The sequence below is a fragment of the Snodgrassella sp. genome (assembly GCF_024103505.1).
GTDB lineage: Bacteria > Pseudomonadota > Gammaproteobacteria > Burkholderiales > Neisseriaceae > Snodgrassella > Snodgrassella communis.
Genome location: NZ_JAGGIJ010000005.1, coordinates 126,522 through 184,192 on the forward strand (window position 1 = coordinate 126,522; position 57,671 = coordinate 184,192).

The 57,671-nt window shown below is 42.9% G+C and carries 46 protein-coding genes (2 of these 46 cut by a window edge); 32 read left to right on the forward strand and 14 right to left on the reverse strand.

Annotation, left to right across the window (positions count from 1 at the left end; genetic code table 11):
* The 5 genes from J6578_RS06760 to J6578_RS06780 form a co-directional block, all read left to right on the forward strand.
* A protein-coding gene (locus tag J6578_RS06760; protein ID WP_093091697.1) for an MFS transporter crosses the window boundary here: on the forward strand, positions 1-788 show its 3' portion. It extends 892 nt beyond the left edge of the window; only the last 788 of its 1,680 coding nucleotides appear in the window; the start codon falls outside the window, past its left edge; the stop codon is at positions 786-788.
* 14 nt (positions 789-802) lie between these two features.
* A complete protein-coding gene (locus tag J6578_RS06765) occupies positions 803-2,038 on the forward strand; it encodes an HlyD family secretion protein (protein ID WP_287951265.1) in 1,236 nt (411 codons plus the stop codon).
* On the forward strand, positions 2,035-3,438 hold the full coding sequence (locus J6578_RS06770; RefSeq protein WP_287954168.1) for an efflux transporter outer membrane subunit: 1,404 nt from the start codon (positions 2,035-2,037) through the stop codon (positions 3,436-3,438). The genes J6578_RS06765 and J6578_RS06770 overlap by 4 nt, the downstream gene beginning before the upstream one ends.
* 145 nt (positions 3,439-3,583) lie before the next feature.
* Complete coding sequence (locus J6578_RS06775) at positions 3,584-4,426, forward strand: RnfABCDGE type electron transport complex subunit B (protein WP_287954169.1); 843 nt, start codon at positions 3,584-3,586, stop codon at positions 4,424-4,426.
* Between the two features lie 90 nt (positions 4,427-4,516).
* Entirely contained in the window at positions 4,517-4,960 is a 444-nt protein-coding gene (locus tag J6578_RS06780) for an META domain-containing protein (RefSeq protein WP_287954170.1), read from the forward strand.
* A gap of 122 nt (positions 4,961-5,082) precedes the next feature.
* Here the strand turns inward: J6578_RS06780 and fumC are convergent, their stop codons facing one another.
* Positions 5,083-6,471 (reverse strand): class II fumarate hydratase, encoded by a 1,389-nt coding sequence (gene fumC / locus J6578_RS06785; RefSeq protein ID WP_287954171.1) that lies wholly within the window; start codon positions 6,469-6,471, stop codon positions 5,083-5,085.
* 384 nt (positions 6,472-6,855) lie between these two features.
* Between fumC and J6578_RS06790 the strand changes: the two genes are divergently transcribed.
* A complete protein-coding gene (locus J6578_RS06790; protein ID WP_287954172.1) occupies positions 6,856-8,622 on the forward strand; it encodes a cation:proton antiporter in 1,767 nt (588 codons plus the stop codon).
* A gap of 166 nt (positions 8,623-8,788) precedes the next feature.
* Here J6578_RS06790 and sbmA read toward each other — a convergent pair whose 3' ends face one another.
* The 6 genes from sbmA to J6578_RS06820 form a co-directional block, all read right to left on the reverse strand.
* Positions 8,789-9,991, reverse strand: a complete 1,203-nt coding sequence (gene sbmA / locus J6578_RS06795) for a peptide antibiotic transporter SbmA (RefSeq protein WP_239365129.1) — start codon at positions 9,989-9,991, stop codon at positions 8,789-8,791.
* A gap of 160 nt (positions 9,992-10,151) precedes the next feature.
* Complete coding sequence (locus J6578_RS06800) at positions 10,152-11,744, reverse strand: phosphoethanolamine transferase (RefSeq protein ID WP_287954173.1); 1,593 nt, start codon at positions 11,742-11,744, stop codon at positions 10,152-10,154.
* A gap of 198 nt (positions 11,745-11,942) precedes the next feature.
* Positions 11,943-12,650 carry a 5'-methylthioadenosine/adenosylhomocysteine nucleosidase gene (locus J6578_RS06805; RefSeq protein ID WP_100150543.1) on the reverse strand — a complete coding sequence of 236 codons (708 nt, stop codon included), beginning with the start codon at positions 12,648-12,650 and terminating at the stop codon, positions 11,943-11,945.
* A 142-nt stretch (positions 12,651-12,792) separates the two neighbouring features.
* Positions 12,793-14,577 carry an exodeoxyribonuclease V subunit alpha gene (gene recD, locus J6578_RS06810; protein WP_287954174.1) on the reverse strand — a complete coding sequence of 595 codons (1,785 nt, stop codon included), beginning with the start codon at positions 14,575-14,577 and terminating at the stop codon, positions 12,793-12,795.
* Between the two features lie 24 nt (positions 14,578-14,601).
* Complete coding sequence (lolD, locus tag J6578_RS06815; RefSeq protein ID WP_287954175.1) at positions 14,602-15,297, reverse strand: lipoprotein-releasing ABC transporter ATP-binding protein LolD; 696 nt, start codon at positions 15,295-15,297, stop codon at positions 14,602-14,604.
* Positions 15,290-16,540: a lipoprotein-releasing ABC transporter permease subunit gene (locus J6578_RS06820; protein ID WP_287952472.1), complete on the reverse strand. Its 1,251-nt coding sequence runs from the start codon at positions 16,538-16,540 to the stop codon at positions 15,290-15,292. The genes lolD and J6578_RS06820 overlap by 8 nt, the downstream gene beginning before the upstream one ends.
* A gap of 606 nt (positions 16,541-17,146) precedes the next feature.
* Between J6578_RS06820 and J6578_RS06825 the strand changes: the two genes are divergently transcribed.
* Both J6578_RS06825 and J6578_RS06830 read left to right on the forward strand, forming a co-directional pair.
* Positions 17,147-19,924, forward strand: coding sequence for a flavocytochrome c (locus J6578_RS06825; protein WP_287954176.1), 2,778 nt, complete (start codon positions 17,147-17,149; stop codon positions 19,922-19,924).
* A gap of 23 nt (positions 19,925-19,947) precedes the next feature.
* Positions 19,948-20,925: an FAD:protein FMN transferase gene (locus J6578_RS06830; RefSeq protein WP_287954177.1), complete on the forward strand. Its 978-nt coding sequence runs from the start codon at positions 19,948-19,950 to the stop codon at positions 20,923-20,925.
* Positions 20,926-21,000: 75 nt separating this feature from the next.
* Here the strand turns inward: J6578_RS06830 and hisC are convergent, their stop codons facing one another.
* The 5 genes from hisC to J6578_RS06855 all read right to left on the reverse strand — a co-directional run bounded on the left by hisC (position 21,001) and on the right by J6578_RS06855 (position 26,974).
* The gene (gene hisC / locus J6578_RS06835) at positions 21,001-22,059 is read right to left on the reverse strand and encodes a histidinol-phosphate transaminase (RefSeq protein WP_287954178.1); all 1,059 of its coding nucleotides are present in this window, start codon (positions 22,057-22,059) and stop codon (positions 21,001-21,003) included.
* A gap of 86 nt (positions 22,060-22,145) precedes the next feature.
* Positions 22,146-23,612, reverse strand: a complete 1,467-nt coding sequence (locus J6578_RS06840; protein ID WP_287954179.1) for a SulP family inorganic anion transporter — start codon at positions 23,610-23,612, stop codon at positions 22,146-22,148.
* A 99-nt stretch (positions 23,613-23,711) separates the two neighbouring features.
* Positions 23,712-24,899, reverse strand: coding sequence for a 5-(carboxyamino)imidazole ribonucleotide synthase (locus tag J6578_RS06845; RefSeq protein WP_287954180.1), 1,188 nt, complete (start codon positions 24,897-24,899; stop codon positions 23,712-23,714).
* Positions 24,900-25,378: 479 nt separating this feature from the next.
* Positions 25,379-26,002 (reverse strand): ricin-type beta-trefoil lectin domain protein, encoded by a 624-nt coding sequence (locus tag J6578_RS06850; RefSeq protein ID WP_287954181.1) that lies wholly within the window; start codon positions 26,000-26,002, stop codon positions 25,379-25,381.
* 24 nt (positions 26,003-26,026) lie between these two features.
* Positions 26,027-26,974 (reverse strand): class I SAM-dependent methyltransferase, encoded by a 948-nt coding sequence (locus J6578_RS06855; protein ID WP_287954182.1) that lies wholly within the window; start codon positions 26,972-26,974, stop codon positions 26,027-26,029.
* Positions 26,975-27,396: 422 nt separating this feature from the next.
* Here J6578_RS06855 and J6578_RS06860 point away from each other — a divergent pair, with 422 nt between their 5' ends.
* The 8 genes from J6578_RS06860 (at position 27,397) to J6578_RS06895 (ending at position 36,757) form a co-directional block, all read left to right on the forward strand.
* Positions 27,397-28,710 (forward strand): DEAD/DEAH box helicase, encoded by a 1,314-nt coding sequence (locus J6578_RS06860; RefSeq protein ID WP_093091659.1) that lies wholly within the window; start codon positions 27,397-27,399, stop codon positions 28,708-28,710.
* 293 nt (positions 28,711-29,003) lie between these two features.
* Complete coding sequence (locus tag J6578_RS06865) at positions 29,004-29,144, forward strand: hypothetical protein (protein ID WP_176715055.1); 141 nt, start codon at positions 29,004-29,006, stop codon at positions 29,142-29,144.
* A gap of 309 nt (positions 29,145-29,453) precedes the next feature.
* Entirely contained in the window at positions 29,454-29,993 is a 540-nt protein-coding gene (locus J6578_RS06870; protein ID WP_037407743.1) for an RNA pyrophosphohydrolase, read from the forward strand.
* Between the two features lie 128 nt (positions 29,994-30,121).
* On the forward strand, positions 30,122-32,107 hold the full coding sequence (locus tag J6578_RS06875; protein ID WP_287954194.1) for a DNA topoisomerase IV subunit B: 1,986 nt from the start codon (positions 30,122-30,124) through the stop codon (positions 32,105-32,107).
* A 682-nt stretch (positions 32,108-32,789) separates the two neighbouring features.
* The gene (locus J6578_RS06880) at positions 32,790-33,152 is read left to right on the forward strand and encodes a roadblock/LC7 domain-containing protein (protein WP_093091657.1); all 363 of its coding nucleotides are present in this window, start codon (positions 32,790-32,792) and stop codon (positions 33,150-33,152) included.
* Between the two features lie 455 nt (positions 33,153-33,607).
* Positions 33,608-34,111 (forward strand): PAS domain-containing protein, encoded by a 504-nt coding sequence (locus tag J6578_RS06885; protein WP_239365172.1) that lies wholly within the window; start codon positions 33,608-33,610, stop codon positions 34,109-34,111.
* A gap of 1 nt (position 34,112) precedes the next feature.
* Positions 34,113-34,859: a PhnD/SsuA/transferrin family substrate-binding protein gene (locus tag J6578_RS06890; protein ID WP_037407753.1), complete on the forward strand. Its 747-nt coding sequence runs from the start codon at positions 34,113-34,115 to the stop codon at positions 34,857-34,859.
* Between the two features lie 497 nt (positions 34,860-35,356).
* Entirely contained in the window at positions 35,357-36,757 is a 1,401-nt protein-coding gene (locus J6578_RS06895) for a DHA2 family efflux MFS transporter permease subunit (protein ID WP_093091655.1), read from the forward strand.
* Positions 36,758-37,013: 256 nt separating this feature from the next.
* Here J6578_RS06895 and J6578_RS06900 read toward each other — a convergent pair whose 3' ends face one another.
* Positions 37,014-38,408 (reverse strand): nucleobase:cation symporter-2 family protein, encoded by a 1,395-nt coding sequence (locus J6578_RS06900; protein ID WP_093091653.1) that lies wholly within the window; start codon positions 38,406-38,408, stop codon positions 37,014-37,016.
* Positions 38,409-38,632: 224 nt separating this feature from the next.
* On the opposite strand from J6578_RS06900, the gene dapA reads away from it, so the two are divergent.
* The 12 genes from dapA (at position 38,633) to J6578_RS06960 (ending at position 48,991) form a co-directional block, all read left to right on the forward strand.
* A complete protein-coding gene (dapA, locus tag J6578_RS06905) occupies positions 38,633-39,508 on the forward strand; it encodes a 4-hydroxy-tetrahydrodipicolinate synthase (protein ID WP_239423590.1) in 876 nt (291 codons plus the stop codon).
* A gap of 48 nt (positions 39,509-39,556) precedes the next feature.
* Positions 39,557-40,705 carry an NlpB/DapX family lipoprotein gene (locus J6578_RS06910; RefSeq protein WP_093091649.1) on the forward strand — a complete coding sequence of 383 codons (1,149 nt, stop codon included), beginning with the start codon at positions 39,557-39,559 and terminating at the stop codon, positions 40,703-40,705.
* Between the two features lie 889 nt (positions 40,706-41,594).
* On the forward strand, positions 41,595-41,837 hold the full coding sequence (locus J6578_RS06915) for a hypothetical protein (RefSeq protein WP_239365181.1): 243 nt from the start codon (positions 41,595-41,597) through the stop codon (positions 41,835-41,837).
* A 198-nt stretch (positions 41,838-42,035) separates the two neighbouring features.
* A complete protein-coding gene (locus J6578_RS06920) occupies positions 42,036-42,275 on the forward strand; it encodes an NGO_0222 family membrane protein (RefSeq protein WP_143557918.1) in 240 nt (79 codons plus the stop codon).
* Positions 42,265-42,879, forward strand: a complete 615-nt coding sequence (locus J6578_RS06925) for a non-canonical purine NTP pyrophosphatase (protein ID WP_287954195.1) — start codon at positions 42,265-42,267, stop codon at positions 42,877-42,879. The genes J6578_RS06920 and J6578_RS06925 overlap by 11 nt, the downstream gene beginning before the upstream one ends.
* Positions 42,872-44,077, forward strand: coding sequence for a radical SAM family heme chaperone HemW (gene hemW / locus J6578_RS06930; protein WP_287954183.1), 1,206 nt, complete (start codon positions 42,872-42,874; stop codon positions 44,075-44,077). Before J6578_RS06925 ends, hemW begins: the two co-directional genes overlap by 8 nt.
* A gap of 35 nt (positions 44,078-44,112) precedes the next feature.
* Positions 44,113-44,499, forward strand: a complete 387-nt coding sequence (locus tag J6578_RS06935) for a RidA family protein (RefSeq protein WP_100121157.1) — start codon at positions 44,113-44,115, stop codon at positions 44,497-44,499.
* A 43-nt stretch (positions 44,500-44,542) separates the two neighbouring features.
* Entirely contained in the window at positions 44,543-45,379 is an 837-nt protein-coding gene (locus tag J6578_RS06940; RefSeq protein ID WP_287954184.1) for a symmetrical bis(5'-nucleosyl)-tetraphosphatase, read from the forward strand.
* A gap of 237 nt (positions 45,380-45,616) precedes the next feature.
* The gene (locus J6578_RS06945) at positions 45,617-46,174 is read left to right on the forward strand and encodes an ACP-like domain-containing protein (protein WP_100150523.1); all 558 of its coding nucleotides are present in this window, start codon (positions 45,617-45,619) and stop codon (positions 46,172-46,174) included.
* A 210-nt stretch (positions 46,175-46,384) separates the two neighbouring features.
* Complete coding sequence (gene hslV, locus J6578_RS06950; RefSeq protein ID WP_037407766.1) at positions 46,385-46,918, forward strand: ATP-dependent protease subunit HslV; 534 nt, start codon at positions 46,385-46,387, stop codon at positions 46,916-46,918.
* A 59-nt stretch (positions 46,919-46,977) separates the two neighbouring features.
* Positions 46,978-48,315, forward strand: a complete 1,338-nt coding sequence (hslU, locus tag J6578_RS06955; RefSeq protein ID WP_287954185.1) for an ATP-dependent protease ATPase subunit HslU — start codon at positions 46,978-46,980, stop codon at positions 48,313-48,315.
* Positions 48,316-48,400: 85 nt separating this feature from the next.
* A complete protein-coding gene (locus tag J6578_RS06960) occupies positions 48,401-48,991 on the forward strand; it encodes a biotin transporter BioY (protein ID WP_287954186.1) in 591 nt (196 codons plus the stop codon).
* Positions 48,992-49,090: 99 nt separating this feature from the next.
* Here the strand turns inward: J6578_RS06960 and J6578_RS06965 are convergent, their stop codons facing one another.
* Complete coding sequence (locus J6578_RS06965) at positions 49,091-49,429, reverse strand: P-II family nitrogen regulator (protein ID WP_037407768.1); 339 nt, start codon at positions 49,427-49,429, stop codon at positions 49,091-49,093.
* Positions 49,430-49,593: 164 nt separating this feature from the next.
* On the opposite strand from J6578_RS06965, the gene purL reads away from it, so the two are divergent.
* The 4 genes from purL to nrdB all read left to right on the forward strand — a co-directional run.
* Complete coding sequence (gene purL, locus J6578_RS06970; protein WP_287952491.1) at positions 49,594-53,526, forward strand: phosphoribosylformylglycinamidine synthase; 3,933 nt, start codon at positions 49,594-49,596, stop codon at positions 53,524-53,526.
* Positions 53,527-53,545: 19 nt separating this feature from the next.
* The gene (luxS, locus tag J6578_RS06975) at positions 53,546-54,052 is read left to right on the forward strand and encodes an S-ribosylhomocysteine lyase (RefSeq protein WP_239365209.1); all 507 of its coding nucleotides are present in this window, start codon (positions 53,546-53,548) and stop codon (positions 54,050-54,052) included.
* A 376-nt stretch (positions 54,053-54,428) separates the two neighbouring features.
* Complete coding sequence (gene nrdA / locus J6578_RS06980; protein ID WP_093091631.1) at positions 54,429-56,708, forward strand: class 1a ribonucleoside-diphosphate reductase subunit alpha; 2,280 nt, start codon at positions 54,429-54,431, stop codon at positions 56,706-56,708.
* Between the two features lie 86 nt (positions 56,709-56,794).
* Positions 56,795-57,671, forward strand: the 5' portion of a protein-coding gene (gene nrdB, locus J6578_RS06985; RefSeq protein ID WP_093091739.1) for a class Ia ribonucleoside-diphosphate reductase subunit beta. 257 nt of this gene lie beyond the right edge of the window; the window shows 877 of its 1,134 coding nt (coding positions 1-877); the start codon lies at positions 56,795-56,797; its stop codon lies off the right edge, out of view.

The window sequence follows — 57,671 nt, forward strand, 5'->3', positions numbered from 1 at the left end:
TGATTCGAGTAGCCCTATCCGAGCAAAATATGGGTGCAGCCGGTTTAATGACTGTATTAGGTCTGAGTAACGACCAAATGATGCATTTTTATGCAGTCACTTCCTGTGGTGCAGCGCTAGGTCTGATTACCAGCGTACTCACATTCAAACCTACCGATATTAAATTACCTCTGGTCATTTCGTTTGCCATCATTGCCGTGGCCAGTTTTATGGAAGTAGGACAAAACCAGTGGTCAAGGCCGATTAATTTCTACATTCCAGAATTTATGATTGCTTTCGCCTCTTTGTTTTTCTTCGGGCCTGTAATGATGGAGGGACTGATTAGAGCTATCTCAAAAGACTCAGTATACATCATGAGTTTTTCCGCAGTATTCGGTTTTTCTCAGACTGTTGGCGGACTGATTGGTTCAGCCCTGCTTAATGCATTTATCACTATTCGGACACGCGTACATTTAATCAATAGTGCCGATGGCTCCTATCTTACAGACCCGCAGATTAACCATTTAATCCAGCAAAATGCACTTGCCAGCGAGCGTTTCAGCTTCGACAGCACATGGAATCACGCCTATGGTGTCAGCAAACTGATTCAGCAGGATACCATGCTGGCACAAATAGCTGCCTACAATGACTTATTTGTCGCAGTTGGTATGGGTTCATTAATCTGTTTTCTCGTTGTCGGCGCACATCGCTGGTGGCATCAGATACATGGCACCAACCCCATCGGGCACGAACTGAGAAACTATGCAGCAGCCCGCCAACGTGCGATGCAGCAAGAACCAAAACAATAACATAGAGGATAATAATGACTAACATAGAGCAAAAAAGCGTTGAACAACCTTCAGAAACAGACCAGAAGCAGACTGAAAAACCACAATCATCAGCATCCATACAGCCAGTCGATAATCAGGCTGATTCAAATCAGCCCGCAGATAATGCTGCACCGGCAGAAAAAGAAAATCCATCGCCAGCCCAGACAGTAGCCAGCCAATGGCAACCTCCGAAACGCAAATGGTTTGTTACTGCCATACTGGTACTGATATTAATGCTCGGTATTCTGATGATTTTACGCGCCTGGAAATTACCACCATTTCGCAGTGCTATAGTCTCTACCGATAATGCCTACATACGCGGTCAAACCACAATCATCAGCCCGCAGGTCACTGGATACGTGACTAAAGTATATGTGCAGGATTTTGACGACGTTAAAGCCGGCCAGCCATTAATTCAGATTGATGACCGCATTTATAAACAAAAAGTTGCTGCGGCTGAAGCCGGAATTGGTCTGCAAGACAGCAGTCTGGCCAATTATGAGCAAAACCGCCGCAGTAAAGAAGCCACACTGGCAGCACGGGCAGCGGATATTGCCAACGCCCAAGCTCAACTGGAAAAAGCACAGGCAGACATGGCGCGTGTCAACATACTGGTAGCCGATGGCTCGTTGTCTTTACGTGAGCGTGACCAGACTCGTGCTGCATTGAAACAGGCTCAGACCGGCGTAACACAGGCCAAAGCACAATATCGGATTGCTCAGGAAGAACTGAAAAGTACTCAAGTCAACAAAAGCGGTCTGAAAGCGAACGTCGATAATGCACATGCGCAACTGGGGCTGGCGCAGATTGACCTATCCAATACAGTTGTGCGAGCACCAGAGAATGGCCGCTTAAGTGAAATCACGGTTAAAAACGGCCAGCTTGTTAACGCGGGCACACAATTAATGTTTCTGGTACCGCCACGCAAATGGGTTGTAGCCAATTTCAAGGAAGCACAAACAGCCAATATTCGCGTTGGCCAGCCAGCTTGGTTTACTGTAGATGCACTTAATGGCGCCAAAATCAGCGGTACAGTGGAAAAAATCTCTCCAGCAGCCGGTAGTGAATTTTCTGCTATCAAGCCGGATACCACCACAGGTAACTTCGTTAAAGTACCACAGCGTATTGCCGTACGTATCCGCATTGATAACCATAATGAACTTTTTGAGCGTTTGCGCCCGGGCATGTCTGTGGTAGTGAATATTGACACCACCAGAGTAAGAACATGAAAACACCCTTAGTGAAACTATTGGCACTGACAGCACTAGCCATCAGCGTAAATGGCTGTATTCCACGCATTCCCGCTATCCCAGCAACAGCACGGGTAGAGACACCTGCACAATGGCATGAACACTATCCTCAAACAATACAAAATATAGATGCACAATGGTGGACACAGCTGAATGATCCGGTTTTAAATCAGCTTATCAACGAAGCCCTTATCAATAACGTCGATATTGCTCTGGCACAAGCGCGGATCCAAGAGGCTCTGGCTCTGGAACATGCCTCGCGTGCCTCATTGTTACCCAGTATCAATGCCAGTGGTGGTACCACCCGGCAAAAAAGCCTGAATGCTTTTGGCGTAGCGAACATTACCAGAGTTGAACAGCCTACTTTTCAGGCTGCCTATGAACTGGATATATTTGGTAAAAATCGTAATACATTTCAAGCCAGCCGCCTGAGCCGGCAGGCTACCGAAATGGCAGCATCAGCTACCCGCATCAGCGTCATTACCACCACAGTCAAATCTTATATTACCCTGCGTGCTCTGGATGAAAAACTGAATCTGCTGCAAAAAACACTGAACGCACGGCAGCGTGAACTCAGAATTGCCGAGTCTAAGGCCAACGTCGGTTATACCTCACAACTTGAACTTAATCAGGCACAGGCTGAATATGCGGCTACGCTGCAACAGATTCCAGTGATTCAATCCAGTATCAGTCAGCAGGAACACGCACTCAGTATGTTGATAGGCAGTGATAGCCGAATTATCGAACGAGGCTTATCTTTGTCTGAACTGCATGCACCGGCCATTCCCGCCATGCTGCCCTCCGATCTGATGAAAAACCGCCCGGATATCGTACAGTCATCATTATTACTGGCCGCCAGTGACGCCAATCTGGCCTCAGCACAGGCAGAGTTTTTTCCATCAGTAAAAATCAGCGCCACATTTGGCCGCGTGTTTTCTACTGCTCCCATTAAAGAACCGGTTAATATATGGAGTATAGGCGGCAGCGTACTGGCACCCATCTTCGAAGGCGGAAAAATACACGCCAATTTTGACCTGAATGTCGCTAAACGGAACGAAGCAGCTTGGAATTATCGTAAAACCGTGTTGACTGCGCTGAAAGAAGTCGAAGACCAACTTTCCAGCAGCTACCACTTGCAGCAACAGGAACAGGCTCTGGAAATGGAACGTGCAGCGCTAGCCAATGCCCTGCACCACGCAACCAATCGCTACCGTAGCGGCTATTCTCCCTATCTGGATGTTTTAGACAGCCAGCGTAATCTGCTTAGTGTAGAAAGCCAGCTTATTCAAAGCAAAGCCGATTATCTAACCTCACAAGTTTCCCTCTATCAGGCTCTAGGTGGCGGCTGGACAATAGTAAAAAAATCTCAATATCAATAAGCCCTGATTAATATATCAATACATTCTTAACAGGAAGCTGCACACCAACATCTTCAAAAAATAGCTTGGCAGTACCTGCTGATTCGTTACCTGATCAGTATGTTAAAATAGCTTTGTTTCCCGTATCCAGTTTTGCAGTTTTATTATGTCTATTGATTCAGAACACATTGACCGGCTCTTACCTCAGACACAGTGCAGGCAATGTGGTTATCAGGGATGTTTGCCGTATGCACAGGCGTTAAGCCGAGGAGAAGCTGCGATTAATCTGTGCACCCCGGGTGGCACCACCGTTATCATGGATCTGGCAAAATTACTGAATAAGTCTGTTCTGCCTCCAGCCGATCCGTTCAAAGCGCAGCAACCCAAAGCAATAGCATTGATTGATGAAGCAGAATGTATCGGCTGCACTGCCTGCATCAAAGCCTGTCCGGTTGATGCTATTCTGGGCGCAACTAAGCAAATGCACACCGTAATCAGCAATGAATGCAGCGGATGTGAATTATGCATTGAGCCCTGTCCGGTAGACTGTATCACTATGCAGCCAGTACAAGAACACTGGCTGCCACGTGCCCGACAATTGGCCAACAAACAGCAGGACGAACGTTTTGCCGCTGCCACACAGGCTAAGGTACGTTTTCAACATCGCACAGCCCGTCTGCAACGCTTACAGCACCAGAAAGAACAGCAACTACATGCACACCGCCTGCAAAAAACAGCAATAACAGCTACATCTTCAACCAAATCAGCCAGTAGCATCAATTCGGCTGCACTGATTGCCAAAGCTATGGCCAAAGCTCAAACCCAGCAGTTACAACGACGTGTTCCTGACAATCAAGAATCATTCCAGCAACAACAAATTGCCAAAGCTCAGGAGCAAGCAGGCTATCGCCGCGCGATGCGTGATTTACAATATGGTAGTGAGCAACAGAAAGCCGATGCACTCACTTGGTTACGTTTATATAAACAACAGCATGAACCCCAGCAATAATATATTTAGCCTGATAAAATTAAAAAAAATAATAAACTTACAAGTTATAATCGAAATTAATTAACAACCCAAACTAATGAAATTCAAAAAATGAAAAAGCTAAAATTGATTCTGACTTGCATAACCACCCTGCTGGTGCTTAATGCCTGTACTTCTGCACACAAGCCCAATACCAGATACTTATCCGGCAACTGGCAAATTCGTACCCTGAACGGCGAACCCACGCCTGATGCGTCTGCGCGCATTCGTTTTGATCCTAAAACCCATCAATACTTTGCTTACTTTGGTTGCAACCAAATAAGTGGTACTTATCACGATTCTAATCATACTTTGCGCTTAAGCCAGCCTGCTGGTATCAACAAATTGTGTGCCAATATCGAAGATGAACGCACCGGTACTGGCACACTTGGTTTTGTTGACTCATGGCGCATAGTTAATGACAATATTGGTATGCGTCTGCAATTACTGGATAAAAATAATTATGTTCGAGTTGAAGCACGTTTAGTCCAAGAAACTGAAAACAAAAATAAATAAATCTCTTCAACACCAGTAACTCATTACAGACAGTCAAAGCCGCTGATTTCATCGTATTGAAAAAGTTATCCCAACAAAAAAGCCACATTATTACCATGTGGCTTTTTCTCTAGCTTATAACATTAATGCGGAGCAATCATATCTTCTGGAATGACCCATTTATCAAATTCTTCTGCCGTCAGAAATCCAAGCTCAATTGCGGCCTGTTTCAGACTGGTGTTTTGTGCATAAGCGGTTTTAGCAATCTTAGCTGCTTTTTCATAGCCAATATGACGGTTAAGTGCAGTAACCAGCATCAGAGAATGATGCAAATTGGCATCAATCTTTTCCCGTACTGGCTCAATGCCTACTGCACAGCGCAAATTAAAACTGTTGCATGCATCTGCCAGCAAACGCACTGATTGCAGAACATTAAACACCAGCACCGGCATAAACACATTTAGTTCAAAATTACCGGAAGCACCTGCGACAGTAATCGTTGTATCATTACCCATCACTTGAGCAGCTACCATCGTCATCGCCTCACACTGTGTTGGATTTACTTTACCCGGCATAATACTTGAACCGGGCTCATTGGCCGGAATAGTAATTTCACCTATACCGCAGCGTGGACCACTGGCCAGCCAGCGGATGTCATTGGCAATCTTGTTCAGACTTACGGCCAGCGTTTTCAGGCTGCCTGAAGCAAATACCACCGCATCACGCCCGCCGAGAGCTTCAAATTTGTTAGGTGCAGTAACAAACGGCAAACCAGTCAGTTCTGCCAGTTTTGCCGCAGCTTTTTCTGCATATAGAGGATGACTGTTCAGCCCCGTACCCACGGCAGTGCCACCTAGTGGCAACTCATAAAGCCAGTGCAATGCCTGCTGCAAGCGTGCCAGCCCATGATCTAGCTGGCTAACATAACCGCTAAATTCCTGTCCCAGTGTTAATGGTGTTGCATCCTGTAAATGAGTGCGACCAATCTTAACAATATCTTTAAAATCCTCAGCTTTTGCAGCCAGCGTATCCCGTAAAGCCTGCACAGTAGGAATCAGATGCTGGTTAATCTGAATGGCCGTAGCCACATGAATGGCTGCCGGAAATGAATCATTGGTAGACTGTGCATGATTAACATGATCATTCGGATGCACCGGTTGATAACTGCCACGTGGCTGGCCAGCGATTTCATTAGCGACATTGGCCAGAACTTCATTCATATTCATATTGCTCTGAGTGCCAGAACCAGTTTGCCATACTACTAATGGAAACTGATCAGCAAGCTCGCCAGCCAGAACACGTTCAGCTGCCTGCACAATCAGACTGGCACATTCATCACTGATGCGTCCAAGCTGCTGATTGGTTAATGCTGCTGCTTTTTTAACCAAAGCCATTGCCTGAATCATGGCTGGAGGCAAAGTTTCGCCACCAATGTCAAAATTTTGCAGGCTACGCTGAGTTTGCGCACCCCAATAAACATTTTCAGATACAGCGATTTCACCCATGCTGTCATGTTCAATACGTGTATTCATACCGTCTCCATAATAGCGTGCACATTAATATTCAAATTCAAAACAATAATGTACACACCAGTCAGACATTAATTACATTCCCAAAATCTCTGGAAAATATTTCATCCACATTACCATTAAAACAGACTGAATTGTGCAGTGACTCAATCAACCTCACCGCCAATTTATTGCATTTATAAACATATATTAAAATAAGAACAATATTTTGCCATCAAATTTATTATAATTTACCGACATATACCAATATAGATATATATTGTACAACCGAAACACACAATCAGCATTCAGATATCCCGCTCTCTCATATAGATCTGAACGAAAATAACAATATTCAAACCAGTTTGTGGCAAAATATAAAACTGGTAAACAACACAAGCATAAACAATGGATATAGCCTTTCAGTTTTCAGCATTACTGGCATTAGGCATGGGTGCACAATGGCTGGCTTGGTATCTGAAACAACCGTCCGTACTGTTTTTGCTGTTTACCGGCATCATAATTGGTCCTGTACTGGGCTGGTTTCAACCGGATGCAGTAATGGGAAACATGCTTTTTCCCTGCATCTCACTGGGTGTAGCAATTATTCTGTTTGAAGGTGCCCTTACCCTGCAATTTCATGAAATCAGCCAGCATGGCCGTGTCGTGCAAAATCTGGTCACATTAGGCGCATTAATAACCATCATCGTATTATCACTGGCTGCACACTGGCTGTTTAAACTGGATTTGCGCGTGGCTTTACTGTTTGGTGCCCTTGTTTGCGTTACCGGCCCGACAGTGATTGCACCGATGCTGCGCAGCGTGCGTCCGCGCACTCAAATTGCCAACATCTTACGCTGGGAAGGAATTATTATCGATCCGATTGGCGCCATAGCTGTAGTGCTGGTATACGAATACATCGTTTCCAATGGCCACGAAAACTCACTGCTACTTTTCAGCAAAATTGTGCTTGTGGCCATCATCTGCGGTGGTTTGGGTGCTGTGTTTCTGGCCAATGCCATCAAGCGCTACTGGTTGCCCGAATACATGCGCAATGTAGTGACCTTTGCTTTTGTGCTCACTGTATTTTCCGTATCCAATTATCTGGAAAGCCAGTCCGGTCTGTTAACCGTTACCATCTTGGGGCTGGCACTGGCCAACTGGCCACAATTCCCCCGACAAAGCATACTGGCCTTTAACGAATCCCTCACCCTGTTATTTATTCCCACCCTGTTTATTATTCTGGCTGCGCGCATGGATGTGGCTGCTTTACTGGGTCTGGGCTGGCGTGGATTGGCCTTATTATGCATCGCCATGTTTGTTGCCCGCCCTCTGGCCGTATGGTTTTCATCCATTAATTCCGGTTTAAACGTACAGGAAAAGTTGATGATAAGCTGGATTGGACCACGTGGTATTGTTGCCGCATCCATTGCCTCATTGTTTGCACTGCGCCTGCAAAACCAGCATTTAGCCGGCACTGAGCTATTAGCACCCATGGTTTTTCTGATTATTATTGGTACAGTGCTGATTCAAGGCTTGGGTGCAAAAACCGTAGCCAGCTTACTCAAAGTGCGTGAACCAGGCAATAATGGCGTACTAATAGTAGGCAGCAATGAAGTTGCCCTTATGCTGGCCAATACCCTCAAACAACTGAATATTGATGTGCTAGTAGCCGATTATCACTATGTCCAGATTGCTCGCGCACGCATGCAAGGGCTACGAACCTATTTTGGCAATCCCGTTTCAGAAAACGCGCAAACTCAGCTAGACCTGATTGGTATTGGCCATCTGTTTGCCGTGAGCCGTGATAAAGAACTGAATACCTTATGTGAGCTACAGTTTCGGCATGAATTTGGTGAACAGAATATTTACCGCATCCGTTTTGCCGAAGAGCAGGATTTAACTTCCCGCGCACAAAAACAGCATCAGTACGTATTCCGCCAACTGTTTGAAAAAGATGTCACCTTCAGCAGACTGGAAAACATGCTCAACAAACAGGCAAGGATTAGAATTACCAATATTACAGCTACCTATGATTATCAACAATACTGCCACGATCATCCGCAGGCAATACCCCTGTTTCTTCAGGATAAAAACAATACCCTATCTATCATCAGTACTGAATTTCAGCCTGCTACGGCGATTGGCAAAAGACTGATTGCGCTGGATTATTAGCAAAGAACAACAGCAGCCTATGTTTTGAAAATACAGCTGTAACTCACTATCAGCAAATACAAATTCAGAAAATAATATTAAGTAAACAAGTATTTAAATTAAATTTAATAACCATATTTACACGAAAATCATTTTCACCATACCAATATGAGCATGATAGGTACTATTAATTCTGCTCATGCAATATCGATTCAAAAGCTTTCAGACGTTTATGAATGGATAAAAGCTCAATAATAGTTTTCCAAGAATTAATCAGATACTGAAAAGATTCACGCACATTATTAAACACATTAATAATCTGATTAATCAACCCCAGAGTCATCGTGCCAGCTGCAATAGAAGGTGTTAACACAAACAGACCAAACAGCCCGTCTAATTGTAGATACCAAGTACTCACCATATTGAAATAGGCATAGTGGAAATACAAGCGATAATAATTCACCCGCACCCGCTCAAAAAGCTGTTGCAAGGTAGCAGGCCGGGCGCGCTCACCATAATCTTCCCCATAGACCAGTTCCTTACGGTAGGCGGCTTCCACTTTCTGATTATTGTATTGAAGACCAGGCAGCTTAATACCCACAGCCATCAGCAATACCGTACCAAACAATGACCAACCCAATGCCGCCCATACCAGCGAATATTTAACTTCACCAATCAGTGGTAATACTGGTACATGGCTGGATAGCTGAAACAGAATCGGTAAGAACGCAATCAACACCATAACGGCTCGTACCAAACTCACACTCAGCTCTTCCACAATCGTGGCAAAGCGCATGGTATCTTCCTGAACACGCTGGGAAGCCCCCTCAACAGTACGTAATTTTGGCCAGTGGTCGATATAATACTGATTCATGGCTGTACGCCAGCGAAATACATAATGGCTGACAAAAAAAGCATTCAGCATAATCACAGTCACCGCCACCATCGCAATCAGTAAAAATGTGAGCATATTCTGATAAATATGATTGATTGACCCACCACCACTACCGAGCATCTTCTGAATCATGTCCCAGAACGGACCATACCAAGCATTGATGGTTACATTTACCTGCACATTAAACCAGATATTGAACAAAATTAAGGCCGAACCCCATATTGACCACCGTTGCCACGGATGCCGTGCTATCACTGACCAGAAAACCGCAAAAATGGTTGTCGCCAGTACAAACCAGATATAAAACCATAAAAATGCAGGTGACCAGAAACGCGACAGACCAACAGCCAAAGGCTTGTCAGCATAGCCAGGTGACCAGCCAAACCATTCACCTGCTGCTTTACCGCCCGCATACCAGAGAAAAATATTCAGACCAATCCACAATATGGCGGACAGGAAAAACCAACGTGGCTTTGGGAAAAATGACTGAAACACAATACCATCCTGATAAAATGACTGCCGGTTGAAAGACAAAATATTTATGGTTTCAAACTATGTCAGCTATTGTTGTCTTCTGTCACAATGCTTACACAACCAGACTAATTGTAAAGCAGCTATTAAATAGTTACTTTTATACAAAGTCAATTAATATAATCTAATTCTGGTAAGGTCTGATTTCGTCAAGCGGCAAATCCTGATAATCAAAAATATTCAAATCTGTATCAATCACCTGAATTTTTTTACGCGGGATAAAATCTGTTGATAAAACAGAATGTGTATTTAACTCATTGACTTTCTCAATACCCATCCAATCGTGAATTAAATAATAATTATCCTCAGTAGGATATACCTCCTTATATTCACCTGTCTTTCTACTATTATCGGGCACTTTTGGGCTATACCAGATAAATTGCGGCACATCTAGCCCCTCTTTAGTTGGATGCACAACAGCATGTGTATAATCTATCTGCCCCCGTTTAATCTTAATAGTTTGCCCATGGTCTGAAAAGTACAATAATGAGGCTTTTTTATTGCGTAAATGATTAAAAATTTCTCCCAATATTTTATCGGTAAAATGAATAGAATTATCATAACAGTCTTCTATTGAAGAGCGCCCATTCTTAAATACCTGTTCACTTTCCGGATACCTTGTACATGCATTTTTATGACTACCATTTATGTGCAGAATAATCAGTTTTTTTTCAACACCATTCTCATTCAATATTTTTATAAATCTGGGCAGTAAAGTATCATCATATCCATCATTCAACCATTCCTTGTTCTCTGCCGCATTTGCAATAGCTGTAATTAATGTTTCATATTTATTAATTTTACCCTGCCTACTTAACCAGTAAGTTTTAAAACCAGCCTGAGCAGCCAGATTTACTATATTATCGTTCAGCTTATCAATACCTTTGTCATTTATCGTTCTTTTGCTTAAAACATTTGGCACCACCATCAATGTTACCGGAGCCGGAGCAACTGCTTGTTTAAAAATAAATAAATTTGTACGCTCTTTGTCAATATTGGGTGTAGTTAATCTGGAATAACCATAAAGACTTAAATTCGCACGTCTGGCTGATTCACCTATCACCACCACATAAGTATCTATATCGGTTTCTTTACGTTGCAATTCATATACCGTTTGCTGCCCAGCTACCGTTTTAAGAACATGCATGTCCTTATAAGCACGCGAAAATATGGCAAAATTATTCAATCCAGTATAAGGCCATACTTTTTCTCCTAAATCAAAATTGTCTTGACTGAGTCTACCTTTAGCAATCTGCTCTAATGCTTTAAGCGGTATAGCAGCTATAAATATGATTACAATAATTTTAAGAACCGGCAAAGATAAAATCTGTGTTGCAGTTTTAATGAGTACAATTAACAAAATAAACATGAACATTAAACACAAGACCACATGCCAGTAAGAATACAGAAACTCTATCGCTTCACTGGTATTGGAAGCTAACATAGTAATAGCAAGCTCTGCATTAAAATGACAATGATATATCTGAAACATTATCAGCGATATACCAGTATTAAAACACCAGAGAAATAACAATAAGATTGAGAAAATACGCGTAACCCTGCTTTTCCATAACAGAATTAACAGACTAAAATAACCAACTGTCGCAAAATATAAACCAATCTGATAAATGACGGAGTAACTTGAGGTACCAAGGACAGATAAGCCACAAAAAACGAGCAACAATAAAATGACAAATATATTAACAACTAACTTCAATGCTACTTCCCCGATGATATAAAAATAAAGAATTAAATTTTAATCAAATAGCATAGAGATATAGTAATTGTCTATTAAACGGCTTAAATTATACTTTAACCTGTATTAAACAACAATTATCAAAATTTATAGAATTTCTTGACCTTTAACATTGTATAAGCAAAAAAGTAGTTACATTTGATAAGTAAGCGAAAACTTCTATGATTTATATACAGATATCAGATTAATTACCATCTTTGCTGAGTGAATAGCAGCCTGTTGCAAAAACTGATCAAAACTGATTGAAGCATCAGCATCACCATTATCTGAAATAGCACGGATAATCACAAACGGGACATTGAGCTGATGGCAGGTTTGTGCAATTGCAGCTGCTTCCATTTCCACGGCTACTACATCTGCAAACTTTTCTTTAATAAAACGATTTTGTTCAGCAGTGCCGATAAACTGATCGCCACTGACAATTAAACCAGTATAGATTTCGGCACCAGAAAAAACTTGTGCAGCCTGTCTGGCTGCATCAATAAGATACTGGTTTGCAAAAAATCTTGGCGGCAATTGTGGTACCTGACCATGCTCATAACCAAAAACAGTCACATCAACATCATGATGAGCTACCTCATTGCCAACCACTACATCGCCAATCTGCATACCCGTTTTCAGACCGCCGGCACTGCCCGTATTTATGACATAATCAGGAGCAAACCTTTCAATGAGAATAGAAGTCGTGAGCGCAGCATTGACCTTACCTATACCACTGAGGGCAAGTATCACCTGCACCCCGTTAATTTCACCCTGATGAAAATGTACAGCACCAGCCACACTATCCTGCCGCTTATCCAGCTGTTCAAGTAAATAGTCCAGTTCCGGCTGCATTGCAGCAATAATTGCCATTAAAGGTTTATGCATAATCCAGTCTTTATGATATTTGCTCACAAAGTAGAATAGCATAAATTAATTACACAAACCACAATATTACAAATGCATATTTTTATACATAAGATGACGTAAAGAAATGACAGACAATATTATGGTTACTAAACAGACAGAATTAAAATAAAGATAGCTGTGACTGTTTTTTAGCTAACTGAACCAAAGCAGTGCCTAATCCACTGCGCCGCTGCTGGTTATTTTTTATGCCTTGTGCCAGTTGTTTGGCTGTCCCACAAAAAGTGAACTGCTGTCTGGCACGGGTCAGAGCCGTATACAAAAGGGAGCGATTAAACAGAGAATCTTCCGCCGCTGCCTGCGCCTGAGGAGCCAGTAACCAGATACAATCGTATTCAGAACCTTGACTTTTGTGCACTGTAATCGCAAATGCAGCTTCATGCTGAGGTAAACGACTAAGAGAAATAGCACGATAGCTTGCACCATCAGCAAAATAGGCAAGTAGATGGCCTGAATTATCCTGATCTGGCAGAACGACACCAATATCACCATTAAACAAACCAACACCATAATCATTCTGGGTAATCAGAATTGGCAGACCCGCAAACCAGCTATCTGTATTCAGATGCAGCTGCATGCGTAAATAACGCCGGTACTGCTGATTAAATGCCTCTGCATCTGCACGCCACGCTGTCAATACCATGATATCTGTCAGATGGCTGAAAACCGCTGTCATATCATTTTCAGCCACTGCCTGCCACCACACTTGCTGCTGTGAATATAGATCGCGGCTCAATCGCTGCAAATCAGCCTGTCGCAGCTGCAACTGTTTCGGAAAACTGGTTATAGCATTTAGTGCCGCACCATCATCACCATTGATACATGCCGTTGCCAGCGCACCAATACCCTGCGTAGCGTCAAAGCGATAACTGTGACTCAAAGTAGCAACGTGTGCAGCCATATTGGCATCGTCACGGGAAGGTGGTAAAGACTGATCTGGCAATAGTGCTGTAAGTTGCCGTTTCAGCACGGGCGACAATACCGTTGGCTGAGATAATTCAGCTAGCACATTGCCGGCACCAACTGCTGGCAACTGATTGGCATCTCCGAGCAAGATCAGACGCACATCAGCTTTTAACGCACGTAACAGTGCCCGAAACAGCGATAAATCCAGCATAGAAGATTCATCAACCACCAGAATATCAACTGGCAACGGATGTTCAGCATCATATGGACCCGTTAACAACGGAGGTTGTAACTGTAGTAACCGGTGCACCGTCTGACCTGTTAAACATCCCAATAATTGCATACGGCTGTCCGGCAGTGGCAATTTATTCAGCGCACGCTGTAAAGCAGTAGCCATATGAGCTGCCGCCTTGCCGGTAGGTGCTACCAGCGCAATCTTCGGCGGACGCGATAGTGACCAAGCATGCTTGAGTAATAAGCTCAGAATCTTAGCAACCGTGGTTGTTTTACCTGTACCCGGCCCGCCATTAATCACCACAAAATGCTGGATTAAAGCCAGTGCAGCGGCAAAGCGCTGCTGAGCACTATCTGCCTCCGGAAACCATTCAGCCAGATCGGCAGCCACAGCAGCTTCATTTACGCTTGCTGGCGCGATATTGGCCAGTTGCCACAAACGCTCAGCAATATCCAGCTCAAGCTGCCACATTCGTCCGAAAAATAAATGATTGTTCTGCAAAATAAACGGCGTGTAAGCTCCAGCTGCACCAACCAAAATACCACAGCTGCGGATTGCGGCCAGATATTCACGAGGTACAGTAATATAACTGTCTCCCCGATTAAAAGCCCATAACAATGCATCAGCCCATGGCTGCATAACAGTCCACTCAGCGTGTGCAGCCGCGCCAAGCACTCGAGTCATTGCCTGTAGTGCCGGATGAGTGGCCGGTACAGAATCCTCTACCTGATCGACATTATCAACCATGATTACAAATACAATTTCTCTGATTCAATCAGCAGAGAATGATAATAATCTGCCGTCTTTTACCGTTAAAATATCATCAAAGCGGCTGGCCAGCTCTTCATCATGTGTCACCACAACCAGACTGGTATCAAGTTCACGCTGTAAATCCAGCATTATATCCAGTACATTACCAGCATTTTTCCGATCCAAATTACCAGTTGGTTCATCGGCCAGTATACAGGCGGGATGAGTAACCATAGCCCGAGCAATCGCAGCCCGTTGCCGTTCTCCGCCAGACAGCTCACTCGGCCGATGAGCCATACGCTGGCTTAATCCCACTTTATCCAGCATTGCTTTCGCCTGCTCTTCAGCCTGAGCTTTGGACATGTGCCCTATCAGTAGAGGCATCATCACGTTTTCCAGTGCCGAAAACTCCGGTAATAAATGGTGAAATTGATAAACAAAGCCTAAATATTGATTACGCAACTGACCTACGGCTTTCTGACTTAGCTGAGTTATATCCTGCCCCATCAGACGAATTGTGCCACCACTAGGCGTATCCAGCCCCCCAAGCAGATGCAGCAAAGTTGATTTTCCGCTACCTGAAGCACCCACAATACTGATACTTTGGCCACGCCTAACATTAAAATGCAAATCCTCCAGCACCGATACCTGTAAATGCCCATCATCATAGGTTTTACTGACATGTTCGCATTCAATAACGTATTCATAATTATTCATAGCGCAAAGCCTCTGCCGGTTGCATTTTAGCTGCACGCCAGCTTGGATACAGAGTGGCTACAAAAGCCAGCAACAAAGAAATCACAGCAATCATAAAAACGTCAGAAAATTTGACATCTGTAGGCAGATAACTCACAAAATAAATCTGTGACGGAACCAGATGTTTACCGGTCAGATGCTCAAAAAAAGCAACGATTCGACCAACACTTAATCCGAGTGATACTCCGAAAAGCACCCCGAAAAAAGTACCGAGAAATCCTGCTATTGCCCCCTGTATCATAAAAATGCGCATTACGCCTGCAGGAGAGAGTCCGAGTGTGCGCAATATAGCAATATCAGCCTGTTTCTCAGTCACAGCCATCACTAAAGAAGACACCAGATTAAAAGCGGCTACAGCGATAATCAGCAACAGAATAATGAACATTATGCGTTTTTCCATCTGCACCGCATCAAAATAGCTGCGATTTTGAAAAGTCCAGTCGCGAATCCAGATCTCATTCTGTAAATTTGCCGGTATAAATTTCTGAATTATAAAAGGTGCGTTCTGCGGATCAGCTAGCTTCAGGCGTAAACCGCTCACATTATTACCTAAACGGTACAATTTTTGTGCATCAGTAATATGAGTTAAGGCAAGGGTATTATCCACCTCATAAATCTTGGTTTTAATCACCCCTACCAAAGTAAACTGTTTTAAACGCGGCACCATACCGGCGGGTGTCACATTGCCATCGGGCGTGATGACGGTAATTTTGTCGCCAATATTGGCACCAAGCCCATTAGCGAGGTCTTTACCCAAAAGAATACCAAACTCCCCCGGTTTAAGAGCAGCAAAACCATTTTTAGGCATTCCCTCCCCATAATCGGCAACATTGCCTTCCTGTGCCGGATCAATCCCGCGAATTTGCACGCCACGCACTTCACCGGCATTGGCCAATAATGCCTGATCGGCGACATACGGCGCTGACCCCAGCACTTGAGGATTACCTTTTACCAGCTTCTGTAAATCCTGCCAGTGCTTATCGAGACTGTTTTCATAAAATCCCATTTCAGCATGAGGAGCCACACTGAGTAACTGATTACGGATTTCTTTTTGAAAACCATTCATCACCGACAATACAACGATTAATGTTGCCACCCCAAGTGCGATCCCAACGATAGAAACCACAGTGATGAATGACATAAACCCGTTGCGTTTCTTGGCACGTAAATAGCGTAAGCCAATCCAAGTTTCCAGAGATGCCATGAGTACAATATTTCAATAGAAAAAACAGATTGTACCCGAGCGTGACAAACAACGTCATGTTTATGACTCACTATGTTATTGTTAATTTTTGCAAACAAGATAAGCACAAACTTGCAGCCGACAATAAAAAATAATTCCACGCAACACCTAAAACCATTTAACCATCTGAAATTAATATTTTTTAACATCTAGATCAATACTTGGAAATTTTAAAACAAGTGCTGATATCCTTAAATGTAGCAACAATATTTCTGATTATTTAATTTCGCCAAACACCTCAAAGCTGGACGTGAAAGCAGGCAAAGCCTACTACAGGTGCAATACTCGTCAGGATTCGTTGGCTGTTGCGCACCAGAATTCAATACCAGTGAAGATTTTGTCAGGAAGCACTCACAAAAAATCACACATATATTTGATTTACAAACAATAAAAAGCATTTAATTTACCATATTTAATCAATCATATTTGATGCGTATCAATACAATAAATTAAATTCAGACTGAAGTAATATTTATACCTTTTGTCCAATAGATAACCCCTTATATTTTGCGCTACCATGCGCACATTCCTTATTTTTCACTTACTTTTGATTAACTGGCTTTGAATATGACTAATCCATCTTCTCCCCTGTTTAATCCAATAACCCTACCCAATGGTGTTGTATTAAAAAATCGTTTGGTGATGGCACCAATGACTACCTGCTGTGGTTTTTATGATGGTAGCGTTACTGATAACCTGATTAATTATTATCGGGAACGCTCTGGCAGCATTGGCACGGTCATTGTTGAATGTGGCTATGTAGATGCACTGGGTCCTGCTTTTCCCGGCGCAATAGGTATTCACAACGATGACTGCATTGAAGGTTTAAGTCTTCTGGCCGCAGCTATAAAAGAACGTGGATCCAAAGCAGTTATACAAATCTATCATGGTGGACGCATGGTTGAGCCCCAACTAATCGGCGGTCAGACACCTATAGGCCCTAGCGCCATCGCTATTCCAAGGCCGAATGCAACCGTACCGGTAGCCATGACAGCTGGCGAAGTTGAAGACATGATTGGCAAGTTTGGCGAAGCAACACGGCGCGCAATTGCCGCAGGTTTTGATGGCATTGAAATTCACGGTGCCAACACTTATCTGATTCAGCAATTTTTCTCTCCCCATGCCAATCAGCGTCAGGATAAATGGGGCGGTAGTCGCGAAAATCGTATCCGCTTCCCGCTAGCAGTGCTGGAAATCAGCCGGCAGATGGCACAGAAACATGCTACTAACGAATTTATTATTGGTTACCGGTTCTCACCAGAAGAACTCGAAGTACCGGGCATTACCTTTGAAGACTCTTTATTCCTGCTGGATAAACTGGCTCAAGTCGGTCTTGACTATGTCCATTTCTCCATGGCCGCAACATTACGCTCTTCCATTATTGACACCAGTAGCAAAACTCCATTAATTGACAAATACATGCAGCTTCGTTCTACAACGCTGGCTAAAATTCCGGTTATTGGCGTAGGTAATGTCGTAAACAGGGCTGATGCAGAAACCGCAATGGCACATGGCTATGATCTGGTCGCTGCCGGACGAGCTTGCGTCGCTTATCCAGACTGGGCTGAACGTATTCAGAATCAGAATGATTTACAGCTATCTATAAACAGCGACCAGCGTGCAAAGCTATCCATACCAGAACCCCTATGGCGCTTTCCTCTTATTTACAGTATGGTACGTGAAATCAATACGAAAAAATTCCATGCCGGTAGTTATCAGCAAACTGTCAATGATGATTATGACAATACATTCGTTATAAATGTTGAACTGGGACAGGATTTTATTAAAGATCTGTCACTGGTAAATGCCGAACAACTGGATCACGTATCTGTACGTAATTTTAATGAAATCAAAGAACGCATTCTGGCAGCCAACAGCCCTTATGTGGATGCAATCAGTGGTGCCACTTCTCAATGTGATGCATTTAAAAAAGCAGTTACCAAAGCCATATCTACCTCCTATAAAGTAGCCACTATTGTCGAAGGCGGTGATGCTGATGACAAATCCTGTGATGTCGTTGTAGTGGGAAGTGGTGGTGCCGGCTTGGCCGCAGCAATAGAAGCACATGATAAAGGTGCCTCAGTTATTATAGTTGAAAAAATGCCGATTACCGGTGGCAATACCAACAAAGCCTCAGCAGGCATGAATGCAGCAGAAACCCGTTTTCAGCAACAGGCTGGAATTATTGACCATAAAGAATGGTTCTATAATGAAACCCTTAAAGGCGGTAAAAACAAAAATAATCCGCAATTACTACATTACTTTGTCGAACATGCTCCGGCTGCAATAGACTGGTTGGATGAAAAAGGAATTCAGTTAAATAATTTAACCACTACCGGTGGCATGAGTGTGGATCGTACCCATCGCCCCAGCAGTGGTGCAGCCGTTGGTGGTTTTTTGATTAGTGGATTGCTTAAAAACATCAATGATCGCGGCATTGAAGTTATGCTTGATACCTCTGTTACCGATATTGAAATGAAAGATGGGCGCGTCAATGCAGTCATGGTGTGCGATGAAGAAGGCACAGAACAACGCATCAGCACCAAAGCAGTAATTGTTGCTACTGGTGGCTTTGGTGCCAATGCTCAGATGGTTACGCATTACCGGCCTGACTTGGCTGATTTTGTCACTACCAATCATAAAGGTGCAACTGGTTCAGGTATTGCTTTATTACAAAAAATCGGTGCCGGCACTGTCGATATGAATGAAATACAGATTCACCCTACGGTAGAACAAAACACAGCCTATCTGATCTCAGAATCTATTCGCGGCGGTGGCGCCATTCTAATATCGCAGCAAGGTAAACGCTTTGTCAATGAACTGGATACACGCGACAAAGTTTCCAATAGCATTATTGCCCTGCCCGAGCATTATGCCTACATATTGTTTGATGAACAAATTTGTACCCAAAACAAAGCAGCAGAAACCTATATCGGCAAAGGGCTTGCTGTACAGGCAGCTACACTAGCAGAACTAGCAGATAAACTAGCCATTGATCCCGAAAGTCTTATCAACACAGTAGAACGCTATAACCAATATGTAAAACAGCAACACGATGAAGATTTTGGACGTACTACCGGCATGCGTCACCCACTAAATCAGCCATCTTTTTACGCCATCCAGATTGCGCCAGGTATTCACCACACCATGGGAGGTATTACCATTAACACCAATACAGAAGTGTTGGATACCAATGCACAGATTATTAAAGGTGCCTATGCTGCAGGTGAAGTGGCCGGAGGCATACATGGTGGCAACCGTATTGGTGGCAATGCCATTGCTGATATCATCATTTTTGGTATTCAGGCTGGTGATCAAGCTGCCGCTTATGCTAAAAAGCATTAATTATTAATAAATAGCTCATCACCATGACTGGTTCATATTATACCTATAGCCAAAAGCTCATGGGTACGACTGTCTCACTTCAACTGTATGTCGAAAACCCGGCAGCAGTAAGCGCTGTTTTCAATACCATTGAGGCACTGGAAACACGACTAACGGTGAACAGGGAACATTCAGAGGTGATGAGCATTAATCATGCTGCCGGCAAGCACCCGGTAACAGTAAGTAAACTGGTATTTGACTTAATTCAACAGGCTAAAGCAGCCAGTCTGCTGCCATACAGCCGCTTTAACCTTGCTATCGGCCCGATAGTCAAACTGTGGAAAATCGGCTTCAATGGACATAGCATTCCTCCCGCTGATGAAATAACACACCGATTAAGCTTGACTAGTCCGCATCTGATTGAGCTGGATCAGACAAACCATTCAGTATATCTGGCCAAAGCCGGTATGGAAATAGATTTGGGCGCCATTGCCAAAGGCTATATTGCCGATATTACCAAACTAGTATTAGCCCAATATAACATTCATCAGGCCATCATCAATTGTGGCGGCAATGTATTAACTATTGGCAGCTCACCACTTAGCTCAAGCCAAGAATGGCATATCGGTTTGAAACGTCCTTTTGCCGCAGCAAACAGCTTACTGGGCATATTGCATGTTCAAAACAAATCAGTGGTCACTTCTGGCATTTATGAGCGTTATTTTATTTTCAATGAACAGCTTTATCACCACATTATCGACCCATTTACCGGCTATCCACTAGATAACGAACTGCAAAGTGTCACCATCATTTCAGACAATTCATTAACAGGAGATATTTATTCCACCATACTGTTTGGTTTTGGTGTCAGACATGGATTGAATGAATTGGAAAAACATAAAAATATGGGGGCAATATTCGTAACAAAAGATCAGAAAATTTTTATCAAATCCAATCAGCATTTCCAGTTTGAATTACTGGCAGATGATTATGAACTTTGCCAATCACTCATACCAGCATAGATATCATAAACTATTTTTAGTTTCCCGAATTGGCCACCATTATCAGTATAGTCATAGCAGCAGATAACCTGCTTATTACATCAACATTTGTTCCAGCACCATAACCAACCGTTGCTGTTGCTCCTGCGTTCCTACACTGATCCGGAGAAAATTACTGATTCGTTCTTGCTGAAAATGGCGCACAACCACACCATGTTGCCGTAGAAAACCAGCAATCTGGATTGCTTCTTTACGACTATGGCGTGCAAATACAAAATTTGCCTCAGAAGACAAAACTTCAAACTCAAGCCGCTGCAATTGCGCCACTAGCCAGATGCGGTTTTCAATCACTTTGGCACAGGTAATGCGGAAATAATCATCATCGGTAAATGCAGCAATAGCCGCTGCCTGAGCTACTCGATCAAGCGGATAGGAATTAAAACTATTTTTAACCCGTTCCAAGCCTTCAATCAAATCAGTATGCCCCATTGCTAGACCAATTCTCATCCCAGCCAGCGAACGGGATTTAGACAACGTCTGCACCACCAACAAATTAGGGTAATCATCAATCAGCCTAATTGCAGACTCACCACCGAAATCAATATAAGCCTCATCCACCAGCACCACACAATCAGGATTTGCCCGCAATATCTGCTCAACCTGAGTCAGTGGCAAAATACAGCCAGTCGGCGCATTCGGATTTGGAAAAATCACCCCTGCCCGGGCTCCACAATAATCGGCGGGATTAATAGCAAAATGCACATTCAGCGGCACATAACAGGCTTCAACATCATATAACTGGCAATACACCGGGTAAAAACTATAGCTGATATCTGGCAACAACAATTGCTGTTTACCTTGAAAAAAAGCAGCAAACGCATGTGCCAGCACTTCATCTGAACCATTTCCCACAAAAACCTGCTGTTTGTGCAAACCATAATAGTCAGCGATCGTCTGCTTTAACTTTTCCGCATTCGGATCCGGATATAAACGTAAATTATCATTAATTGCTTCCTGCATTGCGGCCAAAACCTTCGGCGATGGCGGAAATGGGTTTTCATTAGTATTGAGCTTAACCAGATTGGTTAGTTTAGGCTGTTCCCCTGGTACATAAGGCTGCAAGCATTTAGTTTTCTCACTCCAAAACTTACTCATTTCTCCCTCCTAAATGAATAAAATAAATATTCAGTATAAAGTATTCATATCTGACTGCCTGTTCCTGTAACAATGAACACAATAGCTTATACCATCACAGATTCATTCAGATATTTATGCTCTATCAATAAAGACTCAGCATCACTAGTACTAAACTGCTCAGGCAACAAATATTCCAGTTTTTTGGCCATCAGCGTCAAACATGCCTGTTCACTTAAACCACAGACAAACAACATCTTACCCTGTTGATGCAATTCGCGCGCCAAAGCTTGTAAGTGAATAAATACAGTAACATCCACATGACAACCAGCGCTCACATCCAGATACACATTTTGAACATCCAATGTACTAACCAAATCATGACAGTGCCGTAACTGTGTACTAACATTAGCAAATAGCAAAACTTGAGGCAAAATGACAAAAGCATCATGGGTAAAAATCTGAACGTCAGGCACTAATATTGGACAAGCATGCAAACGGAACGAATGCCAGCACGTTACTATTAACCCCAATGAAATAACTAGCCATAAACCAGCATATATACCAAACAAAATAATCAGAAAAGCAGAACCACACAACCACAGCAAATCACACCACTGCCGATAATATAAACGTAATTCACGCCAGTTAATTTGTACACAGATTATATATAGTGCAATAACCGCAAGCACAGGTAAAGGCACATAAGTCCACCATGACCAGCAATAAATCAAGGCCAACAACCACAGCGTTGCTAGCAAAGTATTCAAGTTGATTTTCACTGCCTGATCAGCCTCGAATCCCAGACTGACTACCATACCGCCAGTCACCGCAGCCAATATATTGGCAAAGCCTACCAAGCCAGTACCACGCTGGTATCGATCGGGTAGATACTGGCAAATCTCCATATAAATTAACAATGCTATTGTGGCACTTAAAAAAGCCAGCAATGGCCAGTCAGCCTGTATCGGATGCAGCACAGACCCTAACTGCCAGCTTTGCTGAACAGGTGTGGCAATCCCGATAAGTGAAAACGGCCATATATAACTGAGAATCCACACCAGCAGCAGCACCCACAAAGCCTTGGGTTGAGATTTACTTCTCCAAAGTATCAGTAAGGCAAAAGATATTCCTGCCAGAACCACACTTGGCCAGTTCCAGTTGTGCCAATTAACCAGAACTATCCAAAGTTCCAACCATGAACTATTATTGGCAGGAACACCAAGAATAACCGGCGCCAGCATAACTATTAAAGTCAAAACAATACCAGCACTGATACCATGCCACACCGGACGGGCAATCCAGCTCAAACAATGTCGAGGTAACAATACAGCCAGTAATAATAGCCAGATACCCGTAAACAAAGTCAGCATACTGGCCACAGCAACCCGTTCGGATACCGCTCCGGCATAATAAGCCAGTGATGCCATAAGCATTAATGCCGAAAATGGCGACGGTGTTAGTAAAATCTTCTCACGACCACAGAAAAGCATACAGCACAGCAACGCACACACAACACTGGCAAGAGCCATTGATGTGGGTAGCCCAGCAATACCGGCACACGCCAGAGCCATTGGTAATATATACCCAAGCGATATCCAGCTATTTGAAAATCTTATTAACCGAGACAATTTTGTGCCCATCAATTTCAAAGAATTATCTTTTTGCTCATATCAACAGAGCTCATTTAATACAGTTGAGTACAAATTTTGAGTATTATTTTGCAGACGAAGATGAAGAGATTGCGCTGTTTGCCATGCCTGTTCAGAATCTTCAGCCAAAACCGTAAAATGTCCCATCTTACGTCCTGGGCGAACCAGCTTTTTGCCGTACAAATGCAAAGAGGCAGTACTGTGATTAAGCACAGTACACCAGTCTGGTTCGCTGTCTGCCGGCCATATATCCCCCAGAATATTAGCCATACAGCAAGGCTGTAATAAATCAGTAGCAGCCGGAGGCAAACCACACATCAGCCTTACCTGCTGCTGAAACTGGTCAGAACTACAGGCATCTAAAGTATAATGGCCAGAATTATGTGGCCGGGGTGCAACTTCATTGATAATTAACTGCATTTCACTGCCTACAACAAACATCTCTACTGCCAAAACCCCTTTATAATTCATAGTATGAGCCAATTTTAAAGCCATGTATTCAGCCTGCTGCAATACAGACTGTGGCAACCTGGCCGGTACCAGAGAGTAAGCCAGAATACCATTTTCATGTTGATTTTCTGCCGGAGGAAAACATGCAACTTGCTGCTCGTTCAGACGCGCAACAACAACAGATATTTCAGCGCGCAAATCTACCTTTTTTTCCAGTACACAACGCACATTCTGCAATTGCATAAAAGCCGCACGTAACTCGCCAATAGTGCCTACTACTATCTGCCCTTTACCATCATAGCCCAAAGTAGCTGTCTTCAAGATACCGGGCAATAACACTTCCAGATGGTTATCAATATCAGAATCGTTGCAGATAATCGCAAACGGTACCGTAGCCAACCCAGCTCTAGTAATCCACTCTTTCTCTTCTTGCCTATCCTGTGCAATAGCCACACAATCGCCAGACGGTGAAACCTGTGTAAATTTTGCCAACCAGCGCATTGAATCAGCACTTACATTTTCAAATTCAGTTGTCACGGCCGCACATCTGGTCATATTCTGCAAAGCAACAGCATCATCAAATGCTGCACATATATGTACATCTGCGTACTGTGCTGCCGGAGCATTCATATCAGGATCCAACACCATTACCTGATACCCCATTGTTTTAGCTGCAACAGTAAACATTGCACCCAGTTGTCCACCACCCAGAATTCCAAGCATTGCCGGAGGCAGAATACAGGAAGAAGAAAAAGACATAGTGGTATACAGTTACCTTACCTAAAATTATAAACAGTATTAGCTTAAATCATGTTCCTGCTGATATCTTTATCAAAGTTAAATTAAACATCAAACAACATATCAACATTTTCCCTGACAAATCAGGCCAATAACAAGCACTACTCTCATTGAATCAAAACCTACCAAACTGCGAGTAAGTCTGATCAAAACTCTTTCATTTAGTTAAAACCAAACTCGTTTAGCATGAGTTATTTCAACTATCTGCTTTATAAAACATACCTATAACAAATTCGTATAAATTCAGAAAATTCATTACAAGCACCATATTAACATAAATAAATATATTATTACAAAATTTGCCCATCAATTTCAAACTCGACCTTATCTGAAATATTTTTAAATATTTCCATAAATATATTATTATCAAAATTAAGAGCAAGTATATAAAATATAACTATATAGCTTATAAATAAGATTCATCAAACCCCGTAAACGACTTAATGAAATTGCTGACTGGCCACATCCCGACAAGGTTGTAACAGCAAACGCCCTTGCCCACCATCCACACATAAATCACTGTTGCGGTCACGTAACTGCCGGCCAGTCAACAGCCAGTTATTTTCTCCATTTGGTGCACAGGAAACCATTCCCACTGCATTATTTCTTACTGCCAGACAGCGACCGTTCAGCCATACCTGCCCCTGATGGAAATACATAGCTTCACTGATTTCACCATCAGAACAAGAATCAAACATAACAGGCTGCCAAGCAGAATAAGCACCAGCAGGACGTAAACAGACACGTTCAACAGGACGTAAGCTAATACTAGAAGGACTAGGACGAACCGGCGGATATGGTAAAACAGTCGGATAATGCGGATAAGGTGATACTGCCGGATAAACCGGCGTATCCGTATAAATCACCGTTGCCCCTGCCGGTGCATCAATATGCACAGTTTTATTAATTGTAGTAGTTGATGATATCGGTAAATCAACGATAATATCGCGCTCGCCATGCCCTGAGTGATAAATTACTGCTGCATCGGCAACAGGCGCAAGTAAGAACAACATATCCAATACAATCACAGCAAGCCTTATTAGTGCCTGTCCAACCATCATCATCTCCTAATAAATAAACTTACCAAATTAACATTTCCGGATCTCCCAGCATTGGTGAATACGGGCATTACGAAAATCTTCCGGTAGCGTTTTTCTGGAAATATTTCTTATCTCATAACGCTGTTCTAAAGCAGAATTCAGCCTAAAACTACGCAAATTATTCGAAAAAAACAAAACTCCCTGTGATGCTAACAAACTCATAGCACCATCTATTAACTTTTCATGATCACGTTGAATATCGAGAATATCCAGCATTTTCTTGCTATTAGAAAAACTAGGCGGATCCAACATAATCAAATCAAACTGCTTTCTTTGCTCAGCAGCCAATTGTAAATATTGAAACACATCAGCTCGCACAATCTGATGTGCATGCATATCCAGCTTATTCAATTCAAAATTACGCCGAGCCCATTGCAGATAGGTATTTGACAAATCAACCGTTTCACTAGATAAAGCACCACCGGTAGCAGCATAAACCGAAAAACTGCCTGTATACGCAAAAAGATTCAGAAAACGTTTACCAGCAGCCATAGAACCAATCTTTTGGCGCGTATGACGGTGATCAAGAAACAAACCCGTGTCCAGATATTTATCCAGATTCACCCAAAAAGCTCGTCCATACTCATAAATTACAAAATCCGTACCATCAGCACCAGTTTTTTCATACTGCTCTTTACCTTTCTGGCGCTGTCGCCTTTTCAAATGAATATGCTCTCTGGGCAAACCTGTTACAAATACCACTGCATCTATAACCTCCGTCAGCCAGTCTTCATATTCCGATTGACGCATTAACCAACCAGTATCGTACTCCTGCAAATGAACATGGTCTGCATAAATATCTATAGCAAAAGGATATTGCGGTATATCACGGTCATACATACGCCATGCTTCCAAGCCTTGACGCTGTGCCCATTTGCGCAAATGTTTAATATTCTTGCCAAGACGGTTGACAAAAGCACCAATATCATCACTCATAAATAAAACTTTACATATCTGACATAATCACCATAACAGCCACATTGTAACGGAAAAAAACATTTAATACCCCTTACACCACAGAGCATTTTTTACAACCACCCAAGTATCAGCTTGCTTAAAAAATTAAGATATTTTATAATCACTCACATAATTTGAAGCCATCGTTGCAACCTGATTAAACACGGCGTGCTCAATTTTATTTTATTATGTAACGCCGTATACCAACATCCGCAGCAATGCGTCCGTTGCTTGGTTGTCGCCGATGTATAACATACCCAAACACACACGCTTACGACAACCAATTGCTAACTTTAATTATTTTCCTATTTGGTCTAAGCTAGCAACAATTCCCTGTAATCTAATTTCTTTTACAAACTAGATTATCACGTTTGGTTGATCGTTTTAACCAAAGGAAAATCATGACATTGTCTTTTTCAGATTTACATCTAGACAAACAACTTACAACCGCACTGACTGCCGCCGGTTATGAAACACCTACTCCGGTACAACTGGAATCAATCCCCGCCGTTCTTGACAATCAGGATCTCATGGTCTCTGCCCAGACTGGTTCCGGCAAGACCGCTGCCTTTTTATTACCTACTCTACAAAAACTGCTCAAACGTAGTGAGAAGACAGGTAAAGGTCCTCGAGCATTGGTATTAACACCTACGCGCGAACTGGCACAGCAGGTAGAAAAAAATGCCCAGATTTATGGCAAAAACATGCCATGGCTCCGCACAGTAACACTGGTTGGCGGTACTGCTTTCGGCCAGCAAATCCGTGCACTATCCCGCCCTATTGACCTGATTGTCGCAACACCGGGACGACTGATGGATCACATGCGTCAAGGGCGAATTGACTTCAGTCGTTTAGAAGTACTAATTCTTGATGAAGCAGACCGCATGTTGGATATGGGCTTCATTGAGGATATTGAAACCATTGTTGCCGCCACCCCTAGTGAACGCCAGACCCTGCTGTTCTCAGCTACGTGGGATGGCATGGTTGGCAAACTGGCACAGAAACTAACTCATCAGCCACAGAAAATTGATATAGCCCGCGAAGAGAAACAGGGCAAAATTGATGAACAACTGCTTTATTGTGATGATCTGCGCCATAAAAACAGACTACTTGATCATATTTTACGCGACACCAGCATTGATCAGGCTGTTATCTTTACTGCCACCAAAGCCATGTCTGAACAACTGGCTGATGAACTATACGAAAAAGGTTTTTCAGCCAACTGCCTGCATGGTGACATGCCTCAGGGTTGGCGTAACCGTACCCTGATGGATTTACGTAAAGGTCGAATTAAAATTCTGGTGGCAACTGATGTCGCTGCTCGAGGCATTGATGTACCTTCCATTACCCACGTTATTAACTATGATCTGCCCAAACAAGCAGAAGACTATGTACACCGCATCGGCCGTACCGGACGCGCAGGGCGTACTGGTCTGGCTATCACCTTTGCCGAAGTAAATGAGTACATCAAAGTCCATAAGATAGAGCGATACCTAAATCGTAAATTACCAGAACATACCATTCCTAACATGGAACCCACCCGCAAACGTTCAGGTAAAATAGCGAATAGAGGTCGCCGTTCTTCTGGCAGCGCCAGCAAAAATGGCAACTGGGGCGCAAACCGGCGCAAAAATGGCGAACAGCAGCCAAACCGCAGTCGTCAGCGCAGCAGTCAGCAAAACAGGCGTACTAACAACAGTCAACCTAAGTCTTAATTCTAATCAACGTCATTATATCAGGCAGCTACTGCTGCCTGAAATTCCCTCAAATCCGCCATTTTCCGGCCATCAATTATATTTAATTTTTAAAGGCAGCCTCAGATTACTGCCTTGCCAAAGTCTGCTATATCTTATATATTGTTAGTGAACAAACAAATAATTATGTTAAAAAACAATAATTGTACCCATAACTGGATCGGTATTATTGATCATTCAGCATAGGCTGTACATACAAGTTATAAATGACAATAGTTGGTGCGCAACACCGACAAGCGAGAAAGGACCTAATTATGCAACACCGTCGTAGACTACAGATTTTTCAGGCAGCCAAACGTGCTGCTTTCTATCAGCATGCTCAACCCGAAAATGGTAAAGAGCAAATGCCTGAAAATGAGAAAACTATTCACACTTTAGAACCTATTCATTCGTAAATCCGAATAGATTAAACAAAATTAAGCCATATCTGAATAGATATGGCTTAATTGCTAAATAAACCCTGTCTAACACTCAATTTAGGAATTAAAAGAGTTAAACGTCTCAACCATACTCAAAACACCAAATCAAATTAAACATCAACGGGCACATTAGCACCCATCTTTTTAATTTTAATAAACAAAACTATAAGTAATTTATAACCACAAAAAAGATAACTTAGCTGACGCAGCACACCTGATTTAATCCTTACTGGTCTCATACCCCGATTTGTGCGAAAATCCAATTTATTTATTGGGCGAACTACCATGTTAGACAGAGAAGGTTATCGCCCCAATGTCGGGATAATCATTACCAACGACCGAAACGAGGTTTTTTGGGGCAAGCGGGTACACGAACACTCCTGGCAGTTTCCGCAGGGGGGCATTAAGCCAGGCGAGAGCCCGGAGGCAGCCATGTATCGCGAATTGATGGAAGAAGTGGGTCTGTTGCCACATCATGTCAAGATAATTGGGCGCACACGTGACTGGCTACGTTATGATGTCCCTACGCATTGGATTAAGCGCGAATGGCGAGGTTCCTATAAAGGACAGAAACAGATATGGTATCTGCTACGCCTAACAGGACGAGAAACTGATGTGCATCTGCGCGCCACTCATCATCCCGAATTTGATGCTTGGCGCTGGCACCAGTACTGGGCACCAGTAGACGAAGTGATTGAATTCAAACGCAGCGTCTATCTGAACGCACTGCACGAACTATCGCGCTTTTTGCATGAACTGCCAAGCTGGACTGATTTTGTTCAAGCCCGCCAGAATCATGATGATAAATATTTACTGACTGAGTAAGCATTAGTTATCAACTCTGTACAGTAGTTCCTTTCCAGAGTATAAAACAGATACAAATTACCGAAAAAATAACCTTTTTACGGTAATTTGTTTTATATTGTCTTTGATGTATGTCTAAAAATAAAACTATGAGCAAATCCATAACTTATGATGAATCCAGCGTTACTGTTCTCAAAGGTCTAGCACCAGTCAAAGAACGCCCAGGGATGTACACCAGAACGGACAGTCCTACCCATATTATTCAGGAAGTTATTGATAATGCTGCTGATGAAGCACTGGGCGGCTATGCACAGAATATTGATGTCACCTTAAATCAGGATGGTTCTGTTACCATCAGAGACAACGGCCGTGGCATTCCTACGGGACTACACCCAACCGAACATGTCCCCGTCGTTGAATTAGTATTCACCCAACTTCATGCCGGTGGCAAATTCAACAAAAAAAGCGGTGATGGTGCCTATGCCTTTTCAGGTGGTCTGCATGGTGTCGGGGTTTCCGTAACCAATGCACTGTCTTCACGTCTGGAAGTTACCGTTAAAAGAACCGGAAAAATTTATCATATCGTTTTTGCAGATGGCGACGTTATCCAACCACTATCAGTAATTGGCAAATGTGCCAGCAAAGACAGTGGCACAGAAGTTCGTGTCTGGCCAAATGGAAAGTACTTTGATAACCCGCATTGCAATCTGGCCGAACTTGAACGCTCGTTACGTGCTAAAGCTGTTTTATTGCCAGGAGTCAATGTTACCATCACCCGTTATCTCAACAATAGTGATGAAGCACAAACCCAAAACTGGCATTACCCAAATGGCCTGAAAAGCTATTTACTGGATTTACTGGGTGATACCCCAACCGTAACTCCGATTTTTGCTAGCGAAAACTATCTAAATACTAATCATGAAACCGAATTCAATCCGGGCGAAGGTGCTGGCTATGCACTAACTTGGGTAGAAGAAGGTCACGCGCCAAGTGAAAGTTATGTAAACCTGATTCCCACCGCAAACGGTGGTACTCACGAAAAAGGACTAAAACAGGCTGTTTACCACGCTGTAACCAATTTTATTAGCCACCACAATCTGCTTCCGCGTGGCGTAAAATTACAGCCGGACGATGTTTTTTCGCGAGTAGCCTTTGTTCTTTCAGCCCGACTACTGGATCCGCAATTTCAAGGACAGACAAAAGACGCACTGACCAGCCGTGATGCCAAAAAACTGGTTGATACCATTTGTAGTGATCCATTAGAGTTATGGTTAAGTCAAAATATCGATACCGGTAAAAAAATTGCTGAATTAGCCATTCATCAGGCTCAAGCACGTATGCGTTCAGCCAAAAAAATAGAAAAGAAAAAAGGTTCAGGCGTAGCAGTTTTACCGGGCAAACTCACCGATTGCGAAAGTGAAGATATTCGCGAAAACGAACTTTTTCTGGTCGAGGGCGATTCTGCCGGTGGCTCAGCCAAACTAGCACGTGATAAAAATACGCAGGCCATCCTCCCCTTACGCGGCAAAGTCTTAAACAGCTTCGAAGTCCATCGTGATCAATTATTTAGCAATGCTGAAATTCACGATATTTCAGTAGCTATTGGCGTTGATCCACATGGAAAAAATGACACTCCTGATTTATCCGGTCTTCGTTACGGCAAGATTGCAATATTATCTGATGCAGATGTAGATGGCGCCCATATACAGGTACTGTTACTTACTCTTTTCTACACTCATTTCCCAAAACTGATTGAGGCCGGTCACATCTATGTCGCTCAGCCACCCCTATTTCGCGTAGATATTAATGCTCAAGGAAAAACCAAACCCGCACGAAAAATCTATGCTCAGGATCAGGCAGAGCTTGATAGCATTCTAAAACGACTACAACTGGAAAAAATAAAAGAAAGTGCATACACCATCAGCCGGTTCAAAGGTCTAGGTGAAATGAATCCAGATCAGCTTAAAGATACCACCATGAATCCGGATACCCGCTGTCTGCTACAAGTCCATATTCCGGATCAGGACAACAACGATACCCAGAATATATTCATCAAACTAATGGGTAAAGGAGAAGCAGCCTCACGACGCGTCTGGATGGAAGCTGAAGGTGATAAAGTAGAAGCAGATATTTGATCCAAATACCAATCACATAAATGCTCCATTAATACCCTAAAATCCGCTTTAGGTACAGTATTAGCCTACAAGACAATTGTTTATTCACTACAGGTTGTTATCTAATTAACAACCTGTCTTAATTATCTGGTTTCAACTCCATTTTCTTTAGCCTTAACCCTCTTTGAGCAGATAAAAATATTTCCTTTTACTCACAATTTTCTGGATCACCAAATCAACTATCAGCCTAATTCACCAAAGTGCGCCCAGATACAAATTAATGTTGCCTCGAATTTATACGTTATTGTAAATTAATAATCGTCAAAACTTCCGAATACAAAATTTTGATTCAATCAACCTTACAAATACCAACCAGGATTTTTAAACCTCAATCCAGACAGTTAGTTATCTTCAGATTAGACACATAATTTGATTAATATCAAAATTTCACTGATAGTGTAACTATATTCGTCATAATAGGTTTTTCAAAATGTTATAATGTAATTTTATGCATAAAATTTGCATGACAACTCTAAAGATAGTACCCAAACGTAACAGAAATAAGTCAATAAAAATAAGATATTGTAAATAATATAAAAATTTTTAATAAAGATAATTAATAAAATTTAATAACATTTTTTGCAAAAAAACTTACCAATCTCTATAATTGTTACGGTTACAGTCAATTTTTAGAGGAATTTTCATGAAATATGATTTTATCGAAAGCGTGTTAAAAAATCTGAACAGCACTCCTGACATTACTTCTTCAGCTGTTATTTCAACAGATGGTTTGCCAATTGCTTCTGCATTACAAAGCGGTATGGATGAAGACCGTATTGGTGCAATGGCTGCTGCATTACTGTCTTTGGGTAACCGTTCTGCAAAAGAAGTCCTGAAAGGTACTCTGGATAACACCATCATTCATACCGACAAAGGATATATGTTATTGTTTCAAGCATCTGAAGCCATCTTATTAACCATTACCACTACTCATGAAGCCAAATTAGGTTTGATTCTGTTTGAAGCCAAACGAGCCTTGAAAGAGCTGGCCGACCACTTTGAGTAATAATCAGTTTACTTGATCGGAAACGTGCTATACCATTTAAACCTCCGATCATGAAAATTTGTAATTACTTGTTTTATTGACATTTTTACAAATAGTGCACAATATTGAATAGATCTAATCAGAATATCCAGTATTGCCGCTAATCCAGATTCCTTCTAAAAATCTGGCTGGATCTATGTCAGACTAGCTTGAAACAAACGAAAATTGACCTAATTGCATGAAAGGGCGTTTAAATGTTTATACAAGTTAGTAAGTTAAAACATCGCGCTGCTATATAGTGGATAATTATTGCTTTATCCCAATTATGTGCACATTCAGAATGTTTGTAGTACCAATTAATATATAAGACCAAGAATAAGTTAGACTGCCGTACTTTTACAATAACACTCTGAAATATATCTCGTTAAATACACTCATCCTTTATGAGATTAAACCGAAATTGAAGGACAAATAATATGGATATGAGTCGTTGGATTCAGCCAAAACCAGAGAGCGAATTTTCTGAGCATAAAGTTAAACATTATCAACAGGATGGGGAATCAACCGTATACGTCACCAATCAGGAATTTCCTTATCCGGATGGTGCTCTGATTGTATCCCGTACAGATCTTGATGGTATTATCACTCATGCAAATGATGTGTTTGTTGATATCAGCGGTTGGACCCGCGATGAAATCATTGGTGCACCACATTGCCTGTTACGTCATCCCGAAATGCCTAAAGCACCTTTTGCCGACATGTGGGCTACTTTACAAAGGGGCGAACGCTGGTATGGTTATGTGAAGAATCTGCGTAAAGACGGCGGTCACTATTGGGTATATGCTACTGTAATTCCCAATTTACGTCAAGGAAAAGTAATTGGCTACAGTTCAATCCGCCGCAAACCAAGCCGTGAACGGATTAACGAAATGTCTGCCTTGTATGCAGAAATGTTGAAAAATGAACAGGAAGGAAAATAATATGCTGAGTTTAATGGTTGTACCCGATTATTTACCTGATCAGTTCAGCACTTGGTATTTGCTCAACAACTACCTGCAAAAGCAAAGTGACCAGAATATTTCCTTGCTTATGCCTCCTTCATTCGATGAAGTAACCGCGCTGCAAGAAAAAGAAAAAGTATCTATGCTTTTCGTTAACCCCTTTTCAGCCGGTAATTACGTTCGCGAACAGGGATATTTACCACTGGTAAAACCAAAAAATAAATCAGATGAGATCGTTATTGTTACGGCTGCTGATTCTGATATCAATGCCATTGAAGATTTGAATGGCAATGTGGAATTAGCACTTTCACACAATGAAGATGCAAATTTTATCGGTTTACGCCTGCTAGAACCAGCCAATCTGAGTGATGATGAAATGGTTATCAAGCGCAAAGATAACTTTCTCATGGTAGCTTCTAGCGTAATACGCCATCAGGCTCAGGTTGGGATAGTTCAGGCGGATGTATATGATAGCTTCAACTCAGTTACTAAAAATCAGTTGAAAGTTTTACTGAAAAGCCGGATTAACGAAGTATCCCATGTCATGTTATATCATCCGGATGCTGCTGCACAGGCTGAGCCACTGAGAGAAATACTGTGTAAAATGGCAGATAATCCTGATGGGGCTGGTATTGTAAAAGCTTTAAACCTTCCAGAAGGCTTTGCTGAATTATCAGTAGAAGATATGGAATTTATGATTGACGTTGTAGATACAATGCGAATGTAATTTCCCTAGCCCATATCAACCCGTGTTATCCCAATCAAAGATAACACGGGTTGTTTTATCTGTTCACCAGATAAAACAAGTCAAAAGATTTTTATTCGCTGCAGAACAGCAGAATTAAAGATATAGCTTCAATAAATCTATAAAATCTGGCCATGTAGTGAAATATTATATATTTCATTTTGATATTGATATTTTTCAATTGATTTTATGCATGAGATAAAGCTATTTTATTTGAAACAAAAAAACTCTTTATAAATTTAAACAGTTAGAGTAAAAACATTAACCATCTCTCAACATAGATAAAGTGCTTAACTTCTAAAATTTGATTTCTCAAAAAAAGCGCATTTAACCACCATTAAAAATCAGTTATATTAATTTATTATTCCTGACTTATAAATTATACATACACTTGTCACGACTTACGTATTTCTGTTAACAGATCAAAGCACTACATCATTCTGCTATAATGAAAAAACCACCATCAATAAATAGCAATTATGGCTACCGCTCATAACAATAAACCATCACGCTTTCTGCCCATATTATTGGCAATAGCCATCTTTATGCAGCAACTGGATGCAACAATTCTGAATACAGCCCTGCCCTCAATGGCCGCCGATTTAGGACAATCACCATTGAACATGCAATCGGCTATTATTGCGTATGCACTCACATTAGCCATCATGATGCCTTTATCTGGTTTTCTATCCGACAAATTAGGTACACGTAAACTTTTTATGGGCTCTATGATTATATTTATTATTGGATCTGTCTTGTGTGCAGCCAGTAATAATCTAACTCTCTTAGTACTGGCCAGAATTATTCAGGGATTGGGTGGAGCCATGCTGACACCGGTAGCCCGTTTAACCATGATGCAGGCTTACGAGCGCTCCAAACTGATAACGGTTATGAATTATGCCATTATGCCCGCCCTTATTGGACCGGTACTCGGGCCGATTATTGGCGGTTATCTTGTCGAATACACTAGTTGGCACTGGATTTTTCTGCTAAACGTACCCATAGGGCTGCTTGGATTGCTGGCTACTTGGTACATCATGCCCGATTTTAATCATTCGTCCAACAATTATTTTGATGGATTAGGTTTCTTTCTGTTTTCAGCCTCTGCTTTTTGCATGACTCTGACCTTTGAAACTATGTCACATGCAAATAATGTACTTTTTGGTTGCATGATGGCTATTGCAGGTATCGGCGCACTAATCGCCTATGTAGCACACGCGCGCCAGAATAATCGTGCACTATATCCCCCTCATTTAATTCTGGTACGTACCTTTCGTCTGGGGCTGGCTGGTAACTTAGTTAGCCGTCTGGGAATGAGTGCTTTACCACTATTATTACCGTTATTATTTCAGGTTGCCTTTAACTATGATGCAGTCAACTCAGGCTGGCTATTGATGCCACTGGCTCTTGCTGCAATATTTGCCAAACCATTTTTGAAGCCATTAATGAATCACTTCGGCTATCGCAATATACTGGCCTGGAACACTCGTATTATTGGCATATTGATGATGTCACTGGCGCTTATCAGCGCCAATACGCCACAATGGCTGATTCTATTGCATTTGTGCATTCTTGGTGCATGTAACTCATTACAATTTACCGGTATGAATACCATTACACTGGCTGATTTACGTCCCAATCAAGTTAGCAGTGGTACCAGTCTGATGGCAGTTAACCAGCAGCTAGCACTGAGCTTTGGCATTGCTATTGGAGCATTACTGTTACAAAGTTTCAGTCATTCCAACTTTATCAATCACAATATCACCTCAGCCTTTCGCATCACCTTTATTATTCTAGGCATATTTACCATGCTTTCAAGCTGGATATTTGCACGTTTACACGCGATGGATGGTGAAAATCTGCTCACAAGGAAAAAATAAATACTATTATATAAATTTTTTATTATTCAATAATTAACAACAGATACGCAGTTTTACCCAGCTATTCTAGAAAACAAGACAGAATTATTCATATCTAGTTTTACTAAAATACAGTCTCAAGCAAATTAATGAGATCCCTTTCAAACATAAAAATAGTCCTGTGCTTAATTTTATAATCAATTGATTACGAAATTAAGCACAGGACTAATGTATATGACTGCCAAAAAATTTAGACAGCCTTTTTAGCACATATCAATTAATGCGGAATATCATCGCTTAAATATACCGCAGGTTCGCTTTTATCGTGTGGTAACAACAGATTCAAAATAATTGCCACAATTCCGCCCATACAGATCGGATTCTGAAACAGAATGGGCAGCTGAGCAAAAACTTCCGGTTCAAATGCTACTCCTAATCCAAGACCCAGTGATGTAGCACAGATAACTGCTTCACGGCGACGAATCCCGGCAGTGATAATAATCCGTATCCCGGCAGTCACAATCAGACCAAACATAACTACCATCGCGCCGCCGAGAACCGGACTGGGAATCGTGGCGAAAACGGCACCTACCCAGGGAAATAATCCGAGTATAACCAGAATTACTGCAATATATTTGCCAACATGTCGTGAAGCAACACCAGTCATCTGAATCACACCATTATTCTGAGCAAATGTAGTTAATGGCAAAGAACCCAGAGCAGTAGCAATCACTGAAACCAGACCATCAGCCATTACCCCACCACGCAGACGACTTGTGTACGATGGTCCGTCTACCGGCTGATTGGAAATCATGGCTGTAGCAGTTAAATCTCCAACTGCCTCAAATACACTTAATAAATAAATTGTGCTGGCTACCATGAATGCATGCCAATCAAAAGCAAAACCATACTTAAATGGGATCGGAATGGTAATCAGAGGCAAGTCATGCAGATTAGAAAAATCAACAATTCCCATAAATATGGCAATTACATAACCGGATATCAACCCCACTGCAATACCAGCCATACGCCACCATGCATTTTTGAAGCAATTAAATAGCAGTACAGTGAATAGCACAAATGTAGACAATGCCAGATTCGACCATGACCCGAAAGTATGATTAGCCTTGGCTGAAAGACCGCCGCCAAAATCGGTAATGCCAACATGAATCAGGCTCAGACCTATCATCAGAACCACCACTCCGCTTACTGTGGGCGTAATGATTTTTTTCAGAAAAGGCAATAACCATGATGCGCCAATTACTAAAAAGGCGCCTACAAAAGAGACGCCCAGCAAAGTAGAAATCATGGTATTTTCGTTCATCCCGTTTTCTTTCATGCCCAACCCAAGCGCAATCATCACGGTAACAAAAGAAAAATTAACTGATTGAATTGATAACAGCCCCGAACCAATCACACCAAATCGGTGTACCTGAATATACGTTCCTACACCTGAGGCAACCATAGACATAGACACCAAATAAGCAGTCATGTCTGCTGGCAGTTTTAAAGCACCGCCAACCACCAGAGCAGGTGCCACCATTGGCACAAAAAGAGCAAGTAAATGGGTTAATGCACTGAGCAAACCATTAAAAACAGGAGGTTTTTCCTCCAGACCATAGACCAGATCAGAGTGTTCATTTTGTATACGAACAGAGGAATTGTCGGCCATGTCATCCTTCCTTATTTGCTTTATGCATGTGTTAAATGAATATAAAGCAGCGTATTTTAAGCGAAGCAGTGACATTTAATCCAGATCAAATTATTGAGCAATAGAATCTTTAACACAACCAAACCACTTTTATCAAAAATAGTTTGATAATAGGCTGTTTTCCATCAAAGGAAAAAATACGCTACAATCATCACATTTTTAGCTCACCTGTAAAGGGTAGAAATATGTTGACAGGCAGCCTTGTTGCCATCGTAACGCCTATGCATGCAGATGGCAGTATTGATTATGAACAATACAAACAGCTTATTGACTGGCACATCGAATCTGGTACCGATGCTATTGTCGCTGTAGGAACCACTGGCGAATCAGCTACTCTCAGTGTTGATGAACACCTGACAGTTATCAAAACTGCGGTACAACACGTAGCTGGGCGCGTTAAAGTAATTGCTGGTACAGGTGCCAATAATACGCATGAAGCGATTTATCTGGCTCAGCAAGCACAGCAGTCTGGTGCTGATATGACATTATCAGTAGTGCCCTACTACAACAAACCCAATCAGGAAGGTATATACCGTCATTTCAAAACCATTGCTGAAGCCGCCAGTATCCCCATGATTCTATACAATGTACCTGGCCGTACTGTTGTCGATATGCAACCGGATACTGCTTTACGGTTAGCACAAATCGATAATATCGTAGGTATTAAAGAAGCCACTGGGAATATTAGCCGTGCATGTTATTTACTTAAACATGCACCTGAAAACTTCGCAATATATTCAGGAGACGATCCCACTGCCATGGCATTCCTGCTATGTGGTGGTCATGGTGTCATCAGTGTTACCGCCAATGTGGCACCAAAAATGTTTGCAGATATGTGTCATGCAGCCCTACGTGGTGACATTGCCAATGCACGCACTTTGAATGACAAATTACAGCGCCTGCACGGTGATCTTTTCTGTGAACCGAGCCCGGCACCAACTAAATGGGCTTTATCGAAACTGGGCAAAATCAGCCCAGTGTGTCGCCTGCCAATTATCGAACTATCTCCTGCTGGACAAGCTACAATACTGGCTGCCATGCAAGATGCCGAATTAATCTAAATACACAAGCCAACATTGCCATAGTAATGCATACAGAAAGTGGCCGATATGAATATAAGTAAAACCGTCGTTCTGACTCTGCTGGCAGCAAGCCTTGCTGCCTGTGCCAGCAAAAAAGAAAGCCTGCCCAAACTGGATTATCAGTCAGATAATAAAAAAATTGTGCAGCTAGATGTGCCACCAGACCTGACTGATCCGAATCAAGGCAATCGTTTCAGTGCACCGGGTAGTTCACTGATTAGTGGCGCGGTACGTGCCAGCGATATGAATAAAACTGCTAGCAAAAATCAGACCAATGCCAATAATCAGGTTTTGACACAAGTATCAGGTATTCATTTTCAGCGTGATGGTAGCATCCGCTGGCTGACCATTGACAATAAACAGGCTGCGGAATTATGGCCTTTGTTGAGAGCATTCTGGCAGGAACAAGGTTTTACTATTGAACGTGAAGAACCAGCAATCGGCTTAATGCAAACCAACTGGGCAGAAAACCGTGCCAAACTGCCTTCAGATGCCATCCGTGGCATATTTGAAAAAGTAGGTCTGGGAGGTATTTATTCCAGTGGTGAACGTGACATGTTTACTATCCGGCTGGAGCGAAACAGCAAAGGTGGTACCGATGTATTCTTCAGCCAGAAAGGCATGAAAGAAGTCTATACCAGTAAGGATCGAGACAGTACTGCATGGCAACCTCGTCCGAATGAGCCTGAGCTGGAAGCTGCATTTCTGGCACGTTTCATGCAATATCTAGGCGCAGATGCTAAACAGGTACAACAACTGGTAGCAGCCCAGAAGCAAAATGCGAATGAAAATACACTGGCAAAACTAGATGGTAATAGCGTTTATCTGTTAGGTTCACAAGAACGCAACTGGCGTCGTGTAGCACTGGCTCTGGATCGTATTGGCCTAAATGTCATCGACGAAAACCGGAATCATTATGCTTATCTGGTTGAAGTAGCAGCTGCTGAAGCTTCTTCTGTTTCCAATAAAAAACCGGGATTATTTAGCCGTATGTTTGGACGCAGTAAGAAAACCGAGCAACAACCGCAGCTCAAACAACAACCACGTTTAGTCGTGCTGGTACAGCCACTGAAAGATGGTGGCACACGTGTCAGTCTGGCTAATGAAGATGGTACGCCTTATTCTGGCAAAGATGCTAATAAATGGATTCAGCAACTGGATCAGCAATTGCGTTAAGATGAAAGCCTGCTTATGCAGGCTTTTATTTTTCCATACTCAACAATCAGGCACATATCCAGTATCCTAATAACATTCATAATTTCAATTATTTAAGCAAATAAACAGCAAAAAACATATTTACCTCATGCCGCAATACAATTGATCTTGCAAATAGTCTGTGAACACAGTCATTCAGACACTGCACCCTCTAGCAGCAGCATATTAATAACCTGACTCTGGTTATCATCCCTGCTACTTAAAATGGCGACTTAATACACTGAAATAAGAATAACTGATATAGCTGTACAAATTCAGTAAAATCTTATTTATACGAATTTGCTCTGGTAAATTGAAATTCAGATAATATTTAGATATTTAATAGTATAAAGCATGGTTGTAGGATCAATCAGCTTTGATTATTTTCAGCATCACAATCAAATGTTTTCTGGCCAGTATGAATATTTTTCGGGTTAAAATATTATTTTTAGCATTTATAACCCGATACTTAATATATATGTTTGGGATGCAAATAAACGGTTGATACTAACTTTAAATACTGATATTAAAATGCCAAATATGAAAAAACTGATTATAAATTATTGTTTTCTAGCAATGACGGTGATTACCAGTCTCGTTATGGGTACCATCTTCTTTGCCGATATACGTTATCCTTTGTGGTACAGTATTTGCTGTTTTATCATTGCTGCCATTGGATTGATAATAATAACACCATTTACGATTAAGCTAATTAAAATCAGCCGGAATTCAAATTAATAACCAGCAACTGCAAGCAAAAATTCATTCATAGCTAAAGAATAGATATTGATTAAAGTTTTATTGTAAAATAGTGAAAATCTTACAAGACTGATTTTCATTAATAGCCTTCTTCTTAAAGGGAACAACACTAATGAAAAAACTGATTATTATCTATATTGTTACATCATTACTATTTATGGCATTCATCAATATCGGTTTTTTACTATATCGAAATGAACACCAGCTTTCTGCTTATAGTACAACATGTTTTATTATTAGTTTTATTATTGCAATTGCTGAATTACCATTAACCATCAAAATAGCCAAAATGAGGCAGAATAAAGAACAGACACCAGATAGCACTACAGATTTTACATCGCTTGGAAAAAAATAAATTTTTACATCTGAAAATACGAATGAGTATATTGAATTGAAGAAACTGTATCTCATTTAAATCCGGATGATAACTAATGATTAATTCATTTTATATTCTGTTTCATTCTGAAAACCATAATCTGCTATAAACTATAGGGATTTACCTGATTACTATAGCCGGCTTCAAGCCATACCATTTATTTTTGAACATGCCAATATGACTAAACTCAAACTGTTATTACTCATTCTGGCTTCATGTACCTTTATGTTTATTGGCTGGGTGGTACTAGGCTGTTATTATTGGGTGCATCAACAGCACACTATTACGATAATTTGCTGTTTACTTGCTTTTGTCTGTGCGCTGGGACAATTTGCAGCGTTGGCATTTACACTACGCGAACGCGCCTGCCAGCAAATGTATCAGACCTTATCCTCTAACGATATTAATCATGAATAAAATTGTTCTTGCCAGTAATAATCAAGGCAAACTGGCTGAATTCAGTCGCCTGTTTAGATCATTGAATATAGAAATTGTGCCGCAGTCGGTTTTCAACATCACCGAATGCCCAGAACCCTATGTGACTTTTGTAGAAAATGCACTGGCTAAAGCTCGACATGCCAGCCGCCATAGCGGGTTACCAGCACTGGCCGATGATTCCGGTATTTGTGCCAATGCCCTGCATGGCGCTCCCGGCGTACATTCTGCTCGCTATGCGGGCACAGAGCCAAAATCTGATGCCGCCAACAATGCCAAACTGGATGCCCAACTGCGCCAAAGTAGTGACAAAAGCGTATTTTACGTGTGTGTACTGGTACTGGTGAGCCATCCAGACGACCCACAGCCACTGATTGCCGAAGCAAACTGGGCAGGACTATGGCAGTCATCTGCTGCCGGAAATAATGGCTTTGGCTATGACCCACATTTCTATTTACCTGAACAGCAATTAACCGCAGCACAAATGAGTCAGGAAGAAAAAAACCGCATCAGCCACCGAGCGCAGGCTCTACATATTCTCATGGCAAAACTCCAGCAACAATACGGCCTGAATTCTAATGCCTGAGTATCCTGTTTTATTACAAACACCACAGAGTTATTCTCCACATCTGTCCAGCTTACCGCCATTGTCGCTGTATATTCATATACCATGGTGCATCCGTAAATGCCCGTATTGCGATTTTAATTCGCATCAGTTGAAACAAGAACTGGATGAGCAGGCCTATATTGCAGCTTTATTAACCGACCTGGAAACGGAGCTACCCTATTTCTGGGGCAGACCGGTGCATACGATTTTTATTGGCGGTGGTACCCCCAGTCTGATTTCAGCAGCCGCTTTTGAACAATTATTAAGTGGCATTCGCGCTCGGGTAAATCTGTTACCAACAGCAGAAATTACACTGGAAGCAAATCCGGGCACATTTGAACGTAATCGTTTTGCCGGCTTTGCGGCAGCCGGCATTAACCGCCTGTCAATCGGCGTGCAAAGCTTTGCCGATGATAAGCTGACTACACTCGGACGTATTCACAGCAGCAATGAAGCCCTCAGTGCAATTGAATCTGGCTTAACTTTGTTTCCAAAAGTGAATATAGATTTAATGTATGCTCTGCCCAGCCAAACGATCAAACAGGCAGAAGAAGACATTCAGACAGCCATTGCAACCGGTGTACAGCACATCAGTGCCTATCAGCTTACTCTGGAGCCGAATACACCGTTTGCCCATACACCCCCGCCATTATTACCGGATGATGACCATATCGTTGATATCGAAGAAACCGTGCACACAGCATTACAGCAGGCCGGATTTACTCGCTACGAAACTTCAGCATTTGCTCAACCGCAACAAGAATGCCAGCACAATTTGAATTACTGGCAATTTGGTGATTATATCGGTATCGGTGCAGGAGCACATGGTAAAATCTCAACAGCTCAGGCAATTGAACGTACAACCCGTAGTCGGCATCCCAAAGATTATTTGCAGGCCATGCAGCAGCAACCACAGCATGCCATTACTCGTCGACAGGTATCGGTACAGGATTTACCATTTGAGTTTATGCTCAACGCCCTGCGTTTGACTGCCGGTGTGCCTAGTACATGGTTTAGTGAACGTACCGGCCTGCCTTTGGCTTCAATACAGCATACCATTAATGAGGCGGTTGAACGTGGTTTGCTAGATACAAATCCACTGTATTTACGCCCCACTGCATTGGGACGCAGTTTTTTGAATGATCTACTGGCTTTATTTTTAAAGTCTGATATCTGATAACCTTTTTTTCTTTAAAGCAAAGGAGTAACAACGTGAGTAAAACTATTATTCATACTGATAAGGCCCCAGCCGCCATTGGCGCTTATTCTCAAGCTGTACGTGCTGGTAACACCGTATACCTGTCTGGTCAGATTCCATTAGTAGCGGAAACAATGCAGATAGTAGAGGGAGGATTTGCTGAGCAGGCTCATCAGGTATTTAAAAACCTTCAGGCAGTTACACAGGCTGCTGGCGGCAGCCTAAACGATCTGGTGAAAGTAAACGCTTATCTGACTGATTTAGGTAATTTTTCTATATTCAATGAGATTATGGCGCAATACTTTACTGCTCCCTATCCCGCTCGTGCTGCTGTTGAAGTTTCTGCTTTACCCAAAGGTGTACTGGTTGAAGCGGAAGGTGTTATGATTTTGGACAAGTAAGCGGAAAAAAGCTGCTCGTTGCTGAATTGCCGGGAAATTGAATATGGCGCAATATGTAATTGGTGATATACAAGGCTGTCTGGCAGAATTTCAAAATCTGCTGACTAAACTGGATTTTAATCCCGGTATCGACACTTTATGGCTCACCGGTGATCTGGTCAATCGTGGCCCACAATCACTGGCTACTTTGCGCCTGATTAAACAACATGATGGCTGTATGCAAACCATTCTGGGCAACCATGATTTGCATTTACTGGCTTTGCATTATGGCTATGGCAAACTAAAACGTGCAGACACAATCAGTGACATTCTTAACGCACCAGACAGAAAAGTATTAATTGACTGGCTATGCCAGCAACCTTTATACCGTCAACAAAAAGACTATGTACTGGTGCATGCTGGTATCTGGCCGGAGTGGACGTGTGCTCAGGCTCAGTTGCTGGCACAAGAAGTGGAAACCGTTTTACAGCATAAACCCGCACATTTTTTTGCTCACATGTACGGCAATCAACCTGTACGATGGAATAAGCACCTCAGCGGTGATGAAAGACTGCGCTTTATCACGAACTGTTTTACACGAATGCGTGCAATAACGGATCATGATGCTTTGGATTTTGATTACAAAGGCACACTTGACGATATGCCGGCGCATTATTTACCGTGGTTCAAAGCACCAAACCGCCGAAACATTGATAAAACTATCTTATTTGGTCACTGGTCGGCATTAGGTTTGTATGAAGCCGACAATGTTGTCTGCGTAGATACTGGAGCATTATGGGGCGGTAGCCTAACTGCTTTTAATCTGGACGACAGAAGCGTGGTACAGACGCCAAGTGAAACGAAGTTAAACTTTGAAAATTTTACACATAAAAAACAATGACTATCAAATGAATATACTCCGTTACTAAAGCAAATATTCTATTGAAACATAACGTTGTGCAGGCATTTTTAGCGATAGACTTTTAATACAATAACAATAACATTATATTTGGTATTTTTAATACTAACCAACGTTAGCTAAAAAAGACTAAGATACATCCATTGCATCTTTACCTAAGCCAAGTATGATGGTTTACGTTATCCAAAAATTTATTCATAAATGCTTGAAGGAGTTATCATGAAAAAAGTTCTTATCCCTGCTGTGATGTTAATGCTTGCTCTGACTGGCTGTGCCTCTAAACATCATCACAAGGCACCTGTTGCCCAGTCAACCACTACCACGACAACAACAGCTTCTACCGACAATGTACAGATTGACGCACGAAAAGAAGTATCTTACCTGTGTGGCACTGGTAACGATAAAAACAGCTTGCGAGTAATGTATGGTCTGCAAGGTCAGAACGTAGTGGCAGCTCAAGTAAATTATCAGGGCAAACTGTCTCCGGTAATGATACGTGATGCCCGCGACGTTAATTACAATACTTTTGTTTCTCCTGAAGGCATTACTTGGAAAACAGCCCTGGCCACCAGCGACACTGTAGACACCGTTGGTGCCTTGGGTTTGGTACAACCTAGCAAACAGGTTGTTAATGGTCAGGAAAGAATCGTTCCGCAAATCGTTACCCAGAATTGCGTAGTGGACAATGGTACAGTAGCAGCTGCTCCTGCAAAAACCAAAACAGTCAGAACCACTAAAACAGTTACCACTAAAAAAGTCTACAAACACAAAAAATAACTAATTGTGTTTGAAAAACGGCAACCTTTCAGGTTGCCGTTTTTCTTTATAGATTAAACCAGTTACCCTAAAAACAAGACATATCTTTAAATAACACGCCAACTGAACATTCGACTTAGTAACTTGAAAGCTGACTGACAGCCCTTATTTAAAAGTAGTTATTTTTTTCCAACAGTTATGTGGCTGTTGGTCAATTAAGGATCACGAGACATGCAACAATTCGACGGTACCACCATTATTTCCGTTCGGCGCGGTGAAAACGTTGCCATCGGTGGCGATGGTCAAGTGACATTAGGAAATACCATAATTAAGGGTACTGCACGCAAAGTGCGCAAACTATATAACAATCAAGTTCTGGCGGGTTTTGCCGGCGGTACTGCCGACGCATTCACCCTGATTGAACTATTTGAAAGCAAGTTGCAAAAGCATCAGGGCAAATTGATGCTGGCTGCAATTGAGCTGGCCAAGGAATGGCGTACTGATCGCGCCTTGCGCCGTTTAGAAGCCATGCTAATTGTGGCTGACAAGAAAAATACACTGGTCATTACCGGTAACGGCGACGTACTCGAACCAGAACATAGTATTGCAGCCATTGGTTCCGGTGGTGCATTTGCCCAATCCGCAGCCCGCGCATTGATGGAAAACACCGAATTGGAACCTGCCGAAGTAGTTAAAAAATCACTGGAAATTGCCGGTGATATCTGCATTTATACAAATCAGAGCCATACTATCGAAACCTTGTAATTGCCTAGACTGGTAAATTTACATTGTCAATAACGGTCAAATCTCAAGATTGGAACAAAATGAGTACAGCAGTAATGACCCCGAGCGAAATCGTTCATGAATTGGATAAACATATTATTGGCCAGACTCAGGCCAAACGTGCTGTAGCGGTAGCCCTCAGGAACCGTTATCGCCGCAATCGTGTTGCCGAACCGTTACAAAGTGAAATTGTCCCGAAAAACATTCTGATGATTGGTCCTACCGGCGTGGGTAAAACTGAAATTGCCCGCCGCCTTGCTCGTCTGGCCAATGCCCCGTTTATCAAGGTAGAAGCTACTAAATTTACTGAAGTAGGCTATGTTGGCCGTGATGTAGACAGCATTATTCGCGACCTGATTGAAATTGCACTGAAAAACATTCGCAGCCAGACCATTGCCAAAAATCGCGACCGTGCACAGGATGCAGCTGAAAACCGTATTCTGGATGCACTTCTGCCTCCGCCACGTAGTGTCGGTTTTGCCGGAGAACCACAGGAACAACAACCGGAAAACCACACCCGGCAAAAATTCCGCCAGATGTTACGCAAAGGTGAACTTGATGATAAAGAGATTGAAATCGAAATCGCCGTTTCCGCTTCTCCAACCATGTCTGTAATGGGTCCTCCGGGAATGGAAGACTTTACCAATCAGTTACAGGATATGTTCAGCAGCATGGGACAGGGTAAAACCAAAGCGCAGAAAATGAAAGTAAGCGCGGCCATGAAACTGTTACTGGATGAAGAAGCAGCCAAGCTGGTAAGTGAAGATGAATTGCGCGAACAAGCCATCAAGGCGGTTGAGCAAAACGGTATTGTATTTCTTGATGAAATCGACAAAATCGCTACTGATAGCAACCGTAACGGTGGCGATGTATCCCGCCAAGGCGTGCAGCGTGATTTGTTACCCTTGGTTGAAGGCACAACAGTGCAAACCAAGTATGGCATGATTAAAACTGACCATGTTCTGTTTATTGCTTCCGGTGCATTCCACCTCAATCGTCCAAGTGATCTGATACCCGAATTACAGGGGCGTTTCCCCATTCGGGTTGAGCTGGATAACCTGAGTGTAGATGACTTCAAAGCCATTCTCACTACGACACACGCCAATCTAACCGAACAATACGCTGCCCTACTGGCTACTGATGACGTAAATCTGCAATTCACTGATGATGGCATTGCCCGTATTGCTGAAATTGCATTTCAGGTTAATGAGAAAACTGAAAACATTGGCGCACGCCGCTTGCATACAGTGATGGAAAAATTGCTTGAAGAAGTTTCTTTCGAAGCTCCTGCCGGTAATATAGCTATAGATGCAGCTTATGTAGATGCGCGATTGCAGGATATTGCCAAGCGTGAAGATCTGGCTCGCTACATACTGTAACCTAATATTCAAGCGGCTGCGGCCGCTTTTTTATTTATCAGCATCTGTTTTCTCACCTGATTCTTCTTCATAATTCCGGCTTTTCATGAATACCATAATATCCCATACTTATCGTCCCTATCTGCTGCAATACTGCTCTATAGTCCGATGGCAACGCAAATTGCTGGCTACAACGGCCGCTGCCCTGATTATGGCTTTATCAGCCAATATCAGTATCCCTCTGCAACCTGTGCCTTTATCCCTGCAATCTCTGGCAGTTTTACTGCTTGGTGCTTGTCTGGGGCGCAGACTTGCCGTATTGGCTATGATCGAGTATTTAATACTGGGAGCTTGCGGCCTGCCATTCTTTGCTGGTGGTCATGGCGGGATAAATGCTCTGGCATCAGCTTCAGCCGGTTATCTGTATGGATTTATTGTCAGTGCCTACATAGCAGGCTTGGCTGCGGAAAGAGGTTATGACCGGCATTTTTTCAGCGGATTGTGTGCCTTTGCACTTGCTCACCAGATGATATTTATCTTTGGAGTAATCTATCTGGCTTTCTACCTGCACACAGATATCCATCATGCCCTGCAACTAGGCTATCTGCCGTTTGCCGGTTTTGATTTACTCAAATTCTTTATGGCTACTGTAATTATGTTAGGTCTGTGGCATCATTCAAGCCAAAAACGCTACTGATTATTATATATAAACAGTAAAACCATCCACATACAACTGATATATAAAACTATTTTTTATAATTGAATGCAGACGGTTTGGCATTAATCTAGTCTACGTTTAAATTGCCGCTTCATTTTGCTCACCAGTACGGATACGCACCGCTGCCTCCACCGGCAATACAAAAATTTTACCGTCACCGATTTTACCAGAGCGTGCAGCAGCCACAATGACCTCAATTGCCTGTTCAACTCGATCAGCAGGCAATACCAGTTCGATTTTCACCTTAGGTAAGAAATCCACTGCATATTCGGCACCACGATAAATTTCTGTATGTCCTTTCTGGCGTCCAAAACCTTTGACCTCAGACACAGTCATTCCGCTAAAACCTACATCAGATAAAGCTTCACGTACATCATCTAGTTTAAACGGTTTAACGATTGCTTCAATTTTTTTCATAATAGCACCTCTTTTAACTGTATCCACAGAGTTAAAAACTACCATATCCTAATCCGAAACTCAAACCAGCCATACCCACTAATATAAAATCAAGCATCGTACTTGTTTTTCGCGTAAAATTGCGCTTCAGCCCAAACCCACTACCGAAGTGAGCTACCCTCATTATGTCAGTTGTACTGTCACTGTGCGGCGAGGTCGCACTTTCCCCTTTTCGTATTGAAAAATTGTTACAGCAGGCTGCAAAACTGCAACTGGATTGCGATATTCAGATAAACAGCGAATTTCGCTATTTTGTGGCGTCAGCAACTGCGCTTAATTCAGACAATCAGCAAAAATTACTTGAATTGTTGCGTGCCACGCAGCAGAAAAGTAATACTCTTGCCGGTACTCAGCTATTAGTTATTCCGCGTTTGGGGACTATTTCTCCCTGGGCATCTAAAGCCACCGATATTGTTCATAATTGTGGTCTCACTATGATTGAACGCATCGAACGCGGCATCCTGTATACCTTTTCCCGCCAGCTCAGTCAGCAGGAACAAGATCGCTGGCAGGCAATATTACACGACCGCATGACCGAAAGCGTACTTGCTTCTGTAGCAGATGCGGCACAACTGTTTCATACAACAGCAGCGCAGAGTTTTACCTGTATTGATGTACTAGAAAAGGGTAAATTCGCGCTGGAAACAGCAAACCAACAATTAGGACTGGCATTATCCGCGGATGAAATAGACTATTTGGTTGAGAATTATCAGCTGCTGCAACGCAACCCCACAGACGTAGAGCTGATGATGTTTGCTCAGGCAAACTCTGAACATTGTCGCCACAAGATTTTTAATGCCGAATTTATCATTAATGCTGAAGCCAAGCCTAAATCTCTGTTTGGCATGATTCGCGCTACCCATCAGGCACACCCTGAAGGCACACTGGTAGCTTATAAAGATAATTCTTCAATTATAGCCGGTGCCACTATTGAACGTTTTTATCCTCAGGCGAATCAACAGCAATACCAGTTTAATACTGAACAAACCCATATTCTGATGAAAGTTGAAACCCATAATCATCCTACTGCGATTGCACCTTTTGCCGGTGCCGCTACTGGCTCCGGAGGTGAGATCCGCGATGAAGGCGCTACAGGCAAGGGTGCACGCCCTAAAGCAGGTTTGAGCGGTTTCAGCGTTTCCAATCTTTCTATACCCGAATTTATCCAGCCATGGGAGCAATATACAGCTACCCGTAATCAGTATGGCAAACCGGCACACATCAGCAGTGCACTGGATATCATGCTGGACGGCCCGATTGGCAGTGCAGCCTTTAACAATGAATTTGGTCGCCCCAACCTTCTCGGTTATTTCCGTACCTTTGAAGAATTATTCAGCGGTACCATGCGTGGCTTTCATAAACCCATCATGATCGCCGGTGGATTGGGTAATATTCAGGCACAGCAGGTGTTCAAGGATAATATTCCCGCCGGTGCATTACTCATTCAGCTCGGTGGCCCCGGCCTACTCATCGGTTTAGGTGGCGGAGCTGCATCCAGCATGAGTACCGGAGCCAATCATGCCGATCTGGACTTTGATTCAGTACAGCGCGGCAATCCAGAAATTGAGCGTCGTGCTCAGGAAGTTATCGACCGCTGCTGGCAACTGGGTACAGACAACCCAATTATCTCCATTCATGATGTCGGTGCTGGTGGTTTATCCAACGCCTTTCCGGAATTGGTAAACGATGCCGGCCGTGGGGCTGTGTTTCAGTTACGTCAGATACCACTGGAAGAACATGGTCTCAATCCGCTGCAAATCTGGTGTAATGAAGCGCAGGAACGCTATGTATTAGCGATCTTGCCAGAAAATCTGGCAATTTTTCAGGCCATCTGCCAGCGTGAACGCTGTCCGTTTGCTGTTGTTGGTACCGCTACAGATGAGGGACAATTACAGCTACATGATGACTTGTTCAACAATAATCCGGTAGATATCCCACTGGACGTATTACTGGGCAAACCACCAAAAGTTACCCGTCACGACTATACCATTAACGAAGAAATCGCCCCCTTTGATGGCAGCAAACTGGATATTCGTGAAAGTCTTTACCGGGTATTACGTCTGCCCACTGTAGCCAGCAAGCAGTTTTTGATTACCATTGGTGACCGTAGTGTTGGCGGCCTTACCCACCGTGACCAAATGGTTGGACGTTTCCAGACACCAGTTGCAGACGTTGCGGTTACCAAAATGGGCTTTAATACCCTGCTTGGTGAAGCCATGAGTATGGGCGAAAAATCACCTCTGGCATTATTTTCCGGCGCAGCATCTGGACGCATGGCCGTTGGCGAGGCATTAACCAACATTGCCGCTGCCGACATCGGCACACTCAGTAAGATTAAACTTTCTGCCAACTGGATGGCTGCTTGTGGTTTTGCTGGTGAAGATGCACGTCTGTATGAAACAGTAGAGGCAGTATCTGAACTATGCCAGAAATTACAGCTCAGTATCCCTGTTGGCAAAGATTCCCTTTCAATGCAAACAATCTGGCATGATACCGGCGAAGAAAAAAGAGTGGTTTCCCCCCTGTCTGCGGTTATCACGGCTTTTGCCCCGGTAAACAATGTTTGCCATACCGTTACGCCTGAACTACAGAATATTGCAGACACTACCCTGCTGGCCATCGACCTTGGGCAGGGCTGTAGTCGCATGGGTGGCAGCGCCTTGCAACAAGTATGGAAAAATCTCAGTGGCCGTGCGCCTGATGTAAATACACCAGCCCTGCTGGCTGACTTTTTCCAGCTCATACAATCATTAATCCGCGCACAGAAAATACTGGCATACCATGACCGCAGTGATGGCGGTCTGGTAGTGACACTGGCAGAAATGATGTTTGCCTCCCATATAGGCGTTACCATCAATATTGCCTCACTTATCCAGCAGACCAACCAGCATAGCCACAACCAGAAGCTACAGGATGCGGCTGTACGTAGCCTCTTTACTGAAGAACTGGGTGCCGTGATTCAGGTACACAATGAAGATGTTGCCAGTATTCAGGCTGCCTTTGCTGCGGCCGGAATGACTGATACCCTACATATTATTGGTCATATCAACACCACCGACCGATTGATGGTACACCACGGCAATACAGTTCTACTCAATGAAAATCGAGTGGATCTGCAAAAAAGCTGGAGCGAAACCAGTTATCACATGCAACGTCTACGCGATAATCCGTGCTGTGCAGACAGTGAGTTTGCCCTACTGGAGCAGGAACGCTTATCCGGATTATTTGCCGAATTAAGCTTTAATCCTGCCGAGGATATCGCTCTGCCCTATATTCATCGGGGCGCGCAGCCTAAAGTGGCCATTTTGCGCGAACAAGGCGTAAACGGACAGCTGGAAATGGCTGCTGCATTCACTCGTGCCGGTTTTGCTGCCCATGATGTGCATATGAGCGATTTACTGGCCGGACGTGCAACACTGAAAGATTTTCACCTGCTGGCTGCTTGCGGTGGTTTCAGCTATGGCGATGTGCTCGGTGCCGGTGAAGGCTGGGCCAAGAGTATTTTATTTAATCAACAACTTCGGCAACAGTTTACTGAATTTTTTGCCCGTCAGGACACACTGGCACTTGGCGTATGTAATGGTTGCCAGATGCTCAGCAATCTGGCTGAGATTATCCCGGGTACAGATACATGGCCACGCTTTTGCCGTAACAGTTCCGAACAGTTTGAAGCACGCCTGAGTATGGTTACCATTCCTGCCTCTCCATCATTAATTCTGGCGGATATGGTTGGTAGTAGCTTACCGGTTGTCGTAAGCCATGGTGAGGGACGGGCAGACTTTACCCATTTGCCGGAAAACAAAGTACCACCAGAGCTGGCTATTGCACTACAATATGTGGACGGTCATAATCAGGTAACGGATAGGTATCCGCTCAACCCGAATGGTTCTCCGGCCGGTATTGCAGGTGTCAGCAATCAGGATGGCCGAGTCACCATCATGATGCCGCACCCGGAACGAGTTTTTCAGACGGCACAAATGAGCTGGGCTCCACGAGACTGGCCGGAAATGTCTGGCTGGTACCGGCTGTTTGCCAGTGCCAGAAAAGTATTAGGCTGACAATTACAAAGGAATCATCATGCCATTACTGGATAGTTTTACTGTAGACCATACCCGTATGCAGGCACCAGCAGTGCGTATAGCCAAAAACATGTCCACGCCTAAAGGGGATGACATCACCGTATTTGATTTGCGGTTCTGCAAACCCAATCAGGCTATTTTGCCAGAAAAAGGCATGCATACACTCGAACATTTATTTGCTGGTTTTATGCGCAACCACCTCAACAGCGATAAAGTGGAAATTATCGATATTTCCCCCATGGGCTGCCGCACCGGCTTTTACATGAGCCTGATTGGCACCCCTGATGAAGCCACCGTGGTCAATGCTTGGGCTGCGGCCATGCAGGATGTGCTTGCAGTAGTCGATCAGAATCACATACCCGAACTGAACCGCTATCAGTGTGGCAGCTATACCATGCATTCGCTTGAAGAAGCCAAAGCTATTGCTCAAAAAGTGCTGGAAAGCCAGATTAGCATTAATTACAACAATGACTTAAAATTAGATGAGTCACTATTGCAACACTAGAATCCTGTATTTGTAATTACTGTCTAAAATTAAGTAACGCCGAGCCGAGCTTATATTTTAGGCAGTATGTCTTTTTCCTTGTAAATGTAGCCAGATACAGCGCAGATTTATCCCCCGATATAAAAAAACTGAAAATTTAATAATTTTTTTACAGTTTCATTCAAAATGAGACAAATCAGACCAAACTATTTGTGAATCAACAAAAATCATTACATCGCTTAACTCACTCATTATGAAGAAGCGGATATAGTCAGTTTTGACAAGACTTTTTTTTAAAGCAAAAAACCAGTATATTGTGTTTAGAATAACAGTTGACCACTACATTTTGTGGCGTCACTGTTTTTTTCTGCTTTACTTGTGCTAGAAAGAATCACTCATGAATGCGGTAGGCAATCTCAAAGTAACCAAACGTAACGGAAGTTTGGAAGATATCAATCTGGATAAAATTCATAAAGTTGTTACCTGGGCAGCAGAGGGACTGGATAATGTATCCGTATCTCAAGTAGAAATGCGCTCACACATCCAGTTTTACAATGGTATTCGCACAGATGACATTCACGAGACCATCATCAAGGCCGCTGCCGACCTGATATCTACCGAAACACCAGACTATCAGTATCTGGCAGCCCGTCTGGCGATCTTTCACTTACGCAAAATTGCTTTTGGCCGGTTTGAACCGCCACATCTGTATGACCACGTAACCAGCCTGACTGAATCAGGCAAATACGATGAACACATATTACAGGATTATTCACGGGCTGAATTTGATGAACTGAATGCCTGCATTGACCATAATCGCGACCTAAATTTCTCCTATGCCGCGGTTAAACAACTTGAAGGCAAATATCTGGTACAGAACCGTGTTACCAGACAAATTTTTGAAAGCCCACAGTTTTTATATATACTGGTAGCAATGTGTCTGTTTGCACGCTATCCAAAAGCTGACAGACTGGAATACGTAAAAAAATTCTATCATGCCATCAGCACCTTCAAAATTTCCCTGCCCACACCAATAATGTCCGGTGTGCGCACACCAACACGCCAGTTTTCTTCCTGCGTACTGATTGAATGTGATGATAGCCTCGACAGCATCAATGCCACCACCAGCGCAATTGTCAAATATGTATCCCAGCGAGCCGGCATTGGTATTAACGCTGGACGCATTCGCGCCCTAGGCAGCGAAATACGCGGTGGTGAAGCCCAGCATACCGGCTGTATTCCATTTTATAAAATGTTTCAGGCTGCCGTTAAATCCTGCTCACAGGGAGGAGTACGCGGCGGAGCAGCCACCCTGTTCTATCCTTTATGGCATCTGGAAGTAGAAAATCTACTGGTACTGAAGAACAATCGTGGCGTAGAAGAAAACCGTGTTCGTCATCTGGATTACGGCGTACAGATTAACCGCCTGCTGTATACCCGCCTGATTAAAGGAGAAAACATCAGCCTGTTTTCACCATCCGAAGTGCCAGGTCTGTATGACGCATTTTTTGCTGATCAGGACGAATTTGAACGCCTCTATGTCTTATATGAAAAAGACAGCAGCATTACTCGTCGCAGTATACCTGCTGTTGACCTGTTCTCCCTGTTAATGCAGGAGCGCGCCGGTACCGGACGGATTTATATCCAGAATGTTGACCACTGCAATACCCACAGCCCGTTTGATCCCAAACTGGCACCAGTGCGCCAGTCAAATCTGTGTCTGGAAATTGCCTTGCCCACCCGACCACTAAACGACATTAACGACCCGTCTGGTGAGATTGCCTTGTGTACCCTGTCAGCATTTAATCTGGGGGCACTGGAAAATCTAGAAGAATTGGAAGAACTGGCTGAGCTCACTACCCGTGCTCTAGATGCCTTACTGGATTATCAGAACTATCCAATCAAAGCTGCCGAACTGGCCACCATGAACCGGCGTACACTTGGTATCGGAGTGATTAACTTTGCTTACTATCTGGCCAAAAACGGCGTCAAATACAGTGATGGTTCAGCTATCAGCCTTACCCACCGTACATTTGAAGCTATCCAATATTACTTGCTCAAAGCATCAGTTAAACTGGCAAAAGAACTGGGTGCCTGTCCTAAATTTAGCGACACCACCTATGCACAGGGCTTATTGCCAATTGATACCTACAAAAAAGATCTGGACAAAATCTGTCAGGAGCCTCTGCATCTGGACTGGGAAGCATTACGCGCTGATATCGTCAAACATGGCCTGCGTAACTCCACCCTCACGGCACTGATGCCTTCAGAAACATCTAGCCAGATTGCCAATGCCACCAATGGTATTGAACCACCACGCGGGCTCGTATCCGTGAAAGCATCCAAAGACGGCATTCTCAAACAGGTCGTACCAGAATTTGAGCGCTTGCACAACCACTACGAACTGCTGTGGGATATGCCAAATAATGAAGGCTACCTGCATCTGGTGGGTATCATGCAAAAATTCGTCGACCAATCCATTTCTGCCAATACCAACTACGACCCGCAACGCTTTGAAGGACAAAAAGTCCCGATGAAACAATTAATCAAAGACTTACTGACGGCCTATAAATTCGGCCTGAAAACCCTGTATTACCAGAATACCCGTGATGGCGCCGACGACATGCAAACCAGCATTCAAGATGATGGCTGCGCCAGCGGAGCCTGCAAAATCTGATTCCCCAAGGGTGCACAAGCACCCTTTATTCCCCGTTTATATCAATTTAAATAAAGAGTATCGCCATGGCCTGTGAACATCTGTCAATGAACTACAGCACATTCTGTCAAAAACCGAATAATGCCCTGACAGAACCAATGTTCTTCGGTCAGCCTGTCAATGTAGCCCGCTATGATCAACAAAAATTTGATATTTTTGAAAAACTGATTGAAAAACAGCTGTCTTTCTTCTGGCGTCCGGAAGAAGTAGACGTATCACGCGACCGCATCGACTATGCCAATTTACCTGAGCACGAAAAACACATCTTTATCAGCAATCTAAAATATCAGACTTTACTTGACTCCATACAGGGGCGCAGTCCTAATGTTGCCCTACTGCCTCTGGTATCCATTCCCGAGCTAGAAACCTGGATTGAAACTTGGTCGTTTTCCGAGACCATTCATTCACGCAGCTATACCCATATTATTCGCAATATCGTCAACGATCCATCTATCATATTTGATGACATCGTACAAAACAAACACATCATTGCCCGTGCTGAAGAAATCGCTTGCTATTATGATGATCTAATCGAATATACCCAATACTACAACTTACTAGGCGCAGGTAAACACCAGATTAATGGCAAAACAGTAGAAATCAATCTGCATGAGCTGAAGAAAAAACTCTATTTGTGTCTGATGTGCGTCAACGTACTCGAAGCAATCCGTTTTTATGTTTCATTTGCCTGTTCATTTGCGTTTGCCGAACGCGAACTAATGGAGGGCAATGCCAAAATCATCAAACTGATCGCCCGCGATGAAGCATTACACCTCACCGGAACACAACAAATGCTCAACTTAATGCGTACAGGTGCAGATGATCCGGAGATGGCTCAAATTGCAGCAGAAACCGAAGAAGAATGTTTCCACCTATTCCGTCGTGCCGCCATGCAGGAAAAAGACTGGGCTGAATACCTGTTTA

Excerpts from the sequence above, each read along its gene's own strand:
- lolD (WP_287954175.1), bottom strand. The coding sequence starts at position 15,297 with ATGAATAATTATGAATACGTTATTGAATGCGAACATGTCAGTAAAACC.
- J6578_RS06780 (WP_287954170.1), top strand. The coding sequence starts at position 4,517 with ATGAAAAAGCTAAAATTGATTCTGACTTGCATAACCACCCTGCTGGTG.
- fumC (WP_287954171.1), bottom strand. The coding sequence starts at position 6,471 with ATGAATACACGTATTGAACATGACAGCATGGGTGAAATCGCTGTATCT.
- J6578_RS06965 (WP_037407768.1), bottom strand. The coding sequence starts at position 49,429 with ATGAAAAAAATTGAAGCAATCGTTAAACCGTTTAAACTAGATGATGTA.
- purL (WP_287952491.1), top strand. The coding sequence starts at position 49,594 with ATGTCAGTTGTACTGTCACTGTGCGGCGAGGTCGCACTTTCCCCTTTT.
- hisC (WP_287954178.1), bottom strand. The coding sequence starts at position 22,059 with ATGAGTAAGTTTTGGAGTGAGAAAACTAAATGCTTGCAGCCTTATGTA.
- J6578_RS06775 (WP_287954169.1), top strand. The coding sequence starts at position 3,584 with ATGTCTATTGATTCAGAACACATTGACCGGCTCTTACCTCAGACACAG.
- J6578_RS06880 (WP_093091657.1), top strand. The coding sequence starts at position 32,790 with ATGAAATATGATTTTATCGAAAGCGTGTTAAAAAATCTGAACAGCACT.
- J6578_RS06940 (WP_287954184.1), top strand. The coding sequence starts at position 44,543 with ATGGCGCAATATGTAATTGGTGATATACAAGGCTGTCTGGCAGAATTT.
- nrdA (WP_093091631.1), top strand. The coding sequence starts at position 54,429 with ATGAATGCGGTAGGCAATCTCAAAGTAACCAAACGTAACGGAAGTTTG.
- J6578_RS06945 (WP_100150523.1), top strand. The coding sequence starts at position 45,617 with ATGAAAAAAGTTCTTATCCCTGCTGTGATGTTAATGCTTGCTCTGACT.
- hslV (WP_037407766.1), top strand. The coding sequence starts at position 46,385 with ATGCAACAATTCGACGGTACCACCATTATTTCCGTTCGGCGCGGTGAA.
- J6578_RS06960 (WP_287954186.1), top strand. The coding sequence starts at position 48,401 with ATGAATACCATAATATCCCATACTTATCGTCCCTATCTGCTGCAATAC.
- J6578_RS06900 (WP_093091653.1), bottom strand. The coding sequence starts at position 38,408 with ATGGCCGACAATTCCTCTGTTCGTATACAAAATGAACACTCTGATCTG.
- hslU (WP_287954185.1), top strand. The coding sequence starts at position 46,978 with ATGAGTACAGCAGTAATGACCCCGAGCGAAATCGTTCATGAATTGGAT.
- J6578_RS06830 (WP_287954177.1), top strand. The coding sequence starts at position 19,948 with ATGACTGGTTCATATTATACCTATAGCCAAAAGCTCATGGGTACGACT.
- J6578_RS06920 (WP_143557918.1), top strand. The coding sequence starts at position 42,036 with ATGACTAAACTCAAACTGTTATTACTCATTCTGGCTTCATGTACCTTT.
- hemW (WP_287954183.1), top strand. The coding sequence starts at position 42,872 with ATGCCTGAGTATCCTGTTTTATTACAAACACCACAGAGTTATTCTCCA.
- J6578_RS06855 (WP_287954182.1), bottom strand. The coding sequence starts at position 26,974 with ATGAGTGATGATATTGGTGCTTTTGTCAACCGTCTTGGCAAGAATATT.
- J6578_RS06865 (WP_176715055.1), top strand. The coding sequence starts at position 29,004 with ATGCAACACCGTCGTAGACTACAGATTTTTCAGGCAGCCAAACGTGCT.
- luxS (WP_239365209.1), top strand. The coding sequence starts at position 53,546 with ATGCCATTACTGGATAGTTTTACTGTAGACCATACCCGTATGCAGGCA.
- J6578_RS06840 (WP_287954179.1), bottom strand. The coding sequence starts at position 23,612 with ATGGCTCTGGCGTGTGCCGGTATTGCTGGGCTACCCACATCAATGGCT.
- J6578_RS06770 (WP_287954168.1), top strand. The coding sequence starts at position 2,035 with ATGAAAACACCCTTAGTGAAACTATTGGCACTGACAGCACTAGCCATC.
- recD (WP_287954174.1), bottom strand. The coding sequence starts at position 14,577 with ATGGTTGATAATGTCGATCAGGTAGAGGATTCTGTACCGGCCACTCAT.
- J6578_RS06915 (WP_239365181.1), top strand. The coding sequence starts at position 41,595 with ATGAAAAAACTGATTATTATCTATATTGTTACATCATTACTATTTATG.
- J6578_RS06790 (WP_287954172.1), top strand. The coding sequence starts at position 6,856 with ATGGATATAGCCTTTCAGTTTTCAGCATTACTGGCATTAGGCATGGGT.
- J6578_RS06910 (WP_093091649.1), top strand. The coding sequence starts at position 39,557 with ATGAATATAAGTAAAACCGTCGTTCTGACTCTGCTGGCAGCAAGCCTT.
- J6578_RS06765 (WP_287951265.1), top strand. The coding sequence starts at position 803 with ATGACTAACATAGAGCAAAAAAGCGTTGAACAACCTTCAGAAACAGAC.
- J6578_RS06875 (WP_287954194.1), top strand. The coding sequence starts at position 30,122 with ATGAGCAAATCCATAACTTATGATGAATCCAGCGTTACTGTTCTCAAA.
- J6578_RS06850 (WP_287954181.1), bottom strand. The coding sequence starts at position 26,002 with ATGATGATGGTTGGACAGGCACTAATAAGGCTTGCTGTGATTGTATTG.
- J6578_RS06870 (WP_037407743.1), top strand. The coding sequence starts at position 29,454 with ATGTTAGACAGAGAAGGTTATCGCCCCAATGTCGGGATAATCATTACC.
- dapA (WP_239423590.1), top strand. The coding sequence starts at position 38,633 with ATGTTGACAGGCAGCCTTGTTGCCATCGTAACGCCTATGCATGCAGAT.
- J6578_RS06890 (WP_037407753.1), top strand. The coding sequence starts at position 34,113 with ATGCTGAGTTTAATGGTTGTACCCGATTATTTACCTGATCAGTTCAGC.
- J6578_RS06825 (WP_287954176.1), top strand. The coding sequence starts at position 17,147 with ATGACTAATCCATCTTCTCCCCTGTTTAATCCAATAACCCTACCCAAT.
- J6578_RS06845 (WP_287954180.1), bottom strand. The coding sequence starts at position 24,899 with ATGTCTTTTTCTTCTTCCTGTATTCTGCCTCCGGCAATGCTTGGAATT.
- J6578_RS06895 (WP_093091655.1), top strand. The coding sequence starts at position 35,357 with ATGGCTACCGCTCATAACAATAAACCATCACGCTTTCTGCCCATATTA.
- J6578_RS06805 (WP_100150543.1), bottom strand. The coding sequence starts at position 12,650 with ATGCATAAACCTTTAATGGCAATTATTGCTGCAATGCAGCCGGAACTG.
- J6578_RS06820 (WP_287952472.1), bottom strand. The coding sequence starts at position 16,540 with ATGGCATCTCTGGAAACTTGGATTGGCTTACGCTATTTACGTGCCAAG.
- J6578_RS06860 (WP_093091659.1), top strand. The coding sequence starts at position 27,397 with ATGACATTGTCTTTTTCAGATTTACATCTAGACAAACAACTTACAACC.
- J6578_RS06885 (WP_239365172.1), top strand. The coding sequence starts at position 33,608 with ATGGATATGAGTCGTTGGATTCAGCCAAAACCAGAGAGCGAATTTTCT.